This window comes from Rhodococcus sp. NPDC006774 (genome assembly GCF_040636045.1).
Taxonomy (GTDB): Bacteria; Actinomycetota; Actinomycetes; order Mycobacteriales; family Mycobacteriaceae; genus Rhodococcoides.
Genome location: NZ_JBEYIW010000003.1, coordinates 1 through 57,671 on the forward strand (window position 1 = coordinate 1; position 57,671 = coordinate 57,671).

General features: G+C 65.4%; 50 protein-coding genes, 2 tRNA genes and 1 pseudogene (1 of these 53 running past the window's edge). 30 read left to right on the forward strand and 23 right to left on the reverse strand.

Annotation, left to right across the window (positions count from 1 at the left end; translation table 11 throughout):
• Positions 1–124: 124 nt before the first annotated feature.
• Positions 125–2,698, reverse strand: coding sequence for an aminopeptidase N (gene pepN, locus ABZ677_RS05385; protein WP_358367244.1), 2,574 nt, complete (start codon positions 2,696–2,698; stop codon positions 125–127).
• A gap of 158 nt (positions 2,699–2,856) precedes the next feature.
• On the opposite strand from pepN, the gene ABZ677_RS05390 reads away from it, so the two are divergent.
• Positions 2,857–3,474 (forward strand): DsbA family protein, encoded by a 618-nt coding sequence (locus ABZ677_RS05390; RefSeq protein ID WP_037193170.1) that lies wholly within the window; start codon positions 2,857–2,859, stop codon positions 3,472–3,474.
• A 74-nt stretch (positions 3,475–3,548) separates the two neighbouring features.
• Here ABZ677_RS05390 and ABZ677_RS05395 read toward each other — a convergent pair whose 3' ends face one another.
• Complete coding sequence (locus ABZ677_RS05395) at positions 3,549–4,211, reverse strand: DUF429 domain-containing protein (protein ID WP_358367247.1); 663 nt, start codon at positions 4,209–4,211, stop codon at positions 3,549–3,551.
• A gap of 16 nt (positions 4,212–4,227) precedes the next feature.
• Here ABZ677_RS05395 and ABZ677_RS05400 point away from each other — a divergent pair, with 16 nt between their 5' ends.
• Positions 4,228–4,707, forward strand: a complete 480-nt coding sequence (locus ABZ677_RS05400) for a ribose-5-phosphate isomerase (RefSeq protein ID WP_037193169.1) — start codon at positions 4,228–4,230, stop codon at positions 4,705–4,707.
• Complete coding sequence (locus tag ABZ677_RS05405) at positions 4,708–5,502, forward strand: DNA-formamidopyrimidine glycosylase family protein (protein WP_358367251.1); 795 nt, start codon at positions 4,708–4,710, stop codon at positions 5,500–5,502.
• Here ABZ677_RS05405 and ABZ677_RS05410 read toward each other — a convergent pair.
• Entirely contained in the window at positions 5,499–6,263 is a 765-nt protein-coding gene (locus ABZ677_RS05410) for a DUF1542 domain-containing protein (RefSeq protein ID WP_358367254.1), read from the reverse strand. The genes ABZ677_RS05405 and ABZ677_RS05410 overlap by 4 nt on opposite strands.
• A gap of 109 nt (positions 6,264–6,372) precedes the next feature.
• Positions 6,373–6,446, reverse strand: a tRNA-Gly gene (locus ABZ677_RS05415).
• A gap of 169 nt (positions 6,447–6,615) precedes the next feature.
• Between ABZ677_RS05415 and ABZ677_RS05420 the strand changes: the two genes are divergently transcribed.
• From ABZ677_RS05420 to clpX, 5 genes are all read left to right on the forward strand, one after another.
• A tRNA-Pro gene (locus tag ABZ677_RS05420) sits at positions 6,616–6,689 on the forward strand.
• Positions 6,690–6,801: 112 nt separating this feature from the next.
• On the forward strand, positions 6,802–8,181 hold the full coding sequence (gene tig / locus ABZ677_RS05425) for a trigger factor (protein WP_037193166.1): 1,380 nt from the start codon (positions 6,802–6,804) through the stop codon (positions 8,179–8,181).
• Positions 8,182–8,281: 100 nt separating this feature from the next.
• On the forward strand, positions 8,282–8,914 hold the full coding sequence (locus tag ABZ677_RS05430; RefSeq protein ID WP_032379221.1) for an ATP-dependent Clp protease proteolytic subunit: 633 nt from the start codon (positions 8,282–8,284) through the stop codon (positions 8,912–8,914).
• A gap of 47 nt (positions 8,915–8,961) precedes the next feature.
• Positions 8,962–9,603, forward strand: coding sequence for an ATP-dependent Clp protease proteolytic subunit (locus ABZ677_RS05435; RefSeq protein ID WP_008715342.1), 642 nt, complete (start codon positions 8,962–8,964; stop codon positions 9,601–9,603).
• Positions 9,604–9,900: 297 nt separating this feature from the next.
• The gene (gene clpX, locus ABZ677_RS05440) at positions 9,901–11,181 is read left to right on the forward strand and encodes an ATP-dependent Clp protease ATP-binding subunit ClpX (RefSeq protein WP_027497577.1); all 1,281 of its coding nucleotides are present in this window, start codon (positions 9,901–9,903) and stop codon (positions 11,179–11,181) included.
• Between the two features lie 77 nt (positions 11,182–11,258).
• On the opposite strand, the gene ABZ677_RS05445 is transcribed toward clpX, so the two are convergent.
• The 3 genes from ABZ677_RS05445 to ABZ677_RS05455 all read right to left on the reverse strand — a co-directional run bounded on the left by ABZ677_RS05445 (position 11,259) and on the right by ABZ677_RS05455 (position 14,295).
• Positions 11,259–12,071, reverse strand: a complete 813-nt coding sequence (locus ABZ677_RS05445) for an N-acyl homoserine lactonase family protein (protein WP_358367261.1) — start codon at positions 12,069–12,071, stop codon at positions 11,259–11,261.
• An 8-nt stretch (positions 12,072–12,079) separates the two neighbouring features.
• The gene (locus ABZ677_RS05450; RefSeq protein ID WP_094741671.1) at positions 12,080–13,438 is read right to left on the reverse strand and encodes an MFS transporter; all 1,359 of its coding nucleotides are present in this window, start codon (positions 13,436–13,438) and stop codon (positions 12,080–12,082) included.
• Positions 13,439–13,617: 179 nt separating this feature from the next.
• Positions 13,618–14,295: a TetR/AcrR family transcriptional regulator gene (locus ABZ677_RS05455; protein WP_052047858.1), complete on the reverse strand. Its 678-nt coding sequence runs from the start codon at positions 14,293–14,295 to the stop codon at positions 13,618–13,620.
• Between the two features lie 110 nt (positions 14,296–14,405).
• Between ABZ677_RS05455 and ABZ677_RS05460 the strand changes: the two genes are divergently transcribed.
• Positions 14,406–15,293 carry a shikimate dehydrogenase gene (locus ABZ677_RS05460; protein WP_358367266.1) on the forward strand — a complete coding sequence of 296 codons (888 nt, stop codon included), beginning with the start codon at positions 14,406–14,408 and terminating at the stop codon, positions 15,291–15,293.
• A complete protein-coding gene (locus ABZ677_RS05465; RefSeq protein WP_094741673.1) occupies positions 15,290–17,179 on the forward strand; it encodes a sugar phosphate isomerase/epimerase and 4-hydroxyphenylpyruvate domain-containing protein in 1,890 nt (629 codons plus the stop codon). The genes ABZ677_RS05460 and ABZ677_RS05465 overlap by 4 nt, the downstream gene beginning before the upstream one ends.
• 4 nt (positions 17,180–17,183) lie before the next feature.
• On the opposite strand, the gene ABZ677_RS05470 is transcribed toward ABZ677_RS05465, so the two are convergent.
• The 6 genes from ABZ677_RS05470 to pcaH are packed head-to-tail and all read right to left on the reverse strand — an operon-like array spanning position 17,184 to position 23,104.
• Entirely contained in the window at positions 17,184–18,395 is a 1,212-nt protein-coding gene (locus ABZ677_RS05470; RefSeq protein WP_037193157.1) for an acetyl-CoA C-acetyltransferase, read from the reverse strand.
• The gene (locus tag ABZ677_RS05475; protein WP_037193155.1) at positions 18,388–19,209 is read right to left on the reverse strand and encodes an IclR family transcriptional regulator; all 822 of its coding nucleotides are present in this window, start codon (positions 19,207–19,209) and stop codon (positions 18,388–18,390) included. Before ABZ677_RS05475 ends, ABZ677_RS05470 begins: the two co-directional genes overlap by 8 nt.
• Positions 19,206–20,387, reverse strand: coding sequence for a 3-oxoadipate enol-lactonase (gene pcaD / locus ABZ677_RS05480; protein ID WP_358367270.1), 1,182 nt, complete (start codon positions 20,385–20,387; stop codon positions 19,206–19,208). The genes ABZ677_RS05475 and pcaD overlap by 4 nt, the downstream gene beginning before the upstream one ends.
• The gene (gene pcaB / locus ABZ677_RS05485; RefSeq protein WP_358367273.1) at positions 20,384–21,733 is read right to left on the reverse strand and encodes a 3-carboxy-cis,cis-muconate cycloisomerase; all 1,350 of its coding nucleotides are present in this window, start codon (positions 21,731–21,733) and stop codon (positions 20,384–20,386) included. The genes pcaD and pcaB overlap by 4 nt, the downstream gene beginning before the upstream one ends.
• 23 nt (positions 21,734–21,756) lie before the next feature.
• The gene (pcaG, locus tag ABZ677_RS05490) at positions 21,757–22,395 is read right to left on the reverse strand and encodes a protocatechuate 3,4-dioxygenase subunit alpha (RefSeq protein WP_358367276.1); all 639 of its coding nucleotides are present in this window, start codon (positions 22,393–22,395) and stop codon (positions 21,757–21,759) included.
• Positions 22,388–23,104 (reverse strand): protocatechuate 3,4-dioxygenase subunit beta, encoded by a 717-nt coding sequence (gene pcaH, locus ABZ677_RS05495; protein WP_037193146.1) that lies wholly within the window; start codon positions 23,102–23,104, stop codon positions 22,388–22,390. Before pcaH ends, pcaG begins: the two co-directional genes overlap by 8 nt.
• A gap of 108 nt (positions 23,105–23,212) precedes the next feature.
• On the opposite strand from pcaH, the gene ABZ677_RS05500 reads away from it, so the two are divergent.
• Both ABZ677_RS05500 and ABZ677_RS05505 read left to right on the forward strand, forming a co-directional pair.
• A complete protein-coding gene (locus tag ABZ677_RS05500) occupies positions 23,213–23,962 on the forward strand; it encodes a CoA transferase subunit A (protein ID WP_179274629.1) in 750 nt (249 codons plus the stop codon).
• The gene (locus ABZ677_RS05505) at positions 23,959–24,606 is read left to right on the forward strand and encodes a CoA transferase subunit B (RefSeq protein ID WP_037193144.1); all 648 of its coding nucleotides are present in this window, start codon (positions 23,959–23,961) and stop codon (positions 24,604–24,606) included. Before ABZ677_RS05500 ends, ABZ677_RS05505 begins: the two co-directional genes overlap by 4 nt.
• Here ABZ677_RS05505 and fdhD read toward each other — a convergent pair.
• Positions 24,583–25,428: a formate dehydrogenase accessory sulfurtransferase FdhD gene (gene fdhD / locus ABZ677_RS05510; RefSeq protein ID WP_358367280.1), complete on the reverse strand. Its 846-nt coding sequence runs from the start codon at positions 25,426–25,428 to the stop codon at positions 24,583–24,585. The genes ABZ677_RS05505 and fdhD overlap by 24 nt on opposite strands.
• A 34-nt stretch (positions 25,429–25,462) precedes the next feature.
• Positions 25,463–27,670: a 4-alpha-glucanotransferase gene (gene malQ, locus ABZ677_RS05515; protein ID WP_358367799.1), complete on the reverse strand. Its 2,208-nt coding sequence runs from the start codon at positions 27,668–27,670 to the stop codon at positions 25,463–25,465.
• Positions 27,671–27,819: 149 nt separating this feature from the next.
• On the opposite strand from malQ, the gene ABZ677_RS05520 reads away from it, so the two are divergent.
• The 12 genes from ABZ677_RS05520 (at position 27,820) to proB (ending at position 43,660) form a co-directional block, all read left to right on the forward strand.
• Positions 27,820–28,251 carry an anti-sigma factor gene (locus ABZ677_RS05520; RefSeq protein ID WP_037193139.1) on the forward strand — a complete coding sequence of 144 codons (432 nt, stop codon included), beginning with the start codon at positions 27,820–27,822 and terminating at the stop codon, positions 28,249–28,251.
• Positions 28,251–29,036 (forward strand): SigB/SigF/SigG family RNA polymerase sigma factor, encoded by a 786-nt coding sequence (locus tag ABZ677_RS05525; RefSeq protein WP_037193137.1) that lies wholly within the window; start codon positions 28,251–28,253, stop codon positions 29,034–29,036. Before ABZ677_RS05520 ends, ABZ677_RS05525 begins: the two co-directional genes overlap by 1 nt.
• Before the next feature lie 61 nt (positions 29,037–29,097).
• On the forward strand, positions 29,098–31,089 hold the full coding sequence (locus ABZ677_RS05530) for a prolyl oligopeptidase family serine peptidase (RefSeq protein ID WP_094635562.1): 1,992 nt from the start codon (positions 29,098–29,100) through the stop codon (positions 31,087–31,089).
• A gap of 9 nt (positions 31,090–31,098) precedes the next feature.
• Positions 31,099–33,774: a valine--tRNA ligase gene (locus ABZ677_RS05535; protein WP_358367283.1), complete on the forward strand. Its 2,676-nt coding sequence runs from the start codon at positions 31,099–31,101 to the stop codon at positions 33,772–33,774.
• Entirely contained in the window at positions 33,775–35,205 is a 1,431-nt protein-coding gene (locus ABZ677_RS05540) for a folylpolyglutamate synthase/dihydrofolate synthase family protein (RefSeq protein ID WP_094635560.1), read from the forward strand. It begins immediately after the preceding gene.
• On the forward strand, positions 35,202–35,591 hold the full coding sequence (locus tag ABZ677_RS05545) for a DUF4233 domain-containing protein (protein ID WP_037193130.1): 390 nt from the start codon (positions 35,202–35,204) through the stop codon (positions 35,589–35,591). The genes ABZ677_RS05540 and ABZ677_RS05545 overlap by 4 nt, the downstream gene beginning before the upstream one ends.
• Before the next feature lie 68 nt (positions 35,592–35,659).
• On the forward strand, positions 35,660–36,073 hold the full coding sequence (gene ndk, locus ABZ677_RS05550; RefSeq protein ID WP_032394582.1) for a nucleoside-diphosphate kinase: 414 nt from the start codon (positions 35,660–35,662) through the stop codon (positions 36,071–36,073).
• 503 nt (positions 36,074–36,576) lie between these two features.
• A complete protein-coding gene (locus ABZ677_RS05555; RefSeq protein WP_358367287.1) occupies positions 36,577–40,023 on the forward strand; it encodes a translation initiation factor IF-2 N-terminal domain-containing protein in 3,447 nt (1,148 codons plus the stop codon).
• A 234-nt stretch (positions 40,024–40,257) separates the two neighbouring features.
• Complete coding sequence (gene rplU / locus ABZ677_RS05560; RefSeq protein ID WP_032394581.1) at positions 40,258–40,569, forward strand: 50S ribosomal protein L21; 312 nt, start codon at positions 40,258–40,260, stop codon at positions 40,567–40,569.
• 59 nt (positions 40,570–40,628) lie between these two features.
• On the forward strand, positions 40,629–40,892 hold the full coding sequence (rpmA, locus tag ABZ677_RS05565) for a 50S ribosomal protein L27 (protein ID WP_032379202.1): 264 nt from the start codon (positions 40,629–40,631) through the stop codon (positions 40,890–40,892).
• A gap of 174 nt (positions 40,893–41,066) precedes the next feature.
• Positions 41,067–42,518 carry a GTPase ObgE gene (gene obgE, locus ABZ677_RS05570; RefSeq protein WP_037193128.1) on the forward strand — a complete coding sequence of 484 codons (1,452 nt, stop codon included), beginning with the start codon at positions 41,067–41,069 and terminating at the stop codon, positions 42,516–42,518.
• 2 nt (positions 42,519–42,520) lie between these two features.
• A complete protein-coding gene (gene proB / locus ABZ677_RS05575) occupies positions 42,521–43,660 on the forward strand; it encodes a glutamate 5-kinase (protein ID WP_170945984.1) in 1,140 nt (379 codons plus the stop codon).
• Here the strand turns inward: proB and ABZ677_RS05580 are convergent.
• The 5 genes and pseudogenes from ABZ677_RS05580 to ABZ677_RS05600 all read right to left on the reverse strand — a co-directional run bounded on the left by ABZ677_RS05580 (position 43,633) and on the right by ABZ677_RS05600 (position 49,162).
• Positions 43,633–44,472 carry a Sir2 family NAD-dependent protein deacetylase gene (locus ABZ677_RS05580; protein WP_358367801.1) on the reverse strand — a complete coding sequence of 280 codons (840 nt, stop codon included), beginning with the start codon at positions 44,470–44,472 and terminating at the stop codon, positions 43,633–43,635. The two genes, proB and ABZ677_RS05580, sit on opposite strands and share 28 nt — an antisense overlap.
• Before the next feature lie 130 nt (positions 44,473–44,602).
• Complete coding sequence (locus tag ABZ677_RS05585) at positions 44,603–45,001, reverse strand: ectoine synthase (protein ID WP_032379201.1); 399 nt, start codon at positions 44,999–45,001, stop codon at positions 44,603–44,605.
• A gap of 40 nt (positions 45,002–45,041) precedes the next feature.
• Positions 45,042–46,319 (reverse strand): diaminobutyrate--2-oxoglutarate transaminase, encoded by a 1,278-nt coding sequence (gene ectB / locus ABZ677_RS05590; RefSeq protein WP_052058464.1) that lies wholly within the window; start codon positions 46,317–46,319, stop codon positions 45,042–45,044.
• 48 nt (positions 46,320–46,367) lie between these two features.
• Positions 46,368–46,940: pseudogene (gene ectA, locus ABZ677_RS05595) on the reverse strand (diaminobutyrate acetyltransferase); the annotation flags it as partial.
• 104 nt (positions 46,941–47,044) lie between these two features.
• Positions 47,045–49,162 carry a DEAD/DEAH box helicase gene (locus ABZ677_RS05600; protein ID WP_358367292.1) on the reverse strand — a complete coding sequence of 706 codons (2,118 nt, stop codon included), beginning with the start codon at positions 49,160–49,162 and terminating at the stop codon, positions 47,045–47,047.
• An 83-nt stretch (positions 49,163–49,245) separates the two neighbouring features.
• Here ABZ677_RS05600 and crcB (ABZ677_RS05605) point away from each other — a divergent pair, with 83 nt between their 5' ends.
• Positions 49,246–49,689 carry a fluoride efflux transporter CrcB gene (gene crcB, locus ABZ677_RS05605; protein ID WP_358367295.1) on the forward strand — a complete coding sequence of 148 codons (444 nt, stop codon included), beginning with the start codon at positions 49,246–49,248 and terminating at the stop codon, positions 49,687–49,689.
• On the forward strand, positions 49,686–50,060 hold the full coding sequence (gene crcB / locus ABZ677_RS05610; RefSeq protein ID WP_358367298.1) for a fluoride efflux transporter CrcB: 375 nt from the start codon (positions 49,686–49,688) through the stop codon (positions 50,058–50,060). Before crcB (ABZ677_RS05605) ends, crcB (ABZ677_RS05610) begins: the two co-directional genes overlap by 4 nt.
• Before the next feature lie 22 nt (positions 50,061–50,082).
• Here the strand turns inward: crcB (ABZ677_RS05610) and ABZ677_RS05615 are convergent, their stop codons facing one another.
• The 3 genes from ABZ677_RS05615 to ABZ677_RS05625 are packed head-to-tail and all read right to left on the reverse strand — an operon-like array spanning position 50,083 to position 51,827.
• Positions 50,083–50,487 (reverse strand): VOC family protein, encoded by a 405-nt coding sequence (locus ABZ677_RS05615; protein WP_358367300.1) that lies wholly within the window; start codon positions 50,485–50,487, stop codon positions 50,083–50,085.
• A 9-nt stretch (positions 50,488–50,496) separates the two neighbouring features.
• Entirely contained in the window at positions 50,497–50,958 is a 462-nt protein-coding gene (locus ABZ677_RS05620) for a helix-turn-helix transcriptional regulator (protein WP_037193118.1), read from the reverse strand.
• Complete coding sequence (locus ABZ677_RS05625) at positions 50,955–51,827, reverse strand: ribokinase (RefSeq protein WP_358367303.1); 873 nt, start codon at positions 51,825–51,827, stop codon at positions 50,955–50,957. The genes ABZ677_RS05620 and ABZ677_RS05625 overlap by 4 nt, the downstream gene beginning before the upstream one ends.
• Before the next feature lie 93 nt (positions 51,828–51,920).
• Between ABZ677_RS05625 and ABZ677_RS05630 the strand changes: the two genes are divergently transcribed.
• The 4 genes in view from ABZ677_RS05630 to ABZ677_RS05645 are tightly spaced (at most 35 nt apart) and all read left to right on the forward strand, a layout consistent with a single transcriptional unit that may run on beyond the window.
• Positions 51,921–53,186, forward strand: a complete 1,266-nt coding sequence (locus ABZ677_RS05630) for an aminotransferase class III-fold pyridoxal phosphate-dependent enzyme (protein WP_037193116.1) — start codon at positions 51,921–51,923, stop codon at positions 53,184–53,186.
• Between the two features lie 35 nt (positions 53,187–53,221).
• The gene (locus ABZ677_RS05635) at positions 53,222–56,095 is read left to right on the forward strand and encodes an FAD-binding and (Fe-S)-binding domain-containing protein (RefSeq protein WP_358367805.1); all 2,874 of its coding nucleotides are present in this window, start codon (positions 53,222–53,224) and stop codon (positions 56,093–56,095) included.
• A complete protein-coding gene (locus tag ABZ677_RS05640; protein ID WP_037193114.1) occupies positions 56,092–57,567 on the forward strand; it encodes an NAD-dependent succinate-semialdehyde dehydrogenase in 1,476 nt (491 codons plus the stop codon). The genes ABZ677_RS05635 and ABZ677_RS05640 overlap by 4 nt, the downstream gene beginning before the upstream one ends.
• 15 nt (positions 57,568–57,582) lie before the next feature.
• Positions 57,583–57,671 carry the 5' end (the start) of a GntR family transcriptional regulator gene (locus ABZ677_RS05645; protein WP_230596347.1) on the forward strand. Its footprint extends 625 nt past the window's final position, so the window shows 89 of its 714 coding nt (coding positions 1–89); the start codon lies at positions 57,583–57,585; its stop codon lies off the right edge, out of view.

Here is a 57,671-nt window from a genome sequence, read left to right on the forward strand (position 1 = left end):
TCCCACTCGTCGGGCATCGAGATGACGTCGGCCAACGCCAGGTGACGCCAGTGCGCATTGCGCCCACCCGGGTTCTGCCTCCTGGAGGTGAAGCAACCGGCCCTCGTCGTCTGTGCCGTCGAGATCAGCTCGCGTCGAACTCCCGCGCAGCGAGAGCGCGGACGACGCCTGCCCTGCCCTCGATCACCAACCGTCGAAGTGCGGGCGGCAGATCGCCGTCCAGGAACCCGTCCGCGGCGGCCAGCGACTGCTCACTGATCGACCAGGACGGGTACAGCCCGATCACCACGGTCTGCGCGACTTCGCTCGATCGACGAGACCAGACACCTTCGATGGCGTCGAAGTAGCGGGCGACATACGGTTCGAGCAGCTCGCCCTGACCTGGGCCTGCGAAGCCGCCGATGATCGAGCGCGCGGTGATGTTGGGAACGGCGTCGTCGTCGACCACTGTCGTCCAGGCCTGCTCCTTGACCTCTGCGCTGGGCCGAGCGGCTCGTGCCGCCGCTGCCGACCGGGCTCCGGCGGCAGTGTTGTCTCGGCCCGCCTCGGCGTCGATGACCGGTGAGTCCGAGCCGTCGGCGTCGATCGCACCGGCACTGGCCAGCGCCGTGACGATGCGCCAGCGCAGATCGGTATCCACATCGAGACCGGCCAGAGACTGCCCCTCGACATCACCGTCGAGCAGAGCCTTCAACACGTCTGTGTGACGGTCACCGAGTTCGGTGCCGGTGAGAGCATTGACGAAGGCCAGCTGGTGATCCGAGCCTGCTTCGGCACCGCGCGCCAACTCGAGCAGCGCGTCGGCGAACTCGGGCGTACCGTGATCGGTTGCCCATGCCGGATCGGCGTAGCTGGAGATGGCGGTTTGGGCTTGCAGCAGAAGACGTTGCACCACACCCACTTCCGTCTCACCGCCGATTCCGCGCTGGACGAGGGCCACGAAGTCTCGTGCCTTCATCTCCGCGGACCGGGTCATCTCCCAGGCGGCCGACCACGCAAGGGTGCGGGGGAGTGGCTCGGCGATGTCGCCGATTCGAGAGAGGAGGACGTCGAGCGAATCCGGGTCGAGTCGGACCGCACAGTACGTCAGGTCGTCGTCGTTGACCAGGACGAGCTTGCCGCGCGAAACGCCCACCAGCGCGTCGACATTCGTCGACTCGGCAGCGTCGAGGTCGAGTTCGACGCGGTCCGTGCGCACCAGCTTGCCGTCCACGTCGTCGTAGATGCCGACCGCGATGCGGTGCACGCGATGCTCGCCTGCACCCGGGGCAGCTCCGGTCTGCAGCACGGAGAAGCGGGTGAACTTGCCGTCGGCGTCGACGTCGAAATCCGGGCTCAGCGTGTTCAGGCCGGTGGTGCGCAGCCACTGCGCGCCCCAATCGGAGAGATCGCGTCCCGACGACTTCTCCAGCGCGGCAAGCAGATCCGAGAACGTGGCGTTGGCGAAGGCGTGATCGACGAAGTACGCGCGCAACCCGGCGAGGAAGTCCTCCTTACCGACGTAGGCCACCAGTTGCTTGAGCACACTCGCGCCCTTGGCGTAGGTGATGCCGTCGAAGTTGACCTCCACCGCCGCGAGATCGGGAATGTCGGCGGCGATGGGGTGCGTCGACGGCAACTGGTCCTGTCGGTACGCCCAGGCCTTCTCGACGTTGGCGAAGGTGGTCCACGCGTTGGTGTATTCGGTTGCCTCGGATTGGCACAGCACCGACGCGAACGTCGCGAACGACTCGTTGAGCCACAGGTCGTCCCACCACGTCATGGTCACCAGGTCGCCGAACCACATGTGTGCCATCTCGTGCAGCACGGTCTCGGCGCGACGCTCGTAGGAGTAGCGCGTCACCTTGGAGCGGAAGACGTAGTCCTCCAGGAACGTGACGGCACCCGCGTTCTCCATGGCACCGGCATTGAACTCGGGAACGAAGAGCTGGTCGTACTTGCCGAAGGCGTAGGGAGTGCCGAAGTTCTCGTGGTAGAAACCGAAGCCCTGCTTGGTCTCGGTGAACAGGCGTTCCGCGTCCATGTGCTCGGCAAGTGATGCGCGGCAATAGATTCCGAGGGGAATGGTGCCGTGGTCGTCGGTGTACGAGTCGGTCCACTCCGCGTACGGTCCGGCGATCAGCGCGACGAGGTACGTGCTCATCAACGGGGTCGTGTCGAACACGTGCTCGCCCGCTGCAGGCTCGGCGCCGTGCGCGGCATTGGAGATGACGGTCCAGCTCTCGGGTGCGGTGACCTTCAGGTCGAAGGTGGCCTTGAGATCGGGCTGATCGAAGCAGGCGAACATGCGCTTGGCATCGGCGGTCTCGAACTGCGAGTAGAGGTACACCGTGCCGTCCGACGGGTCGACGAAGCGGTGCAGTCCCTCCCCGGTGTGCGAGTAGAGGCAGTCCGCGTCGATGACGAGTTCGTTGTGCTCGGCCAGATTCTCGAGCGCCAGTCCCGTCGATTCGTCGTAGTTCGCGGTATCGAGATCGGTGCCGTTGAGCGTCGCGGAGCGGATCGTGCTCGCGATGACGTCCACGAAAGTCGACGCCCCGGCGGTGGCCGCGAACGTGATGGTGGTGAGCGAGCGGAAGGTCTTCTCGCCCGGATTGCCCTCGCCGTCGGTGAGATCGAGAACGATCGCGTACTTCGTTTCCCCGATGATCGCCGAACGCTCGGAGGCTTGGTCACGCGTCAGGTTGGGAGCAACCACTTCAGTCGACACCTCTTCGTGTAGTTATGGATAGTGCCTTCCATCCCATCACGTCACGCGTACCCCGCGCTGGCCGACGGGCCGTGTGGAATGTCTGCGCGGTGGGCGGTTGTTACGCAATGAAGAGACGTTGACCTCGACTTCCAAGGAGTAGGACAGTGGCCGGTTCAGGACAGAAAGACACCGCGGATTTTTGGTTCGACCCACTGTGCCCGTGGTGCTGGATCACCTCGCGGTGGATTCTCGAGGTGCAGCAGGTGCGAGACATCGACGTGAACTTCCACGTCATGAGCCTGGCAGTGCTCAACGAGGGCCGCGATCTGCCCGAGGAGTACGCCGCGATGATGAAGAAGGCCTGGGGGCCGGTCCGCGTGGCGATCGCCGCAGCCAAGCTGAAGGGTGACGAGATCCTCGACCCGCTGTACGCGGCCATGGGAACGCGAATCCACAACGAGGGCAACAAGGATTTCGACGTCGTGATCGCGGAGTCGTTGGCCGAACTGGACCTGCCCGGTGACCTCGCGAAGGCCGCCGAGAGCACCGACTACGACGAAGACCTGCGGACCAGTCATCACGCAGGCATGGACAAGGTCGGACCCGACGTGGGCACCCCGACCATCCACGTCAACGGCGTGGCCTTCTTCGGCCCTGTGCTCTCCCGAATCCCGCGAGGCGAAGAGGCAGGCAAACTCTGGGACGCATCGGTGATCTTCGCGTCGTACCCGCACTTCTTCGAGCTCAAGCGCAGCCGCAACGAGGATCCGCAGTTCGACTGATCGCGCTACCCCTCGTGCGTCGAATGTTGCGGTAGGAGTGCAACTTTCGCGCACGAGGGCGCGGGTTGATACAGCTAGGCGACGATCCGATCCGACGGGTCGGCGGTGCCGAACACTCGGTGCTCGCCGATGTGGAAGCGTCGCGCCGACCACGCCGCCGCGGCTGCGTCGAGGAAGTCGTCGACGGCGGGTCCGAGTGGTAGATCGGCCAGATCGAGGTGTTCGCTCCACCGCATCAGGGTGGCGAGCCGTTGTCCGACTCCGCGGCCGGTCTTCTTCGACGAGAAGACCGTCGTCGGTGACATGACCCGGAACGAGCATTCGGGATGTACCTCGACGTACTTGTCCGGGTCGAAGTTTGCATCCCGCCACGCCTTCACGGACGGCAGGATGTGCCACGTCTGCTTACTGATGGCTTTGCCGGCGATTGCCCGCGAGATCGAACACGCCTGGTCGTACGACGCGGCGTCGAGTACGTCGACGACGGGTGTGTGGAATATCGAGCTACGTGCCGGGCCCAGGAACGTCTTGGCCTCCAGCTCGCTGACGCGATAGCCGCGCTCGGGCAACGACAGTGACATGTCCACGCCCACCCGTGCGCAGTCCCGTGTCGCCTCGAGCACCTCCGTCACCGACGCGCACTCGGTCCACGTCAAGGTCGTCCCGGTGACGAACGCGACCACCCACGCGCCTTTCGCGCCGTCCACACCGGCGAATTTCTCGGCTTCGGAGTTCACCTGTCAGACTCTAGGCATGCGCGTATACCTGGGTGCCGACCACGCCGGCCTCGAGTTCAAGAATCAGATCATCGAACACCTGACGGCGACCGGGCACGAGCCCGTCGACTGCGGTGCCTTCGACTACGACCCCGTCGACGACTACCCGGCATTCTGCATCGACGCAGCACGCCGCGTCGTCGCCGATCCGGGCAGCCGCGGCCTGGTGCTCGGCGGTTCCGGGAACGGCGAGCAGATCGCTGCCAACAAGGTGCCGGGCGCACGCTGCGCGCTGGCGTGGAGCGTCGAGACCGCCAAGCTGGCCCGCGAGCACAACGACGCCCAGCTCATCGGCATCGGTGGCCGCATGCACACCCTCCCCGAAGCACTCGCCATCGTCGACGCCTTCCTCGGGACTCCGTTCTCGGGCGAGGAGCGCCACCAGCGCCGCATCGACATCCTGTCCGAGTACGAGCGCAGCGGCGAGGCACCCGTCGTGCCGGGAAAGCCCGAGTAGGTGCCCGAGGGGCACACCCTGCACCGACTGGCTCGGTTGCATCAACGTCGGTTCGGTGGGGCACCGGTCGAGGCAAGCAGCCCACAGGGGCGCTTCACTTCCGGTGCCGCGCTGATCGACGGTCTCGTACTGGAGAAGGCCGAGGCCTGGGGCAAGCATCTGCTGCACCGATACGAGTCCGATCTGATCGTGCACATCCATCTCGGCCTGTACGGAACGTTCACCGAACAGGCTGTGCCGCTGAACGATCCGGTGGGTGCCGTGCGGCTGCGCATGGTGGGGGAGAAGTACGGTGCCGATCTGCGCGGACCCACGGCCTGCGAGATCTACACCGAGGAGCAGGTCGACGCCCTGGTGGCGCGCCTGGGGCCGGACCCGCTGCGCAAGGACGCCGACCCGGATGGGGCATGGGCGCGAATCTCCAAGTCGCGCACAGCAATCGGCACTTTGCTGATGGATCAGAAAGTGTTGGCCGGTGTCGGAAACGTCTACCGCGCCGAGATTCTGTTCCGCCACGAGATCAACCCGATGCGACCGGGCAAAGACCTCGACCGATCCGAGTGGGACGCGATCTGGTTCGACCTCGTCGAGCTGATGAAGATCGGTGTTCGACGCGGTCGCATCATCACCATTCGGCCCGAGGACGATCACGGCGACACCTACGGTGCACGACGGCCACGCTCGTACGTCTACCGCAGGCAGGGATATCCCTGCCGGGTGTGCGGAGCAGACATCCTGCACTCGGTGATGCAGGCGCGAAACCTGTTCTGGTGCCCCGTGTGTCAGGCGACCTAGAACCCGAAGTCCATTCCGCCGATATCGTCCCCGCCGCTGTAGTCGCCGCCGCTGTAGTCGTCACCGCCGGAACCGTCACCGTTGTAGTCGTCGCTTACGGACCCATCGCCGGAGCCGTCCGCTCCCACATCTCCGCCGGCTGCGGTCTCGTCGGGCACGCCGGCCATGCCGGAGAACATGGCCGAGAACAGGAACATCGAGCCCATTCCCCATGCGCCGGCGACCAGGGCCGGCCGCCACCACGGCTCGGAGTACCAGCCTGCGGGCACCGGTCGGCCCGCGACTCGGCCACCCGGGTAGTAGTTCGGGGTGCGATCGGACGGATCCGGTGACGCCGCGATCTCACGGCCCTCGAAGTCGACCTTGCGATCCTCGGTGACTCGACCCGCCTGCTGTTGGCCGTCGATGCCCTGCACCTCCGGGCCCGGGTCCATTCCCATCGCCAGGCGCGCGGCGCGGATGTAGTAGAGCCCCTCGAGCGCTGTCTGCTTGGCCAGTCGAGCCTGTTCGGGGGTAGTGGCCTGGTCGATCTGCGAACCGGCGGCGATGTTGCGCTCGGACGCGTCGGCCAGGGCCTGCTTGGACGGTGTGTCGGTGCCGATCAGGTTGTAGACCTGCCCGCCGAGGCGTTCGATGGATTGGCGGGCATCGGCCTTGGCGTCGGCCAGGGCGGTTTCGGCCGCTGCGGCCGAGTTCTTCTTGCTTCGCAGCACCAGTAGGGCCACTGCGGCGACGACGAGAATGATCAGGACTATTTCCACTGCGGGCCTTCCGCCGACGGTGCATGCCCGGTTCGTACGGACAATTCGGACACCATCCAGGGTACGCGGACACGAAAAAGCCCCGCACTGACAGTGCGGGGCTTCTCGATGGAGCCGATGACGAGAATCGAACTCGCGTAGCCTGTTTGGAAGACAGGGGCTCTACCATTGAGCTACATCGGCGTGCAAACAACAGTCGTGGGATCGCCAGTTCCGTCGCCTGCGTTTCAAGACTGTACCCAACGCCGCTGCCGGATTCCAAACCGGCATGCCGCGCACGTTCGGCCGAACGCCTTCGGTGGGGCGCCGATGAGGGGCTACTATCGGTTGCTGTTCAATGGTGTGGGTACGACGGGGTGTGGCGCAGCTTGGTAGCGCATCCGCTTTGGGAGCGGAGGGTCGCAGGTTCAATTCCTGTCACCCCGACAAATGAGGGCCGCAGGCACGGTTCGCCGTTTTCGCGGCGAGCGAGGTAAGACCGCAAGCCAGCACCGTAAGCACCACCAGCAAGCAAGAATTACCAGAAGGAGCATGTTCCGTGAAGAGCACCGTCGAGCAGCTGAGCCCGACGCGAGTCCGTATCAACGTTGAGGTGCCCTTCGAGGAGCTCAAGCCTGATTTCGACCGCGCGTACAAGGCTTTGGCTCAGCAGATCCGCCTCCCCGGCTTCCGTCCCGGCAAGGCTCCGGCCAAGTTGCTCGAAGCGCGCGTCGGCCGTGGGGCAGTTCTCGAGCAGGTCGTCAACGACGCTCTTCCCTCCCGTTACTCCGAGGCCGTGACCAACGAGAAGGTCAAGGTAATCGGCCAGCCCGAGATCGAGATCACCAAGATCGAGGACGGCACCGAGCTCACGTTCACCGCCGAGGTCGATGTGCGTCCCGAGATCGATCTGCCCGACTACTCGACCATCAGCGTCGTCGTCGATCCGCTCGAGATCAAGGACGAGGCCGTCGACGAGCAGCTGCAGTCGCTGCGCCAGCGCTTCGGCACCTTGACCGGTGTCGATCGCCCGGTCCAGTCCGGTGACTTCGTCTCGATCGACCTCTCGGCCACTGTCGACGGCGAGAACGTGGAAGAGGCGACCGCGAGCGGACTGTCCCACGAGGTCGGCTCCGGCCAGCTCATCGAGGGCCTCGACGACGCGATCATCGGCGTCTCGGCCGACGAGTCGAAGGAGTTCACCTCCACCCTGGTCGCCGGCGAGTACGCGGGCAAGGAAGCTGTCGTCACGGTCAAGGTCGTGTCCGTCAAGGAGCGCGAGCTGCCCGAGGCCGACGACGAGTTCGCTCAGCTCGCCAGCGAGTTCGACACGTTCGACGAGTTGCTGGCCGATCTGAAGACGCGCGTCGAGCGAGTCGCGAAGGTCGAGCAGGCCGGTCAGATCCGCGACAAGGTGCTCGAGACGCTGCTCGAGACCCTCGACATCCCGGCTCCCGAGGCCGTCGTCAAGGCAGAGGTCGATTCCCAGGTGCACGAGGCCATTCACGGCCTCGACCACAACGAGGAAGCACTCGCCGAGCTGCTCGAATCGCAGGGTTCGAGCCGCGAGGAATTCGACAAGGACGTCAAGGAAGGTGCCGAGAAGTCGGTGCGTACCCAGCTCCTTCTCGATGCGATCGCCGAGGCCGAGAACACGCAGGTCGGGCAGGAAGAGCTCACCGAGCGGATCATCTTCCAGGCGCAGCGCTACGGCATGCCGCCCGAGCAGTTCATTCAGCAGGTGCAGCAGGCCAACCAGCTCGGTGCCGTCTTCGCAGACGTCAAGCGCGGTAAGGCCCTCGCATCGGTCGTCGAGCGCGTCACCGTGACCGACACCAACGGTGCGAGCGTCGATACGGCCGAGCTGTTCGGCAGCCCCGCCGATGCTCCCGACGAGGTCGAAGCAGCAGATTCTTCCGAGGGCGAACAAGAGAAGTAACGCTCACAGCGAACGACGGCGGTTCCGGGACTCCGGAGCCGCCGTCTTTCGTTAGTGTCTGTGTCAGGAACCAACGATTTGTTATGAAAAGGCAGGTACCGTGACTGTTCAGAATCCGGCGGCTTCGCACGAGCAGAGTCCCGTCATGACTTCGGCCGCAGCAGGCCTGAATCTCAGCGACTCCGTGTACGAGCGTCTGCTTCAAAACCGCATCATCTTCCTCGGTACCCAGGTCGACGACGACATCGCCAACAAGTTGTGCGCGCAGATCCTGCTGCTTTCCGCCGAGGATGCCACCCGCGACATCTCGCTGTACATCAACTCGCCCGGTGGCTCGGTCACCGCGGGTATGGCCATCTTCGACACGATGGAATTCGCCGAGTGCGACATCGCGACCTACGGAATGGGTCTGGCTGCCTCGATGGGTCAGTTCCTGCTCTCGGCCGGAGCCAAGGGCAAGCGCTACGCGCTGCCGCACGCGCGCATCATGATGCACCAGCCCTCGGCCGGAATCGGCGGCAGCGCCTCCGACATCGCCATCATGGCCGAGCAGTTCGCGCACACCAAGCGTGAGATGGCCGAGCTCATCGCTCAGCACACCGGCCAGACCGTCGAGCAGATCACCGAGGACTCCGATCGCGACCGGTGGTTCACCGCGCAAGCAGCCAAGGAATACGGGTTCGTGGACCACGTCGTCAGCCGCGCGCAGCAGGCCGGCGGAATCGGCGAGTAATTCGGCCGCTCCCGGCGACCCTCGATCACTTACATCTTGGAGAAACGATGACAAACCTGTTCGACCCCAATCAGCTGCCGTCCTCCCGATACATCCTGCCGTCCTTCGTCGAGCACTCCAGCTACGGCGTGAAGGAATCGAACCCGTACAACAAGCTGTTCGAGGAGCGCATCATCTTCCTCGGCGTCCAGGTCGACGACGCGTCCGCCAACGACGTCATGGCACAACTGCTGGTGCTCGAGGGACTCGATCCCGACCGTGACATCACCATGTACATCAACTCGCCCGGTGGCTCGTTCACCTCGCTGATGGCGATCTACGACACGATGCAGTACGTCCGCGCCGATGTTGCGACCGTCTGCCTCGGCCAGGCCGCGTCTGCCGCCGCTGTTCTGCTCGCCGCCGGTACTCCCGGTAAGCGTGCAGCACTGCCCAACGCACGCGTGCTGATTCACCAGCCCTCGAGCGGTGGCATTCAGGGCCAGGTGTCCGACCTGGAGATCCAGGCCGCCGAGATCGAGCGCATGCGTCGACTCATGGAGACCACTCTCGGCCGCCACACCGGCAAGGATCCCGACGTCATCCGCAAGGACACCGATCGCGACAAGATCCTCACCGCAGAGCAGGCCAAGGACTACGGGATCATCGACACCGTGTTCGAGTACCGCAAGCTCTCCGCCCAGAAGTAGCAGAGCGAGTACCACCGGTCGGACCGGATCGGTCCGGCAGAAGATTCCGACGCCGGGTGTGAGTGTGAAACTCCGCCCGGCGGTCGCGATCGAGGACCCGAATGCTGCATTCGGCGAAATCGGGTGGCGAATCACCGGAAACAACCCGCCCATGTTCGGCGAACACGGGTACCGTCGCATCCAAGAACTCGGTCGACCGAAGTCGGCATGACGACAGACCGAGAAGTAGCCCACGAAGGTTTCGGCCACACCCGGTCGGCGTGGGTCGTACGCGGACAAGGAAGTAGGAACCTCCGAATGGCACGCATCGGTGACGGTGGCGATCTGCTGAAGTGCTCCTTCTGCGGCAAGAGCCAGAAGCAGGTCAAGAAGCTCATCGCTGGACCAGGGGTGTACATCTGCGACGAGTGCATCGACCTCTGCAACGAGATCATCGAAGAGGAATTGGCCGAATCGAGCGAAGTCAAGCTCGACGACCTCCCCAAGCCCTCCGAGATCAAGGACTTTCTCGAGAACTACGTGATCGGTCAGGACGCTGCCAAGCGCACGTTGGCCGTTGCGGTCTACAACCACTACAAGCGCATCCAGGCCGGTGACAAGGCGCGCGACGTGCGAGGCGAATCCGTCGAACTGGCGAAGTCGAACATCTTGATGCTCGGACCGACGGGGTGTGGAAAGACGTACCTCGCGCAGACCCTGGCCAAGATGCTCAACGTGCCCTTCGCCATCGCCGACGCCACCGCCCTCACCGAGGCCGGCTACGTGGGCGAGGATGTCGAGAACATTCTGCTCAAGCTGATCCAGGCCGCGGACTACGACGTCAAGCGCGCCGAGACCGGCATCATCTACATCGACGAGGTCGACAAGATCGCGCGCAAGAGCGAGAACCCGTCGATCACGCGCGACGTGTCCGGCGAAGGCGTGCAGCAGGCGCTGCTCAAGATCCTGGAAGGAACCCAGGCCAGCGTGCCGCCGCAGGGCGGTCGCAAGCATCCGCATCAGGAGTTCATCCAGATCGACACCACCAATGTGCTTTTCATCGTCGCCGGTGCATTCGCCGGACTCGAGAAGATCGTGTCCGATCGGGTCGGTAAGCGCGGGCTCGGCTTCGGAGCCGAAGTTCGCTCCAAGGCCGAGATCGACACGCAGGATCACTTCGCCGAGGTGATGCCCGAGGATCTGATCAAGTTCGGTCTGATTCCCGAGTTCATCGGTCGACTGCCGATGATCGCGTCGGTGACGAACCTGGACAAGGAATCGCTCGTGACGATTCTGTCCGAGCCGAAGAATGCGCTGGTCAAGCAGTACCGCCGCTTGTTCGACATGGACGGCGTCGAGCTCGAGTTCACCAGCGAGGCCCTCGAGGCAATCGCCGACCAGGCGATTCTGCGCGGAACCGGTGCTCGTGGATTGCGCGCCATCATGGAAGAAGTTCTGCTTCCGGTGATGTACGACATCCCGAGCCGCGACGACGTCGAGAAGGTCGTCGTGACTGCCGAGACCGTCAACGACAACGTGCTGCCGACCATCGTGCCGCGCAAGCCCGAGCGTCCGGAGCGCCGCGACAAGTCCGCCTGATACGCGCCGATCCATCAGCTGAACGACGAATCCCCGACCTCATCGCGAGGTCGGGGATTCGTCGTTTCTCGCTGTGTTCAGCCGATGATCACCGCGTGCGCGCCCGGTGCGTCGGGCACGGCGGGAAATCGGCGTCGAACCAGTGGGTCGTGGCCTGGTACGACGATGCCGGTGCCCGCGGCGAGCTCCCGGATTCGGTCGAAGGCCCCGTACATGTCCGGCAGAGCATGCAGGATCGCGAACGGGCTGTCGTCCTCGATGTTCTCGTAGAAATGACTGGCGTCGGAGGCCAACACCACCGGGCCGCGCTCGGTGTTCACCCTGACCACCTGCATGCCTGCGGTGTGTCCCCCGACCGCGTGGACGGACAGCCCGGGAAACAGGTCCAGATCGCCGTCGACGAGGTCGAGCCGAGCGCCTCGATCGGCGGATTCGATGTGTTGGGTGTCGGCTCCCGAGTGCAACCACTGTTCTCGGGTGATGCGGGTGGCCCACGGCCCGGTCCAGTATTCGAGCTCTTTGCGCTGCACCACGTATCGCGCGGTCGGAAGTTCCGCGACGACCCCGGTGTGGTCGTAGTGCAGGTGGGTCAGAATGCAGGTGCCGATGTCGTTCGGTGTGAGGCCGAGTTCGCCGAGCAGGTCGATGGGTGACCCGTGATAGTCGAGCCCGTCCATCGATTCTGCTGTGGCGGGGGATATTCCGGCGTCGATCAGCACCGTGCGGGTGTCCGACAGGGCGAGCCACACGTAGTAGGCCACCGCCTGGTTTTCGGTGCTGCGCTCGTCACGTTGATGAAAGAGATTGCTGCGCAATGCTGTTCGGCCGGCATACTGCAGGGCGAGCACCGTCCAGGTGCCCGCCGCTGCAGGTCGAAGTGCGTCGATCACGATCTCGGTCAGATCGACGCGACGCGTGCGCTGTCGGTGGTGCGGGTCGGGACACCGAGCTCGTCGGTGGGGGTACGGAAGGTCTCCCTCGAAGTCGCGACGATGATGACGTTGATGGTGCAGAAGACCGCGGTGACGATCGCGACGGGTAGCCACGCACCGACCTCGGCTCCGGCGATCGCCCCTGCGATGGTCGGCGCGAATCCTGCGATGGCGAAACCGATCTGGGTTCCCAGCGCTGTTCCGGTCAGGCGAACCCGGGCCGGGAACATCTCACCGTAGAACGAGGGCCAGACGCCGCCGGTGGCGCTGTGCACGAATCCGAACATCACGATGCCGAAGACGAAGATGAGGACGTAGTTGCCGCTCGAGATGGACCACAGGTAGCCGAACATCAGGATCGCGCAACCGATGGAGCCGAACAGGAACACCGGCTTGCGTCCGATGCGATCCGACAGGGCGCCGAAGAAGGGCAACGCGAAGAGTGCGACGACGTTGGCGAGAACGCCGACCCACAGCATGGGAGTGCGTTCGAGGCCGACGGTGTTCACGGCGTAGGACAGGGCGTAGACGGTGAAGATGGTGCTGACGGAGGCGATCATGGCGGCCAGCATGACGCGGACCACGGCCGGTCGATGCTCGCTGAGCAGCTCGGTCACGGGCAGGCGCTGCGGTTCGTTGGAGGCCACTTCTTCCTCGAAGACCGGGGTCTCGTCGAGCGAGCGGCGGATCACGAAGGCGGCGACGACGACGAAGGCGCTGAGGAAGAACGGGATTCGCCAACCCCAGCTGAGCAGCGCTTCCTCGGGGAGCATGGCGACGGGCAGGAACACCGCGGTGGCGAGAATCTGTCCGCCCTGGGTGCCGCTGAGGGTGAAGCTGGTGAAGAACGCGCGCCTGTTGTCCGGGGCGTGTTCGAGCGTCATCGAGTTCGCTCCGGCCTGCTCACCGCCGGCAGAGAATCCCTGGCACAACCGAAGCAGCACCAGGATGATGGGCGCGGCGATGCCGATGGATTCGTAGGAGGGCAGGACGCCGACGCCCAGGGTGGCGATACCCATCAGCAGGACGGTGGCGACCATGACCTTCTTGCGTCCGTAGCGATCACCGATGTGGCCGAGGACCAAGGCGCCGAGCGGACGTGCGAGGTAGCCGACGCCGAAGGTGGCCAGGGCCAGCAGGGTTCCGGTCGCCGGGTTGGAGCCCGGGAAGAACACACGGCCGAAGACGAGTGCGGCTGCGGTGCCGTAGATGAAGAAGTCGTAGTACTCGAGGGCGCTTCCGACCCACGCGGCGGTCGCCGCTTTACGCGGGTTCGCCCCGGGGCGAAGCGGCGTCGGGTGGGTGCCAGGGTTGTGCGAATCCATCGTTCTCGTGTCTCTCTTCGTGAGGCGGGGGAGCTTAGGCGCTGGTCGACGACGCGTTCTACGGCGATCGGACCGCTAATGTACTAAACGGTTAACACCGGGTGCCTCTGAATAGTGAACGTGATCCATGCCACGTGTCAACCCCGGAAGTGACGAGACCTACCGAGACGGCGTGAATGTCAGCGAGAAGGCGAGGTCAGGAACGCGATGATCATGTCCCCGAGCATCGAGCGCAGACGCTCGCGATGCTGGGGATCGGTGAGGTCGCGGCCGAAGAGGGCCTCGAAGGTGTACCGGTTCGACAGCCGGAACACGCAGAAGCTGCTGATCGTCATGTGCACGTCGAGGGCATCGACATCCGTTCGGAACACCCCGTCGGCCTGTCCTCGGGTCAGGATCCTCGACAGCAGTTCCGCAGCGGGATTGCCGAGGTTGCTCAATGCCTCGGACGTGGAGATGTGTTCGCCGCGCAGGATGTTCTCGGTGGAGACCAGGCGGATGAAGTCGGGATTCTCCTCGTGGTGGTCGAACGTCAGTGATGCGATGGCGCGAATGGCTTCGATCGGTCCGAGGCCCTCGACGTCGACGTCTCGCTCCCGCTCACGAATGCGCAGGTAGGACCGCTCGAGAACGGCCTTGTACAGGCCTTCCTTGTCGGTGAAGTAGTAGTACAACATCCGCTTGGTCGTGTGCGTGCGCTGGGCGATCTCGTCGATGCGCGCCCCTGCAAATCCTTTGTCCGCGAACTCCTCGGTGGCCACCTCGAGGATGTTGTGCCGGGTCAGGTCGCTGTTGCGTCGACGTTTGACGGTGGGTCCGCTGGTGTCGTCGGACGTGTCGGTTGCGCGCGGAGCCATGGATCAACTCTATCGGCGCCGATTCCGGTGAAAGGGTTGGGCGCGAGGCGGACGCGTAGTACCGTCGAGCTAATTCACCAATTCGTACATTAAGGCTCGAGGAGATCGACATGCCGGAATCCCTGCTCTGCGGACTGATCGGGACGGGTATCGGCAAGTCGCTCACGCCCGCGATGCACGAACGGGAGGGCGCCGAGCACGGGCTGACCTATCAGTACCGGATCATCGATCTGGACAGCCGAGGACTGACCGTCATGGACCTGCCCCGTCTCGTCTCGACCGCCGCAGACCTCGGATTTCGAGGACTCAACATCACGCACCCGTGCAAACAACGCGTCATCTCCACTCTCGATGCGCTCTCCGAGGACGCAGCCCGACTCGGAGCCGTCAACACCGTGGTGTTCGCCGACGGCCGAGCCGTCGGCCACAACACCGACTGGTCCGGATTCGATCGCAACTTCGGCCGAGGCCTACCCGGTGCCGACATCGGTGACGTGGTGCAACTCGGTGCCGGGGGAGCGGGTGCAGCAGTCGCCTACGCGATGGCCCGCCGCGGCGCAGGCAGGCTCACTCTCGTGGACGCCGATCCGCTTCGGGCGCAACAACTTCGTGAATCCCTGTCGGCGATGTTCCCGGACGTCGAGATCCTCTCGGCGGGCCTCGACCGGCTCGCCGCCGTTCTCGACACGGCAACCGGGCTGGTGCACGCCACTCCGATCGGAATGGTGGAACATCCCGGATCTGCTGTGCCCGAGGCACTCCTGCATCCGAACATGTGGGTTGCCGAGGTCGTCTATCGACCCGCCGAGACCGAGTTGCTCGCTGCCGCATCCCGAGCGGGGTGCCGAACGCTCAGTGGAACCGGAATGGCGGTGTTCCAGGCCGCCGACGCCTTCGAGATATTCACCGGACGCACCGCCGACGCCGATCGCATGATCGCCCACATGAGCTCGCTGATCGCACTGGAGGATCGTGCGACCGCAGCTGCTCTCGCATGACGCACATCGCCACATCGGTGGCCACGGTGTCGCTCAGTGGTTCGCTGGACGAGAAGATGCGCGCCATCGCAGACGCCGGGTTCGACGGCTTCGAGGTGTTCGAGCCGGACTTGATCAGCTCACCGGACCTTCCCGAGGACATCGCGAAGAAAGCCGCCGACCTCGGTTTGACCCTCGATCTCTATCAGCCTTTTCGCGACGCCGACTCGGCCGACCCGGATCAGTTCGCCCGCAACCTCGTTCGCGCCGAACACAAATTCGACGTGATGGAACAGCTGGGGTGCGATCTGCTGTTGGTCTGCTCCTCGCCGCTGGCCGGTGCCGTCCGTGACGACGCCCTGCTGGTCGAACAGATGGCAACCCTCGCCGAGCGTGCGCATCGGCGCGGAATGCGACTCGCGTACGAGGCGTTGGCGTGGGGTGCGCACGTCAACACCTACCGCCACGCCTGGGACATCGTCCGGCAGGTCGATCATCCCGCGCTGGGAACGTGCCTGGACAGCTTCCACATCCTCTCCCGCGGTGACGATTCCGCAGGCATTCGCGAGATCCCCGGCGAGAAGATCTTCTTCCTCCAGTTGGCCGATGCCCCGCACCTGGTGATGGACGTACTGCAGTGGAGCAGGCATCACCGATGCTTCCCCGGTCAGGGCAGTTTCGATCTGGCGCGCTTCGGTGCCGATGTCGCGGCCTCCGGGTACTCCGGCCCGTGGTCGCTCGAAATCTTCAACGACGTCTTCCGACATTCCGACACCGGCCGCACGGCATCCGACGCGCATCGGTCGCTGCTGTACCTCCAGGAGCAGGTGCGCAGCGTCGAGACACCCTCTGCCGGCAACGATCTGTTCGCACCGCCACCGCCGGGCCCGATCGAGAACGTCGTCTCCCTGCGGATCGCGGCAGGGCCGGCGAAGGCAGCACAGCTGGGCACCACATTGCGGCACCTGGGCTTCGATCTGACCGCAGCACACAGCGAACACGGACTGAGCCTGTTCACCCAGGGTCCGCTGGCCGTCGCCGTCGACACCACGGTGGACACGCTGTGGACCGCACCGGGCGTCCCGGCTCACCTACCGGCGTTGGCGCAGATCGGGATTCGCAGCGAACGACCGGATCTGTGGCTGACTCGGGCACGCGCACTGGGAGTCACCGCGTCCACCGTCTCGATGCCCGGTGTGGCAGACGCGACCGATGCAGTGGTGCGCCTGGCCGTGACCGGTGCGACGTCGCTGGACCTACGCACCCGCGACAGCGCGGGTGCCTGGCAATCGGCATTCGATCTGGTGCCGAGGGTCGTGGAGGAGAACCGGGCGTGCGTCTCCCACGTGGATCACATCGCCCTCGCCGTGCCCGCCGAGAGCTGGGACGGCGTGATGCTGCTGCTGCGCTCGGTGTTCGGCATGGTGCCACACGAGGGCCAGGACGTCGTCGACGCGATCGGCCTGGTACGTAGCCGAGCACTCACACTCGCCACCGCCAACGGCACGATCAGGCTCTCGCTCAACATGGTTCCCGGCCGCCCGTCCGACTCGGACCCTCTGCCCGCGGCCCGGCGCGGAGGCGTCGGACATGTGGCGTTCGGGTGCGAGGACATCTACGCCGCTGCGCGAGCCACGACCGAACGCGGCCTCACCCCGCTCCGGATTTCGCCCAACTACTATCGCGACCTCGACGCGCGATTCGGACTCGGCTCCGAGACGCTGGAGGCGATGCAGCGTCTCGGGATCCTGTACGACGCGGACGCGACCGGCGGTGAGTTCTTCCACTTCTTCACCGAAACCGTGGGCGACGACCTGTTCTTCGAGGTGGTCCAGCGAGTGGGTGGCTACGAGGGCTACGGGGAGACCAATTCGGCTGTGCGACTGGCGGCGCAACTGCAGTCCTGATCGATCAGCCGATTCGCTCGAACACTGCAGCAAGTCCCTGGCCGCCGCCGATGCACATCGTCTCGAGTCCGTAGCGGACCTCTCGTCGGTCCATTTCGCGCAACAGCGTTGCCAGGATGCGGGCACCGGTGGCACCGACGGGATGGCCGAGCGAGATGCCGGAACCGTGTGGGTTCAGTCGCGGATCGTCGGATTCGATGCCCCACGACCGGGTGACGGCGAGAGCCTGAGCGGCGAACGCTTCGTTGAGTTCGATGACGCCCATGTCGTCGAGACTCAGTCCGAGCCGCCCGAGCGCCTTCTCGCTCGCCGGTACCGGTCCGATGCCCATCGTCCGTGGGGCAACACCGGCCACGCCCCAGCCGGCCAATCGCGCCAGCGGCCGAAGGCCGAGCGCGGCAGCTCTTTCCGGGGTGGTGACGATCGCGATCGCGGCGCCGTCGTTCTGTCCGCTGGCGTTTCCTGCGGTGACGGTGGACTCCGGGTCCACCGACGCGCGGATCGCCTTCAGCTTCGCCAGTGACTCCACGGTGGTGTCTGCCCGCGGATGCTCGTCGGTGGTGACGAGCATCGGATCCGATTTGCGTTGGGGGACCGACACTCCCACGATCTCCTCCGCGAACACACCGCTGTTCTGTGCGGCCACTGCACGTCGGTGGGACTGGACTGCGAGTGCGTCCTGATCGGCGCGGCTGATGGAAAATTCCGCGCGCAGGTTCTCTGCGGTCTCGATCATCCCGCCGGGTACCGGAAAGTTCTTGCCGCCCGCGGTCACTCGCGCTCGGGCGAGTCGGTCGGACAGGGCCACTGCCTCGGCCTTGACGCCCCACCGCATGCCGGTGGCGTAGAACTCGGTCTGACTCATACTCTCGACACCGCCGGCCAGAACCAGATCGTTGCCCCCGGATTGCACCTGCATGCACGCCTGCAGTACCGCTTGCAGCCCGGAGCCGCAGCGGCGGTCGACCTGCATCCCGGGGACGTCGATACCCAGATCGGCATCGAGTGCGGCGATGCGTCCGATCGCCGGTGCATCACCGTTGGGGGACGCCTGACCCAGGATGACGTCGTCGATGTCGGCACCGGAGATGCCTGTTCGGGCAACGAGTTCGGAGATGACCGTACTGGCCAGGGCCTGGGCGGAGATGTCTCGGAACTGACCGCCGAAGCGGCCGACCGGTGTTCGAAGGGGTTCGCAGATCACGGCGTCAGGCATGGGTGTTTCCTCGCTTGTCGTTGGGCCCGGTGCTCACCCGGAGCAGGTCGATCTCGATCGCGCGGGTGGCGTCGAGCAGAGCCGGGAGTAGTTCGGTGCGGACTGCATCGGCGGAATGACGCGCAGCTTGAGTCGAGACGTTCGCTGCGGCGACAACCACGCCGTTGTTGTCGTGGATGGGTGCGGCGATCGACCGCAGTCCTTCTTCGAGTTCCTGATCCACCAGACAGAAGCCCTCGCTCCGCACTCGTGCGAGTTCGCGTCCGAGCGCATCGGCAGTGGTGATCGTCTTGCCGGTGAGAGGTGTCAAGCGCACCCGATCGAGGTAGGCCGCGAGTTCCTCGGCAGGCAGTCCGGCCAGCAGCACACGACCCATCGATGTCGCGAACGCGGGGAACCGGGTGCCGATGTTGATGCCGACTGTCATGATGCGGCTGACCGGAACACGGGCGACGTACACCACGTCGTCGCCGTCGAGAATCGAGACCGAGGACGACTCGCGAACCCGTTCGGCGAGAGCCTCGAGGTGCGGCCCCGAGACTTCCGGGAGCGACAGGCTGGACAGATAGCTGTAGCCGAGCTCGAGCACTCGTGGGGTGAGCCAGAACATCGAGCCGTCGGTGCGGACGTAGCCGAGTTCGACGAGTGTGAGCAGGAAACGCCGGGCCGTGGCCCGGGTGAGGTCGGTTGCTCGGGCGACATCGGAGAGAGTTCGACGCGGATGCTCGGCGTCGAAGGCTCGGATCACCGCAAGACCACGACCGAGGGACTGGACGTAGTCCGAGGACGGCGGCGGCGATTCCGCGGGGTTCACGAGGTACCCGGTTCGGTCTCGGCCGAGGTCTCGGCGATGGCCGCGTTCGCGAGACCGAATGCGCTGTTGCTGTTCGGAACTCCCGCGTACACCGCGGTGTGCAGGAACACCTCCGCGAGGGTGTCCGGTGCGGTGCCTGCTCGTAGGGCTGCCCGGATGTGCATGTCGAGTTCGTGTTGATTGCCCACGGCCGTCAGGATGGCCAGGGTCAGCAGTCTGCGGGTGTGGTGATCGAGTCCCGGGCGATTCCAGATGTCACCCCATGCGGTGCGGGTGATGAAATCCTGGAACGGTGCGGTGAAATCGGTTCGTGCGGCGATGCTGCGGTCGACGTGCGCATCGCCGAGGATGCTGCGCCGCACCGCCATACCGGCATCGTGGGCCGCCGCGCGTCCGACGGCATACGCATCCGATCCGATGTGTGCGGCAACGGCCACGGTGACCGGTCCGGCTTGTTCGACGTTGGCCAGATGCGCGGCCGGGTCGAGTACCCGGAACGTCGATCCGGCGACGCCGTCGGCGATGATCTTCAGGTCCGCGGGGGTGGTCGAGGGATCCTGCAGTCCCGCGATCACCAGGGTCGGAGCGGTGATTCGGCGCAGATCCGAACGAGAATCCCAGTCCGACAACGCCTCACAACATGCTGCGTAGCCCTCGTCCGAGGTATCGACGATCATCCGGCGATGCCGGTCGACGAGATCGGTGTCGCGATCGGCCAGTTCGGGGGTGAACCAGCGCGCGAGTACGGCGTCGGCCACCGACGCCGTTCCCGCCGCTCGGACAGCGGCGGCTCGTTCGAGCCATTGCGCCGGCTCGCCGAACTTCGCCGAGGTGCACAGCAATGTCAGTGTCCGCACTCGCTCCGGGCGATGGATGGCGATCCACTGCGAGACCGCACCGCCGAGGGACAGTCCGACGATGTGCACACGGGCCAGATCGAGTGAATCCAGCAGTGCCACCACGTCTTCGGCGAGTTCGCTCACCGAATAGGGGCCGGGTGGGACCGGAGACCGTCCGTGCCCGCGAAGGTCGACGGAGAGAACGTGAACGGAGGCGGAGAGCGTTCCGATCTGCGGGTTCCACATCGATCGATCCGAGCCGAGCGATCCGATCAGCACGACGGTCTCCGCGTCGGGGCCTGGCCCCTCGGTGAGTTCGTGTGCAAGTGCGACGGTCATCGTGAATCCTTCGATTCTGTGGTGTGTTCGGTGTCGAGGGCATGCTCCGCGAGGATCGCGTCGACCAGTTCGGGTGCGTGGCCGAGATACGCGGCCGGGTCGAGTAGTTCGCGCACCGTCGACGGTGGAAGAAATGCCGTGATGGCAGGGTCGCTGTCCAGCGGGGCTCCCACCGCGCATCGCGCGGTGACTATGTCCCGGGCCTGCTCGGTGTGCGTTGCCAATGCCGCGGTGACACGTTCGGCGAGCAGAGCGCCGCCCGTTGCGTCCAGATTTCGGGCCATCTCTTCGGGATGTACGTGTAACCCGCTCAGGCTCTGCGAGAGTCGATGAGCGGCACCACCGGTGAGGCGCAGCAGATCGGTGATGGTCTCCCATTCGGCATGCCACGCTCCCGCGGCGCGCTGGTGTTCGTGGTCCATGTTCGACAGCACCGTCGCCACCGCACCCGGGACCCGCCGGGCCGCGGCGCGAGCCGTGACGGCGGCAACCGGATTGCGCTTGTGCGGCATCGCCGACGATCCACCCGGCGCGTCCTCCGAGACCTCGCCCAGCTCGGTGGCGGACATCGCCACGATGTCCGCGGCGATCTTGCCGATCGTTCCTGCCGCGATGCCCAAGGAGCACGCGATGTCGGCTATTGCGGTGCGGTCGGTGTGCCAGGGCGCGGTCTGTCGAGCCAAGCCCAGTTCGACGGCAAGCGCCGCGGCAATGGCCGGTCCGTGTGGATGCACGGCCGCGAGAGTGCCTGCAGCTCCGCCGTACTGGACGGTGCACGCGCGTCGAACGGCAGCAACCCTGGTCCGCGCACGGCACAGCCCCGAGAACCAGTTCGCAGCCACCAGGCCGAAGGTGGTGGGCAATGCCTGCTGGCCGAGAGTGCGGGCCGCCATCGGGGTGGTCCGGTGGGCCAGGGCGAGACCTCGCGCAGCGGCACTCGCAGCGTCGAGCGAGGCCTCGATGACACCGAGTGCATCGCGGCAGACGAGTATCAGTGCGGTGTCCATGACGTCCTGGCTGGTGGCCCCCGGATGTACTGCGGTGGCAGGAACCCCGGCCTCGGCCACCTCGTTCCGAAGGATCTTCACCAGCGGGATCACCGGATTGCCCCCGGCCGCCGCATCCACTCCGAGCCTCGCGATGTCCAGCTGCGCCCCGAGTTCGGCCGCAGCAGTGGTGATGACCTCGGCGTGACCGGCGTCGACGAGACCGACCGAGACTGCGGACCGGGAGAGCGCCGCCTCGACGGCGAACATCGCTGTCACCCAGGCCCGGTCGCCCACGAACGGCGCAACCTCGTCGCTGCCGAACGTCGGATCGAACAGTGCCCCTCGTTCGGATTTCATCGTCCCCTTTCGCCAATCGTGTGTCACAGCGCGAAGAACGGAGTCTCGTCGCCGTCCGGATCGGTGTTCTGCAGCACGATGTCGAGGTGATATCCGCCGTGCACCGGTGCTGCGACGAGTCTGGCACGCTTGTGCTCCGGCATGGCGGACAACACCGGATCGACCGCATTGGCCTCGGTTTCGTCGGGAAAATACACTCGTGTCACGGCTCGATCGAGCATTCCACGGGCAAAGATTGCGACGTCGATGTGCGGTGCTTCGACGGCACCGTTCTCGGCGGGCAGCGGCCCCGGCTTGATCGTCGTGATCGCCATCGTTCCGGTCTCGTCGGCGAACGCTCGCCCGAAGCCGCGAAAGCCTGTGGTGCGCGACGGCACCGCGCCGCGCGGATCGTCGGGGTGATCGAACCGGCCGTCGCCGTCGGCCTGCCAGGTCTCGATCATGCCGTCGGACATGGGGTTTCGGGCTCCGTCGATCAGGGTGAACGACACGGTGATCTCGCCGTCGGTGCCCTGCGGGACCACGCTCTCACCGTCGGGCCACAGCAATCCGATGTGAACGTACGGGCCCACTGTCTGGGACGGGGTCTGGCCGAACGGTGCGGTACCGAAGTCGGCACCTGCGTTCACCGGGTAGCGCGGGGCGAACTCGGGATCAGTCATCGTGGTCGTCCTCCTCGAAGGGGGTTGCGTTTCGGCCGCGCAGCACGATGTCGAATCGGAATCCCAGGGCCCAATTTTCCTGTGTCGCTTCGTAATCGAACGTGCTGATCATTCGAGCACGCGAGTCCTCGGGCACGGCGTTGAAGATCGGATCCTGGAAGAACATGGGGTCGTCCGGGAAGTACATCTGAGTCACCAGTCGTTGGGTGAACGCCTGGCCGAACAGTGAGAAGTGAATGTGGGCGGGTCGCCACGCGTTGTGGTGGTTGCCCCAGGGGTACGCGCCCGGCTTGATCGTGGTGAATCGATACCTGCCCTCGGCATCGGTGAGTACACGACCGTTGCCGTTGAAGTGCGGATCGAGCGGTGCAGGCCACCGGTCACCGGTGTGACGGTATCGGCCGCCTGCATTGGCCTGCCATACCTCGACGAGTGTGTTCGGAATCGCCTTGCCGTCGCTGTCGAGCACGCGGCCGTGCACGATGATCCGCTGCCCCTGTGCCTCACCGTTGTTCGCCAGGGTGAGGTCCGAGTCGGCGGCGGTGACGCGTCCCTCGCCCAGCACCGGTCCGGTGATCTCGGTGAGTCGCTGGGGGAGCAGGGTCAGCGGCTGAGCGGGATGCCGAAGGGCGGTGGTCCGATACTCGGGGAAGTCGAGCGGGGCATGGACCCCCGATTGATCCCGATACTCGGGCGGGAGATGAAGCATCGAAGGTTCCTCACGATTGTGGTGATCTACGCAACAGCCAGAATAGCGAAATGTTCGCATTGTGGCAACCTGTTCATATTCCGCACAATATGCGGTAACGTGCGTCTCATGTTGGATAAAGTCGTGGCCAGCGCCACCGAAGCCGTAGCGGACATTCCCGACGGATCGTCGATTGCCGTCGGCGGATTCGGATTGGTCGGAGTGCCGGAGATCCTCATCGACGCCGTACTCGCCCAGGGCGCGACCGATCTGGAAACCATCAGCAACAACTGTGGAACGGATGGATTCGGCTTAGGAGTGCTGTTGGCACACCACCGCATTCGCCGGACCATCAGTTCGTACGTCGGCTCGAACAAGGAGTTCGCGCGGCAGTATCTCTCCGGCGAACTCGAAGTCGAATTGACCCCGCAGGGCACCCTCTCCGAACGACTGCGAGCAGGTGGTGCCGGCATACCGGCGTTCTTCACGCCCGCAGGGGTCGGAACTCAGGTCGCAGACGGCGGTTTGCCGCTGCGGTACGACGGCAGCGGCGGGATCGCACTGGCCAGTCCGCCCAAGGAAACCCGTGAATTCGACGGTGTCACCTACGTGATGGAACGCGGAATCGTCGCCGACTACGCGCTCGTGCACGCCTGGAAGGGCGACCGCCACGGCAACCTGGTGTTCCACGCCAGTGCCCGAAACTTCAATCCGCCTGCCGCCGCGTCGGGGCGCATCACCGTCGCGCAGGTCGAGCATCTCGTCGAGCCGGGCGAGATCGGACCCGACGAGGTGCACACCCCGGGTATTCACGTGCAGCGGGTGGTCCATGTCGGACCGGTCGAGGTCGGCATCGAGCAGAGGACGGTACGAGCATGAGCGAGAAGATGACCCGCGAACAGATGGCGGCTCGGGTGGCGCAGGAACTCAGCGACGGTCAGTACGTCAATCTCGGCATCGGCATGCCGACTCTCGTGCCCAACTACATCCCCACCGACGTCTCGGTGATCCTGCATTCGGAGAACGGAGTGCTCGGCGTCGGACCGTATCCCACCGAGGACGAACTCGACGCCGAGATCATCAACGCGGGCAAGGAGACCATCACGGTCCTTCCCGGTGCGTCCTACTTCGATTCCGCACAGTCGTTCGGAATGATCCGTGGCGGTCAGGTCGACGTCGCGGTACTGGGGGCGATGCAGGTCAGCGCCACCGGTGATCTGGCGAACTGGATGATCCCCGGGCACATGGTCAAGGGGATGGGTGGCGCGATGGATCTGGTGCACGGAGCGCGACGCGTCATCGTGATGATGGAGCACGTCTCTCGCAAGGGTGAGCCGAAGATCGTCGAGCGCTGCACCCTGCCGCTCACCGGGAAGGGCTGCGTGCACAGGATCATTTCCGACATGGCCGTTCTCGACGTCACCGCGAACGGGCTGCGTCTCGTCGAGACCGCGCCCGGTGTGTCCGTGGACGAGGTCAGGAACGCGACCGCTGCCGAACTACTGGTCGACGCTGCCCTCTGAGACGAGAACGCGGTCGGCGTGTGAGTAGATGTTCATCGACCGACCGCGGAGGAAGCCGACGACCGTCAGGCCGGATTCGGTCGCGAGGTCGACCGCGAGCGAGGACGGGGCCGAGACCGCCGCGAGAATCGGTATTCCGGACATCACCGCCTTCTGAGCCAATTCGAACGAGGCGCGGCCGCTGACCATCAGCACCGTGCCCTGCAGCGGAATCCGATCGTTGGTCACCGCCCAGCCGACGACCTTGTCGACGGCGTTGTGGCGTCCGACATCCTCACGCAGAACAAGCATCTCGCCGTCTGCGGTGAACAGGGCTGCGGCATGCAGACCGCCGGTGGTGTCGAAGACCTTCTGCGCAGCGCGCAGCGTGTCGGGTAGCCCGGACAGAGTTGCCGACGTCACGACGACGGTATCGGCCACGGGGGAGTGTTGGGTGCGCAAGCGAATTGCGTCCAACGACCCCTTGCCGCACACTCCGCACGAGGACGTCGTGTAGAAGTTCCGTTCGACGCCGGTCTCCGGCGGAGCGACTCCCTCGGCCAGGGTGACATCGAGGACGTTGTAGGTGTTCGTGCCCTCGTCGTCGACTCCGTCGCAGTAACGAGCCGCTGCGATGTCGGCTCCCGAGGCGATCACACCTTCGGTCAGCAGGAAGCCGTGAACGAGCTCGACGTCGTGTCCGGGAGTGCGCATGGTGACGGCCAGCGCTGCGCCGTTCACCCGCAACTCGAGCGGCTCCTCCACCACGAGGGTGTCGGGGCGTTCGACGCGGTGCTCACCCCGGAGTCGGACGACGGGCCTGCGGGTGGTGATGCGGCCCATCAGTATCGGCTCGATTCGCGGTGACTTCGGTGACTCATTCTTCGATTGTGGACCCCGGCGTTCTCGGGCCGTCGACTCGGTGGGCCATTGCGCTCACCAACGAGACCATGCGGGGGTGATCGACGAGATCGTCGACGAGCACTCGCTTGCCTTTCGCGTCGGCCAACGGGATCTTCCAGTTCTCGTACTGGGTTTCGTCGGTACCGGGCTGGTTCTGAATGCGGTGTTCTCCGACGGCGTCGACGAGAGCGACACCGATCAGCAGGGATGGACTGCGCTGGACGAGGCGATGCAGAGCTTCCACCGTGTCGTGGTTGTCGGCGTCGGCGCCGAGCAATCCGCGCTCGCGCGCCATGTCGAGGACGGCCTCACGTTTGCGCGCGTCGACCTCCTTCTCGGAATCGATATCGCGTTCGAGCAGGCCGAGACGTGATCGCAGGTCGATGTGTTCGCCGTCGAGATAACCGGCCGTGGGCGGCAGATCGTGCGTGGTCACCGACGTCAGACACAGAGTGCGGTAGTTCTCCGGCGGGATCGGCCCCGATTCGTCGGCCTCGAACCACAGGATCGAGGTGCCGAAGATGCCGCGTTCGGTGAGGTACTCCTGCACCATCGGCTCGAAGACACCGAGGTCCTCACCGACCACCACTGCGCCTGCGCGCTCGGCCTCGAGAGCCAGTATGCCGATCAGAGCCTCGTGGTCGTACTCGACATACGTTCCGCCGCCGGCATTCTCGGCCTCCTGTGGAATCCACCACAGGCGGAACAGGCCCAGGATGTGGTCGACGCGGATGCCGCCTGCATGTCGAAGGATGGTGCGCAGCATGTCGCGGTACGGGACGTATGCCAGTTCGCGGAGCCGGTCCGGATCCCACGGGGGTTGGTTCCAATTCTGGCCCTGCTGGTTGAAGTTGTCCGGCGGCGCGCCCACCGTGACTCCCGACGCCAACACGTCACCCAGAGCCCAGGCATCGGCTCCGCCGCGCGCAACGCCCACGGCGAGGTCGTGCATGATGCCGATGTCCATCCCCGCATCGAGTGCCGAGCGTTGCGCGGCTGCCAACTGCTCGTCGCAGATCCACTGCAGCCACATGTGGAAGTCGATGCGCTCGGCGAGCTTGGTGCGCTGCTGGAGCACGAAGTCGGTCCGCGGGTGTGCTGCCTTGTCGGTCCAGGCCGAATTCTCGGGTCCGAACTTCTCCGCCAGGGCGCTCCACACCGCGAAATCGCGCAGTCCGGAACCCTCGCGTTCGACGAAAGCGCGGAATGCGGATTCGCGCGCCGGGCTCCGTTCGACCTTGTGAACACGTTCCAGGGCACGCAGTTTCGCCGTGAAGGTCGAGTCTCTGTTCAGCTTTCCGGTTCGTTTGTTGGCCTTGTCGAACCGCTTCGCCGCTTTCTGGACCTTGCCGAACTGTTCCGGTGACAGCAGCGCGGTTTCACGAATGTTCTCCACTCGGATGTAGAGCGAGTTGAAGAACCGGCGGGTGGTCGGCAGATAGGGCGACGCCTCGACCGGTGTGGTGGGTCGGTCGGCGTGCAGCGGATTGACGAGGAGGTAGTCGAACCCGTGCTCGCGGCCGGCGATGTCGGCCATGTCCTCCAGATCGCCGAGATCGCCGATTCCCCACGATCGTCTCGACCTCACCGAGTACAACTGGGTGAGCAAACCCGTCCGCTGCCGGTCTGCCAGTTCTGCATTGGGGGACAACGACTTCGGAGTGACCACCACGACCGCGTCCGATGTTCGGACCGTGTTGTCCTCGCTGATGGTCGTCGCGGTCAGGCTGTGCCAACCGAGCGGTGCATTACCCGGAACGACGAACGTGGCGCGACCCATGAGGCGGCCGTCGACCTCCCGGGGATCGACCCAGACGTCGGCCTGGGCCACCTCGATGGTCTCACCCTCCTCGGAGACCATCGAGACCTCGACCGGATTGCCGTGTGGCACATGCACCCACACCACGGCATCGGTGCCCTGCGTGGCCACCACCACGGGCGGAAGCAAGCGCCGCCACGGCGCGTTCTCGATGTCGGCAAGAGCGCGGTCGACGTCCTCGGTGGATTCGGTTGCGTAGCCGCGCGCCGCGAGCACCTGACGCAGGGTGTCGTCGCTCACTTCGTGTTCGGTGTCGTCCCAGCCTCGGTACGAGGTCGATGTGCCGAGACGTCGGGCGAGAGAGCGAAGTGCCTGCGAGTAGTCCACATCGATGATCGTGCCAGTTCGCTGCGCCCGCGTCATGCCGGCCGGGACGTTGTTCACCTGCCATCGGTGCGAATCGAACGATCGGCGGGCCCGGTTGCTCGACTGCCAGGATTGAAACGCCGTGCGCTGGGTAGTCTGACTCGGCGAACGGTAAGAACACTGCTCGGCGACGATGGGAAGTGCGGATGGCTGGGGTCAGCAAGATCGAAGAACTGGAGCGAGGTTCCGGTGCACCGGTCGAGCTGAGGGTGCGTGCCGAGGCCGACCAACTTCCGGTGGTTCGCGCGGTCGCCGAGACTCTCGCAGTGCTCAGCGACTTCACGCTCGACGACATCGCCGATGTGAAGCTGGTCGTGGACGAGGTGTGTTCGCAGCTGATCAAGGGCTCGGTCACCGATGCGGAGCTCTCCTGCACGTTCGCTGTGAGCGACTCCGGAATCCGGATCGTCGTCACATCCACGTTGACACCCACGTCCGTGCCGAAGAAGGACAGCTTCGGCTGGCACGTGTTGCAGACGTTGACCGACACCATCGAACTGCGCGCCGACGACGCGGTCGAGGGCCAGGCGGGTCGCGCGGTCGCGATCGACGTGGTCAAGCGGAGGAGCAAGGTCTAGTGCCTGTGCCGCACGAACGAAGCACACGGCGAGAGTCCGACGATTACAGCGACGTTGTCGCACTGATCCAGCAGATGCAGGCGCTCGACGAGAACTCTCCGCAACGCCGAGTACTGCGCGATCGCATCATCACGCGCTGCCTCCCTCTGGCAGAACACATCGCGCGCCGCTTCGGCGGTCGCGGCGAGGCACACGAGGATCTCCTGCAGGTCTCACGTCTCGGTCTGGTGAACGCAGTCGACCGGTTCGACATCGAACGTGGATCGGATTTCGTGTCGTTCGCCGTGCCCACGATCATGGGCGAGGCTCGCCGCTACTTCCGCGACGCCGGATGGTCGGTCCGGGTGCCGCGGCGCATGAAGGAACTGAACTCGATGATCTCCCAGGCGGTGGGGTCGTTGTCGCAGAAGCTCGGTCGAGCTCCGACCGCCAGCGAGATCGCCGCCGAACTCGGGATCGACGTCAAGGAAGCCTCGCAGGCATTGCTCGCGCGCAGCGCGTACCAGACCGTCTCGGTCGACTCGGTGGTCAGCGAGGATCGGTTGCCGCTGATGGACACCCTCGGTGCCGACGATCCCGAACTCGAGAAGATGGAGAGCTACCTCGCGGTGCGCCCCGCACTCGAGAAGCTGCCCGAGCGAGAGCGTCGAATCGTCGTCCTCAGATTCTTCGGGTCGATGACCCAGACGCAGATTGCCGAGAAGGTGGGGATTTCGCAGATGCACGTCTCGCGAATTCTGGCTCGCACCCTCGCTCAGTTGCGTGAGGACCTCGGCGAGGACTGAGGGCAGGAGTGGAGCCTGCGGAACGACTCGATCGGTCGACCGGAAAAGCTAGGCTCGCGGGATGAGCATGTACGACGACGTCGACGAGTACATCGGAGCCCGTCGAGTCACGGGCCTGGCGGCATCGCACGATTTCTCGCGGGCGGTGATCGCGATTGCTGCACTGGACGATTCGCGGACCGAGTACCGAACGTCGTTGTGGGAGATCGATGTCGACGGTGGTTCGCCTGCCCGACGCCTCACCCACGGCGAGTGGGGTGAGAGCGCTCCGGTGTTCACCTCGGCGGGCGATCTGTTGTTCTCTCGCCGGTCCAGCAAGGACGATCCGGCCCGGCTGTGGATTCTGCCTGCGTCGGGCGGCGAGGCGCGAGTGCTCGAGACTCGGTCGGCCGGTCTGAGCGAGGTCCGAACCGCCCGTTCCGGACTCGGGCTCGTCGGGTTCTCGCCGGTGTTCGGATCGTCGAGCACCGATGAGGACGACGACGCCCTGCGCACCGAGCGCAAGGCGAACAAGGTGGATGCAATTCTGCACACCGGGGTTCCGGTGCGTTTCTGGGATCACGACCTGGGCCCGGCGACCCCACACTTGTTCTCGGGATCGGCGGACGGTTCCACCGGACTGCGCGATCTCACCCCCGGTGCGGCCGGGGCACTCCACGAAGCGGCATTCGATGTCGTTGCCGACGGTTCTTTCGTCGTGTCCACCTGGGCCGTCCCCGGCGCTCTGGCGACCGTGCGGACCGTGCTGGTGCGCATCGACACCGCGACGGGGGAGCGCACCACGATCGTCGACGACGTCGATGCCGACCTGGGCGCGCCTGCGATCTCGCCCGACGGCGCGTCCGTGGTGTTCGTGCGTGAATCGCTCTCCACTCCCGAGGACGCGCCGCGAATGACGCTGCAGCGCTACGATTTCGAGTCCTCCTCGGTCGTCGACGTCGCGCCCGGCTGGGATCGGTGGCCGATCGACCCGGTGTGGCTGCCGGACGGGTCGGGGGTACTGGTCACCGCAGACGACGACGGCCGGTCCCCGATATTCGTCGTCCGTGACGGCGCGGAGCCGCGTCGGCTGACGAACACCGACGATGCGTACACCCACGTTCACGTGTCCCCGGACGGAACCAGGGTGCTGGCACTCGCCGCGTCCTATCTGGCCGCTCCGCATCCGGTCTCGATCGACCTGTCCGACGGCACCGTCGTCGACCTCGACACCTCCATCGACCGCTGTCCGTTGCCGGGAACTCTCACCGAGATCGACACCGTCGTCGACGACGGTGCCCGGGTGCGCGGCTGGCTGGCACTGCCCGAGGGTGCCTCGGACGCGGCGCCCGCACCACTGCTGCTGTGGGTGCACGGTGGTCCGCTCGGTTCGTGGAACACCTGGTCGTGGCGGTGGAATCCGTGGCTGATGGTGGCCCGCGGATACGCCGTGCTGCTGCCGGATCCGGCCCTGTCCACCGGGTACGGCCAGGAGTTCGTGCAGCGCGGCTGGGGAGCGTGGGGCAAGGCCCCGTTCACCGATCTGATGGCGTTGACCGATGTCGCGGCCGGGCTACCCGAGATCGACGACACCCGCACCGCGGCGATGGGCGGATCCTTCGGCGGCTACATGGCCAACTGGATCGCTGGACACACCGACCGGTTCGACGCCATCGTCACCCATGCGAGCCTGTGGGCGCTCGATCAATTCGGGCCGACCACCGATGCGCCGTACTACTGGGCCCGCGAGATGTCTCCGGAGATGGCGGTGGAGAACTCCCCGCACCTGTTCGTCGCGGACATCGCGACGCCGATGCTGGTCATCCACGGCGACAAGGACTATCGCGTGCCTATCGGCGAGGGCCTGCGGCTGTGGTACGAACTGCTCAGCGAATCCGGTCTGCCCGCCGACGACGAGGGCAACACCGAGCATCGTTTCCTCTATTTCCCGGCCGAGAACCACTGGATTCTGAGTCCCCAGCACGCCAAGGTCTGGTACGAGGTGGTGCTGGCATTCCTGGCGGAGCACGTGCTGGGCGAGAGGGTGTCGATGCCCCGAATCCTCGGCCACTAGAATCGACCGGTGACCAGTTCAGCGCCAGAGCACTCAGAGAACCCCGCCGATTCGATCGACCTGCCCAAGAGCTGGGATCCCAGTGCGGTCGAGGCGGAGCTGTACCGGTCCTGGGTCGACGCCGGGTACTTCGAAGCCGACGCCACCAGCGGCAAGCCGCCCTACTCCATAGTGCTGCCCCCGCCCAACGTCACGGGCAGCCTGCACATGGGTCACGCTCTCGACCACACGTTGATGGACGCGCTGAGTCGTCGCAAGCGGATGCTCGGGTACGAGGTGCTCTGGCTGCCGGGTATGGACCACGCGGGAATCGCCACGCAGACCGTGGTGGAGAAGCAGCTCGCCGCCGACGGAAAGACCAAGGAAGAGTTCGGCCGCGAGCTGTTCATCGACAAGGTCTGGGACTGGAAGCGTGAATCGGGCGGAACCATCGGTGGGCAGATGCAGCGCATCGGCGACGGTGTCGACTGGAGCCGAGAGCGTTTCACCATGGACGACGGCCTGTCCGAGGCCGTGCAGACCATGTTCAAGCGGATGTTCGACGACGGTTTGATCTACCGCGCCGAGCGACTGGTCAACTGGTCGCCGGTGCTGCAGACCGCCATCTCCGACATCGAGGTCAAGTTCGAGGACGTCGAGGGCGAACTCGTGTCGCTGCGATACGGCTCGCTCGACGACTCCGAACCACATGTCATCGTCGCGACAACCCGCGTCGAAACGATGCTCGGCGACACCGCAGTTGCGGTCCACCCCGACGACGAGCGGTACAAGGCTCTCGTCGGCACCACCCTCGAGCACCCGTTCACCGGACGCCGGATCCCGATCATCGCCGACGACTACGTCGACCCCGAATTCGGCACCGGCGCAGTGAAGATCACCCCGGCTCACGACCCCAACGACTTCGAGATGGGCGTGCGGCACTCGTTGCCGATGCCCTCGATCATGGACAAAGCAGGCCGGATCGCCGAGACCGGAACGCAATTCGACGGTATGGACCGCTTCGAGGCGCGTGTGAAGGTTCGTGAGGCACTGGCCGAGCAGGGCCGCGTCGTCGCCGAGAAGCGCCCCTACCTGCACAGCGTCGGCCACTCCGAGCGCAGCGGTGAGCCGATCGAGCCGCGCCTGTCGCTGCAGTGGTGGGTCAAGGTCGACACCCTGGCGAAGGCGGCCGGTGACGCAGTCCGGAACGGCGACACCGTCATTCATCCCAAGAGTCAGGAACCGCGCTGGTTCGCCTGGGTCGACAACATGCACGACTGGTGCATCTCGCGTCAGCTGTGGTGGGGTCATCGGATTCCGATCTGGTACGGACCCGACGGCGAGACCGTCTGCCTCGGACCGGGGGAGAGCGCACCGGAGGGCTGGGAGCAGGATCCCGACGTCCTCGACACCTGGTTCTCGTCCGGGCTGTGGCCCTTCTCGACGATGGGGTGGCCCGACGCCACGGCCGATCTCGAGAAGTTCTATCCCACCGGCGTTCTCGTCACCGGATACGACATCCTGTTCTTCTGGGTCGCCCGCATGATGATGTTCGGCACCTACGTCGGAGCGGACGACGCGATCACCGCAGGTAAGCAGGGGCCGCAGGTTCCGTTCCGAGATGTGTTTCTGCACGGCCTGATTCGTGACCAGTTCGGCAAGAAGATGTCGAAGTCGCGCGGCAACGGAATCGATCCTCTGGACTGGGTCGATCGTTTCGGTGCCGACGCGTTGCGCTTCACGCTCGCTCGCGGTGCGAACCCGGGTGCCGACATGTCCGTCGGCGAAGACCATGCGCAGTCGTCGCGCAACTTCGCCAACAAGTTGTTCAACGCCACCAAGTTCGCTTTGATGAACGGCGCGGCACCGGCAGATCTGCCTGCCCGTGCCGAGCTGACCGACGCCGACCGATGGATCCTCGATCGACTCGAAGAGGTTCGGGCAGAGGTGGATTCGGCGTTCGATCGCTACGAGTTCAGTAAGGCCTGCGAGGCGCTGTATCACTTCGCCTGGGACGAGGTCTGCGACTGGTACCTCGAGATCGCCAAGGTGCAATTCGCCGACGAGACCATCGCCGCCACCACGCGCGGGGTTCTCGGTAACGTCCTCGACGCTCTGCTTCGGCTGCTGCATCCGGTGATCCCGTTCGTCACCGAGACGCTGTGGAAGGTGCTCACCGGCGGCGAGTCGCTGGTGATCGCGGCGTGGCCGAGTCCGGCCGTCGAGTCTCTCGATCCCGTTGCGGCACAACGCATCGAGGATATGCAGCGACTCATCACCGAGATTCGCCGATTCCGCAGCGATCAAGGACTCAAGCCGTCCCAGAAGGTGGCGGCCCGCATCGTCGGAGTGTCCGAATCCGATCTGGACGGGCAGATTTCGGCAGTCACCGCACTGGCTCGACTGACCGAGCCCGCCGAGGACTTCGCCGCGACGGCGTCGGTCGAGGTGCGCCTGAGCAAGGCCACCGTGGTCGTCGAACTCGACACCTCGGGCACCGTCGACCTCGTCGCCGAGCGGGCCCGGCTGGTCAAGGATCTCGCCGCTGCGGAGAAGGAACTCGCGCAGACCACCGGCAAGCTCGGCAACGAAGCGTTTCTCGCGAAGGCACCGGATGCGGTGGTGGACAAGATCAGAACACGCCAGACGATCGCGGGCGAAGAGATCGCACGCATCTCGGCGCGGCTCGAATCGATGGGAAGCTAAGTGACCGAACCCGACGCCGCCCTGCCCCTACCTCCGCCGAGTCCGGTCGATCTGGCCGAGCTCGCTCTCGTGGAGGCCGAGCTCGACAAGCGTTGGCCCGAAACGAAGATCGAACCGTCGACTGCTCGAATCTCGGCGCTGATGGATCTGCTCGGCTCCCCGCAGAAGGCGTACCCGTCGATTCACGTCGCCGGCACGAACGGCAAGACCTCGGTGACCCGCATGATCGATGCGCTCCTCACCGCATTCCATCGGCGTACGGGCCGCACCACCAGTCCGCACCTGCAGATGGCGACCGAGCGGATCAGCATCGACGGGCGGCCCATCTCGCCCCGGCTCTACGTCGACACCTACAACGAGATCGCACCGTTCGTGGACATGATCGACGCGCAGTCCGAGGCTGCGGGTGGACCTCGCATGAGCAAGTTCGAGGTGGTCACGGCCATGGCGTTCGCGGCGTTCGCCGAGGCTCCGGTCGAGGTAGCCGTCATCGAGGTCGGGCTCGGTGGGCGTTGGGACGCCACCAACGTCGTCGACGGTGAGGTTGCCGTCATCACCCCGATCGGCCTCGATCACGTCGAGTTCCTCGGCGACGATCTCGCGGGGATCGCGGGGGAGAAGGCTGGGATCATCAAGAAGGCACCGGAATCGCTCGTGCCGCGTGACACGGTCGCGATTCTGGCGAAGCAGCAACCCGAGGTCTCCGAGGTCCTGCTGCGGGCAGCAGTGCAGGCGGACGCCGCGGTGGCGCGGGCCGGATCGGAATTCACCGTGCTCGGCAGGCAGATCGCCGTGGGTGGCCAACAACTGGAACTGCAGGGGCTCGGTGGGGTGTACACCGACGTCTTCCTTCCGTTGCACGGCGAGCATCAGGCGCACAATGCGTCCCTTGCACTCGCTGCGGTCGAGGCTTTCTTCGGTGCCGGGCCGGATCGCCAGCTCGATCAGGACACCGTGCGCGCTGCGTTCGCCACGATCGTCAACCCCGGTCGACTCGAGCGAGTACGCAACGCCCCGACAGTGTTCCTCGATGCCGCGCACAACCCGCACGGGGCAGCAGCGCTTGCAGCCGCCCTCACCGACGAATTCGACTTCCGCAAACTCGTCGGCGTCGTCAGCGTCATGGCGGACAAGGACGTCGGAGCGATTCTCGAGGCACTGGAACCGGTGTTCGACGACATCGTCGTCACCCACAACGGGTCGGCGCGGGCGATGGACGTGGACGCGTTGGCCGACATCGCGGTGGCCAAGTTCGGCGACGAACGGGTCGTGGTTGCGTCGACCTTGCCCGATGCCCTGGAGACTGCCATCGGCTTGGCCGAGGAAGTCGCCGAGCCGGGCGAGGCCGTGTCCGGTGCCGGAGTCGTGGTGACCGGATCCGTGGTGACCGTCGGTGCAGCTCGCACTCTGTTCGGAAAGGACCCCGCGTGAGCGAGACAGAGTTCAGACCACCCACGAACGATCCGTGGAAGGGCTTCCGCGGTGTCGCGGCGGGCACTCTTGTGCTCGAAGCCATCGTGACGCTGCTCGCGCTGCCGGTGGTGGCCACCCTGGGTGGCGGTGCGACCTGGTTCTCGACGACGTACATCGTGGCGTTGGCCGTGGTGATGATCCTGGCTGCAGGAAAGCAGGGGGAGCCATGGGCGATGAAGCTCAACCTCGTTCTCCAGGTGTTCGTTCTGGCCGGGGCCGTGTTCCACCTTTCCATCGGAGCCGTCGGCCTGATCTTCATCGCGGTCTGGCTGTATCTGCTGTACCTGCGCCGTGACATCACCGAGCGCATCCGACGAGGAATGCTGCCGGGGCAGCGCGACTGACAGGGAAGCCCGTCGGTTTCGGCGATGCGCCGCGCGCCGCATCGCCGTGTTCCATTAGTGTCGTCGACGTGACCGACCGCACCCTTGTACTGATCAAGCCCGACGGAGTTGCCCGGCGTTACGTAGGAGAGATCCTCGGCCGCGTGGAGAAGAAGGGTCTGAGCATCGTCGCACTCGAGCTCAAGACCGTCTCCCGCGAATTGGCCTCGGCTCACTATGCGGAGCACGAGAGCAAGCCGTTCTTCCCCGAACTTCTCGAGTTCATCACGTCCGGACCGGTGGTGGCCGCGGTACTCGAAGGCCCCCGCGCCATCGCTGCGTTCCGCCAGATCGCAGGCGGTACCGATCCCGTGGCCAAGGCGGTTCCCGGCACCATCCGCGGTGACCTCGCGCTGGACGGTCAGCAGAACCTGGTACACGGATCGGATTCCGTGGAATCGGCCGAGCGCGAGATCGCACTCTGGTTCCCCGGTCTCGCCTGACCGTTCCACCCTCGACAGAAAAAGCAGCGTTCTCGTCGTCACGCCGCATCCGCTCGGAACCCGATCGGTGCGGCGTGGCGAGTACGCATCACAGCGTGTGGGATACTCGACAACAGATCGACTCCACGTCGCCAGTAGGTACAGGTTTCACGCTCCACCCGAAGCCCAGGCTTCACCGAAGTTCGCTAGACCGGTGTCGTGGATTCGATCGGATGACTGTCGTCTATCCGCTGCCCGTCATCGCAGATGCTCGAACGAGAGACAGGCTCGTTCGCGTTCTTGCTTGATGATCAGGCGCTCGGATCGCCGGTACACCACCATCCAGCCAGGCACTGCACACGCTGTCGTCGACCATCGAGAACTACGAAGTGGTCATCGGCTCGGGTGCGGAGCGAGACCGAACAGCTGACGTCCAACCCGACGTGAGTACACAAGGATTGCCCTCGCGTGGCCGCGTCACACCCGAAGTCGGATGGACGCGCCCGGGGGCCCGAGGAGACTACGTGGCCGATCAAAGCCCGCCCGAAGATGTACAGAACGCAAACGCAGATCGTACGGAGCCCTCCGGCGCGGTGTCGTCTGCGGAAACCGACACGGTGTCGTCGGTACAACCCGACACCATCGAGCTGCCGACCAGGCTGCGTGTTCACGCACTGGCCAAGATTCTGGGTGTCACCAGCAAACAGTTGCTGGTCACCCTCGGTGAGCTCGGCATCGAAGCGCGCAGCGCTCAGTCGAGCCTGAGCCGTGACGTTGCGGAGTCCGTTCGCGATTCGGTCAACGCCCCCGCAGCGCCGACGGTCGATTCGTCGGTTGCCGAGCCGACTCCGGTGCCCGATGCCGATGAGCCCGCAGGCGAGCTTCCGTGGTCCGAGCCGCAGCTGTTCACCAACGCGCCGGCTCCGGAGCAGCAGGCTGCCGAGCCCGAGGCAACGGCCGACCAGCCCACCGCGACGACGTTCGCCACCCCACTGTTTCTGCAGCCCGCCGCCGTGGATGCCCCGGCAACGGAATCGACGGAGTCACCGACCGAGCCCCCGGCTCGGCGTCGCCGCAGCCGCAAGGCCGCGCCCAAGGACGAGGTCGCGAACACCGAGAGCAGCGCTGACACCGACAGCAGCGAGTCCGCAGTGGCGCCGGAGACCGGTGCGCCGGAGATCTCTGCCGTCTCGACCGACCGGTCCTTCTCTCCCGAGGCCGACGGCTCGGCCGCGGCCGAGAGCTCGACCGACGGTGACGGCGACGACGATCAATCTCAGCCTCGACGCCGTCGTCGTGGCCGCCGTGGCCGCGGCCGTGGTCGCGGCGAGCAGTCCTCGGACGAGAACTCGAACGACGACAACTCGAACGACGACAACTCGAACGACGAGAACTCGAACGACGATTCCGGAGACGACTCCGACACCGAAGAGTCGACCGAGGCGGACTCGAACGGCAGCGCAGACTCGGACGAGTCCTCGTCAAGTGACGAGCAGCAGTCGAACTCGGGACGACGTTCGCGTCGATCACGCACTCGCAGCCGTGCCTCGGACCGGCAGAACTCGGATTCGTCCGACTCCTCCGACGACAGCCGCACCGCAGACTCCTCGGCCGAGGACGACGACGAGTCCGATTCGGGTGCCCAGGACAACTACGACGACTCCGACAACGGTGGTTCGGACGGAGACGGCTCCAGCCGCCGTCGCCGTCGCCGTCGTCGGCGCAAGACCGGAGCCGAGGCCGCTGCCGAGGGCGCGTCGTCCGAGGACGATCCGCCCAACACGGTCGTGCACGAGCGTGAGCCGCGCAACAAGAGTCGGGCACCCCGGGACGAGGTCCAGGGAATCACCGGCTCGACGCGTCTCGAGGCCAAGCGTCAGCGCCGCCGCGACGGGCGCGATGCCGGCCGTCGTCGGCCGCCGATCCTCACCGAGTCCGAGTTCCTGGCGCGCCGCGAATCCGTGGACCGCGTCATGGTCGTGCGCGAGAAAGCGACACCGGATCACCCGCTGACCACACAGGTTGCCGTGCTCGAAGACGGCGTGTTGGTCGAGCATTTCGTCACCAGCAGTGCCACCGCGTCGATGGTCGGCAACGTCTACCTGGGCCGCGTTCAGAACGTGCTGCCCAGCATGGAAGCAGCGTTCATCGACATCGGCCGTGGCCGTAACGGTGTGCTGTACGCAGGCGAGGTCAACTGGGACGCCGCCGGTCTCGGCGGAAGCGCGCGCAAGATCGAGCAGGCCCTCAAGCCGGGCGATCAGGTTCTCGTCCAGGTCAGCAAGGACCCGGTGGGACACAAGGGTGCTCGCCTGACGACGCAGCTGTCGCTCGCCGGTCGCTTCCTCGTCTACGTGCCCGGTGGAAGCTCCACCGGCATCAGCCGCAAGCTGCCCGATACCGAGCGCAAGCGGCTCAAGGAGATCCTCCGCGACATCGTGCCTCCCGAGGCAGGCGTCATCATCCGCACCGCAGCGGAGGGCGTCAGCGAAGAAGAGCTCGCACGTGACGTGACTCGCCTGCAGGCGCAGTGGGCCAGCATCGAAGAACGCTCGGCCAACGCCGAAACCGGCAAGGGCGTGCAACCACAGACGCTGTACGAAGAGCCCGACATGCTGGTCAAGGTCATCCGAGACCTGTTCAACGAGGACTTCTCCAAGCTCGTCATCGAGGGCGACAAGGCATGGACGACGACGTCCAACTACGTCGAGACCGTGGCCCCGGACATGATGGAGCGGCTGCACCGATACGAGGCCGACGGCAGTTCGGTCGACGTCTTCGCTGCGCATCGCATCGACGAGCAGCTGGCCAAGGCTCTCGATCGCAAGGTCTGGCTGCCCTCGGGCGGCACCCTGGTGATCGATCGCACCGAGGCGATGACCGTCGTCGACGTCAACACCGGCAAGTTCACCGGTTCGGGCGGCAACCTCGAAGAGACGGTTACCCGCAACAACATCGAGGCGGCCGAGGAAGTCGTTCGCCAGATGCGTCTGCGAGACATCGGCGGCATGATCGTCGTCGACTTCATCGACATGGTGCTCGAGTCCAACCGCGATCTCGTACTGCGGCGCCTCACCGAGTCCCTCGGACGCGACCGGACTCGCCATCAGGTCTCCGAGGTGACCTCGCTCGGACTGGTGCAGATGACCCGCAAGAAGCTCGGTACGGGGCTCGTCGAGGCGTTCTCCACCACGTGCGAGCACTGCCAGGGTCGCGGCATCGTCGTGCACCCGTTCCCCATCGACGCCAAGCCGGACAACGACGGCGGTCGGTCGAACTCGTCGCGTGCGGAGTCCAGCAACTCGGGGACGAGCAGCAGGCGTCGACGTGGCAAGGACAACAAGGCCGACGGCAACGACCGGACGGACGGCAACGATCGGGCTTCCTCGAACGATCGGGCAGACGGACATGATCACCCCGTGGTCGATCCGTCGATCAAACGAGCGCATCCGGTGGCACTGGCCATGGCGGCGCATCACGACGACGTGGTGGCCGACGTCAGCCCCGCCGATGTCGAGACACAGGCACCGGCCGAAGCACCCGACGGCGACGCCGTGGTGACCGTGGTCTCCGCCGATGATGTACAGGTAGCGGCCGCAGCGGTGGCCGACGCGGAGACGAACGTCACGGCAGCCGACGAGGCCACCGAGACTCGGACCGATCAGCCCTCCGACGAGCCGTCGGTGCCGGTGGCACCGAAGGCTCGACGCGGACGGCGGGTGGCACGCAAGGCTGCCGCGCCCACCGGCACTGCGCCCGACGCGGGCATGGTCATCGTCGTACCTGCCACGGAGGATTCGGTGGACACCACGTCTTCCGACCAGCCCGGGGCTGCACCCGACGAGGCGTCGGCACCGCTCACGGCGGCGGCCGATCAGCCCGTGGAGCCGGTGGACGTGCCCGCAGCACGGCCTCGCAGACGGCGCGCAGCAGCGCGGCCTGCAGGTCCTCCGGTGGACATCGATGCCTAGCAGTTCAGGCAGTTTGACCCTGGCCGTCTCTCTGCCGTAACCTTGATAAGTCGCTCCCGGTGACACCGTTCTGCTGTGCCGTAGTGGTCCTGTAGGAAACAACGGTTCTCGAGCGGGTCGAGATGATCATCATCCCGGCCGGCCGATAGGGAGCAAGCAAACACGTTTTACCAGACCAGTCGTGTTGCCATGCGCAACGCGAGCAAGTTCGAAGAAGCAAGGGGTAGCCCTCCGATGGCAACGTACGCGATCGTCAAGACCGGCGGAAAGCAGTACAAGGTCGCTGTTGGTGACCTCGTCAAGGTCGAGAAGATCGAGGGAGCGCCCGGCACTGCTGTCTCGCTTGCTCCGGTCCTCGTCGTAGACGGATCCGACCTGACCACAGATGCAGACAAGCTGGCGAAGATCTCGGTCGCCGGTGAGATCGTCGAGCACACCAAGGGCCCGAAGATCCGCATCCACAAGTTCAAGAACAAGACCGGATACCACAAGCGTCAGGGACACAGGCAGAAGCTCACTGTCCTCAAGGTCACCGGCATCAAGTAACCAGGTCTTTCCAGACCCGCGTTCTTCCAAGCTGATTCACCCCGAGGAGGGTATGCAACATGGCACATAAGAAGGGTGCATCAAGCTCCCGTAACGGTCGCGACTCGAACGCTCAGCGCCTTGGCGTCAAGCGCTTCGGCGGCCAGACCGTAGGCGCAGGCGAGATCCTGGTTCGTCAGCGCGGCACGCACTTCCACCCCGGCGTCAACGTCGGCCGTGGCGGCGACGACACCTTGTTCGCACTGGCCCCGGGCGCAGTCGAATTCGGTGCCAAGCGCGGTCGCAAGACCGTGAACATCGTTCCGGTCGCTGTAGAGGCCTAGTCCTTCTGCAGCGCTCGCGCTCACGATGGCCGACGCGACCGGGCAACTGCTCGAGTCGACCATCCAGGGCGTACGTTCACAGCTCCCGATAGGGGCGGACCAGGGTCATGAGACCGGTCCGCCCCTATCGTGTTTTTTCCCCGCTTTTTCTTTCAGAAAGGATCGAAGACAGCTATGTCACGATTCATCGACCGCGTGGTGCTGCACGTCAGCGCCGGCAAAGGTGGCAACGGCTGCTCTTCGGTTCACCGCGAAAAGTTCAAGCCTCTCGGTGGCCCGGACGGTGGTAACGGAGGACAGGGCGGCGGAGTCGTCTTCGTCGTCGACAGCAACGTCCACACCTTGCTCGACTTCCACTTCTCCAGCCATGCCAAGGCAGGCAACGGAACTCAGGGCATGGGTGGCAACCGTGAGGGTGCCAACGGCGAGGACCTGATTCTCAAGGTCCCCGACGGCACCGTCGTCCTGGACAAGAAGGGCAACGTGCTCGCCGACATGATCGGCGAGGGAACACGTTTCGATGCCGCTCCGGGCGGCCGCGGTGGCCTCGGCAACGCTGCTCTCGCATCGAAGGCTCGGCGGGCGCCGGGGTTCGCGCTACTCGGCGAAGAGGGTATCGAGCGCGAGCTCGTCCTCGAACTCAAGTCCGTCGCCGATGTGGGCCTCGTCGGTTTTCCGTCGGCCGGTAAGTCGTCGCTGGTCTCGGTGCTGTCCGCAGCGAAGCCGAAGATCGCCGATTACCCCTTCACCACACTGGTGCCCAACCTCGGAGTGGTCTCCAGCGGAGACACCACCTTCACCGTCGCCGACGTTCCCGGGTTGATCCCCGGAGCGAGCCAGGGCCGAGGTCTCGGTCTCGACTTCCTGCGTCACCTCGAACGCTGTGCCGTTCTCGCACACGTCGTCGACTGCGCCACACTGGATCCCGGCCGTGATCCGATCTCCGACGTCGACGCCCTCGAAGCCGAGTTGGCCGCGTACAAGCCGGCTCTGTCCGGGGATGCCAGCCTCGGCGATCTGGCCGATCGGCCCCGCATCGTGGTGTTGAACAAGGCCGACATTCCGGAGGGTGCCGAGCTCGCCGAGATGGTCACCGCCGAGTTCGAGTCCCGTGGCTGGCCCGTGTACACCATCTCTGCAGTGACGCGTGCCGGTCTCAAGCCGCTGACGTTCGCGTTGGCGAAGCTCGTCGAGGAGTACCGCACTGCGCATCCGGCTCCCGAGCCGCGGCGTCAGGTGCTGCGCCCGGTCGCTCGGAACGACGACAGCTTCAAGGTCGTCAAGGATCCGGACATCCCGGACGGCTTCATCGTTCGCGGAACCCGACCGGAGCGGTGGGTGCGCCAGACGCAGTTCACCAACGACGAGGCCGTCGGCTACCTCGCCGACCGTCTCGCGCGGCTCGGAGTCGAGGATGCGCTGATCAAGGCCGGTGCTCAGCCCGGTGCTTCGGTCACCATCGGCGACGTGTCGTTCGACTGGGAACCGCAGACTCCGGCCGGTGTCGAGATCACGATGACAGGCCGTGGTACCGATGCCCGTCTCGATCAGGTCGAGCGCATCGGCGCATCCGAACGCAAGCATGCCCGCCAGGTACGTCGCGGGCTCGATACCGAACAGGAGTAGACGTGGTGGCGGTGCGTGAATCCGATTCGCTCGCAGAGGCTCTCACCGATACCCGTCGCACGATCGCCGACGCCAAGCGCATCGTGGTCAAGATCGGTTCCTCGGCGCTCACCAGCCTCGACACCGGTCTGGATCTGGGTCGACTCGATCTGCTCGCCGACGCCATCGAATCGCGGATGCGTAGCGGCACCGACGTGGTGGTCGTGTCCTCCGGTGCGATCGGCGCAGGGATGGCACCGCTGGGCCTGACCAAGCGTCCACGAGACCTGGCGACCAAACAGGCCGCAGCGAGCGTGGGTCAGCTCGCCCTGGTTCATGCGTGGAGCTCGTCGTTCCATCGGTACGGGCGCACGGTCGGACAGGTTCTGCTGACAGCCGAGGACATCGCGCGGCGAACCAACCATCGCAATGCTCAGCGCACCCTCGACCGGCTGCGATCGCTCGGTGCCGTGGCCATCGTCAACGAGAACGACACGGTCGCCACCGCGGAGATCCGGTTCGGCGACAACGATCGCCTGGCTGCTCTGGTTGCCCACCTCGTCGGTGCGGACGCACTGTTCCTGCTCTCGGACGTGGACGGGTTGTACGACGGTGATCCCCGCAAGGGGAAGGCGACACTGATCCCGGAGGTGACCAGCCCCGAGGATCTCGACGGCGTCGTCGCCGGTTCGGGAGGAGCACTCGGCACCGGCGGAATGGCGTCCAAGCTGTCCGCTGCGCGTCTCGCGGCGGACGCGGGTGTTCCAGTCCTGCTGGCCGCGGCATCCGATGCTGCTCATGCGCTGACGACGTCCGCGGTGGGTACCGCTTTCGCGGCCCGGCCGACGCGGTTGTCGGCGCGCAAGTTCTGGGTCCGTCATGCCGCCGATGCTGCGGGAGAACTGCACCTCGACGCGGGGGCCGTACGTGCGGTGGTGGAGCGGCGACGATCGTTGTTGTCCGCCGGCATCACATCGGTGACGGGATCCTTCCACGGCGGCGACGTGGTCTCGTTGGTCGACCACGTCGGCGTGCTGGTGGCTCGCGGAGTCGTCGCGTACGACTCGGGCGAGCTGGCCGGGATGCTCGGGCGGTCGACAGGGGAGTTGGCCGCGGAGCTACAGCGCCCGGTGGTTCACGCCGACGATCTGGTTCCGGCCTGATCCAAATCGTCGGCCAGCGCGGTCGCCACCTCCGAGCAGCCGGCATGCACCGTGAGAGAAGCGAATTCGTCGCCGCGGGTGGTACCGCGGTTGACGATGACGATGGGCTTCGAAGTCTTGGACGCGTGCCTGACGAAACGCAAGCCCGACATCACGGTCAGCGAGGATCCGAGTACCAGCAGCGCGTCGCTTCGGTCGACGAGATCGTATGCCTCGGCCACGCGCGGTTTGGGCACGCTCTCACCGAAGTAGACGATATCGGGTTTCAGTATCCCCGAACATGATTCGCAGTCGACCATTCGAAAGTGCTCGGTCGAGGAAATGATCGCGTCGGCATCGGGGGCGATCTCGACGCCGTCCGCAGGCGCAACCGACTCGAGGAAGCCGGGGTTGGCACGATCGAGTCGGCGATCCAGCTCGAAACGCGAGATCAGTCGCTCGCAGCTCAGGCAGCGAACTCGGGCATAGACGCCGTGCAGGTCGATGACGTGTCGGCTGCCTGCCTTGGTGTGCAGCATGTCGACGTTCTGGGTGACTATGCCGGTGACGACGCCCGCCCGTTCGAGTCGGGCGAGTGCTCGGTGGCCCTCGTTGGGCACCGCCGCGTCCATGTGTCGCCACCCGACGTGGTTGCGTGCCCAGTAGTGCCGACGGAATTCGGCGTCACCGATGAACTGTTGGAACGTCATCGGGTTGCGCGGAGGTGACTGCGGACCGCGGTAATCGGGAATCCCGGAGTCGGTGGACATGCCTGCGCCGCTGACGACGGTGACGGTCCTGCCGTCGAGCAGGGAAGTCAGTTGCTCGTACAGGGCCGCGGACACAGGGGATGCATTCACTTCGTCCAGGGTAGCGACCCGTCGCCGGATGAGCACCGTACCGACGTCGACGGCCCGCACGGACGTGGAATGCGTCGGTGCGGGCCGTGAGGACGTGCTGGTGTTACGCGGGTACCTCGACGAGGGGGTACACGCCGTTCTCGTCGTGCGTCTCGTTACCTACGACGGGAGGATTGAACACGCAGAGCATGCGCATCTGAGTACGCGGCTCGACGGTGTGCCGCTCGTGCCCGTTGAGCAGGTACATCGATCCCGCACCGAGCTCGTAGGTCTCGCCGGTCTCACGGTCGGTGAGCGTTCCCTCGCCTTCGATCAGCCAGACGGCCTCGACGTGGTTGGCGTAGTGGAAGTTGTTCACCGTGCCCGCTTGGATCGTGGTCTCGTGGAACGAGAATCCGACCTTGTCGCCGCCGAGAATGATTCTCTTGCTGCGCCAGTTGCCGTCTTCGCTCGAGATGTCGCGGTCGGTGCCGGTGATCTCCTGCGTGGTACGAACGATCATTCGATGTCCTCCTTCGATATCGGTGCGTGCGAACGGGTCTCTAGGACAGGACCTTCGCAACGGCACTTTCGATGATGTCCAGGCCACGATCGAGCTCGTCGATCGTTGTGGTCAACGGGGGAAGAAGCTTGACGACCTCGTCCTTCGGTCCTGCGGTCTCGACGAGCAGACGCTCGTCGTAGCACAGCTGAGACACCTTGCCCGCCAACTCGGCATCGTCGAACACCAAGGCTTGAACCATGCCGCGACCGCGGGTCGAGATGCCGTCGAACTTTGCGCACAGCTTGATGAATCGATCCTGGATGTGCTCGCCCTTGGCGAGGGTTTCCTTCTCGAACTTGTCGTCGGACCAGTAGTGGTCGATGGCTGCCTTCGCCGTGACGAACGACGGGTTGAAGCCGCGGAAGGTGCCGTTGTGCTCGCCCGGTGCCCAGACGTCCAGCTCGGGCTTGAACAGTGTCAGCGCCAGCGGCATGCCGTAGCCGCCGATGGACTTGGACAGCGTGACGATGTCCGGGGTGATGCCGGCTTCCTCGAACGAGAAGAACTGGCCGGTGCGTCCGCAGCCCATCTGCACGTCGTCGACGATCAACAGGATCTCACGTCGCGAGCACAGCTCGGCCAACGCGCGCAACCACTCCGGGCGCGCGACGTTGATTCCGCCCTCGCCCTGGATGGTCTCCACGATCACCGCGGCCGGACGGTTGAAGCCACTGCCCGAGTCGTCGAGAACGCGCTCGAACCACTGGAAGTCCTCGGTGACGCCGCCGAAGTAGTTGTCGTACGGCATCGGAGTGGTGTGCACCAATGGGATTCCGGCGCCAGCTCGCTTCATCGAGTTGCCGGTGACCGACAACGCGCCGAGTGTCATGCCGTGGAATGCGTTGGTGAAGTTGATGATCGCCTCGCGCCCGGTGACCTTGCGAGCGAGCTTGAGCGCTGCCTCGACGGTGTTGGTGCCCGTCGGTCCGGGGAACTGAACCTTGTAGTCCAGCCCGCGGGGGTCGAGGATGTTCTTCTTGAACGACTCGAGGAACTCGCGCTTGGCGACGGTGGACATGTCGAGACCGTGGGTGATGCCATCGCTGGTGATGTAATCGACCAGCGCGCTCTTGATCATGTCGTTGTTGTGGCCGTAGTTGAGTGCTCCTGCGCCACCGAAGAAGTCGAGGTAGTCGTTGCCGTTCTCGTCGGTGATGACCGAGTTCTTCGCGGTGGTGAACACGGCGGGCCACTGGCGGCTGTAGCTGCGCACGCCGGACTCGACGGTCTCGAATACATCGGGCTTCTCTGTTGTCACGGTGTTCTTTTCGGTCATGTTCTGCTTGTTCCTTTCGTAATTCCGCGACGCGTCGGGGCCTACTGTGTAGAGCTCCTCGGCTTCGTGGCTATCAGGGAAATCGTTGGGCGCGAACAAATCCGACCTGACGATATCGGTGCCTCGCTTGCGTGCGAGGCTCGTGAAGGTTGCGATCGACGCTTCGTTGTCCGGGCTGATCGTCGTTTCGAGATGCGTGATGCCCTGTGGCTCGAGGCGGTCGAGCAGCTCCATCAGCATGCGACCGGCAAGTCCCTTGCCACGCTGGTCCGCATCCACGGCGACCTGCCACACGAACAGTGTGCGCGGGGCGTCTTGGCGGATGTATCCGGTGACGAAACCGACTGCGCGGCCGTCGATGTCGGATACGACGGTGGTGGCCGCGAAATCACGGCACCACAACACGTACGAGTAGCTGGAATTGAGATCCAGAACTCGCGAATCTCTTGCGATCTCCCAGAGCCGGACTCCGTCGGAGATCTGTGGCTTACGAAACTTCACTGCGTCCGGCGCAGTGAGTGGGGTACCTCTCAGCAATGCGGGCTTCATAGGAAATACAAACGTAACAAGGTCGCCCAGGCATATCGAGTGCGCCGGGAAATCGACCCCGGAATCGGACATGCTTCCCCAGGTTAACCGCCGAATGTGAGGCTGGTCACGTTGTTGTTGCCCGGCAGGCTGTACCCGCAGCCGCGAAATTCAAACCACCCACTTCGGATCGACACCTATTTCGGTGTCGCCAGAGCGAACGGCAGTACCGCCTGGGCACCCGCAGATCTCAGAACCGACGTGGCGCAGGTGAATGTCCACCCGGTATCGGTCACCAGATCGATCAACAGAATCGGCCCTGTCACGGACGATACGTCCGGAACGTCCCACGAGTCCACCAGCCCGGCGACCCGAAACGCCGAATTGGCGGCCGATACCGGCGGGTGACCGGGCCTGACCTGCATCACCCCGAGATCCTGCAATTTGCCGATGGATGCCAAACGCGCGGCGATCGACCGCACCAGGAGCGGATGAGTAGGGGAGTCGAGAGCCAGAACTGCAGTGGGCCGCTGCTTCCAATCCCAGTTGGCGAGCACGTTGATGCACGCCTTCTCGAGCGCGTCCGTGGCCGGAGCATCGGGTGCATCGAGCAAGGTACGCAATCGGCTGCCCCAGCCCAGATCGGTGAGCCGGCCCAGTACGCGCCCGGGTTCGTGGGGATCGGCAATCTTGCCCGAGAGCGAGACGCCCAGCTTCTTCATCCCGCTGGGCCACTGCTTTCTGGGCTGCAGATCTATACCCGGCCGATCCAGTCGTGCCCTCGCCGAGTCGACCGAGGCCGCATCCACCGATGCCGACAAGTGCTCACCCGTGCAGTTGTCGCACCGCCCGCATCTGTCGGACTCGCTACCGGGTGCGCCCAGATCCGGGTCGTCGAGTTGCCTCCGCAGGAACTCCATCCGGCAGCCGTCGGTGCCCTGGTAGTCGATCATGGCCTGCTGTTCGCGGTCTCTGGCCTCTTCGAGACGCTCGTAGCGGGCCGCGTCGTACGTCCATTGCTCGCCGGTCGCCATCCAACCGCCACGAACGCGTCTGACAGCGCCGTCGACGTCGAGAACCTTCAGCACCATCTCGAGCCTGCTGCGACCCAGCTCGACGAGAGGTTCCAACGCCTGGGTCGACTGGGCCTTGTCGGTGTTCAAGGCATCGATGACCTGCCGTACCAAATGCTCGCGGGGGAATGCGACGGACGCGAAGTAGCTCCAGATCTGCCGATCCTCGTGACCGGGAAGCAGCACCACATCGGCTCGCTCGGTCGCGCGTCCGGCTCGGCCGACCTGCTGGTAGTACGAAATAGGAGACGACGGTGCCCCCATGTGCACGACGAAGCCGAGATCTGGCTTGTCGAAGCCCATGCCCAGTGCGGACGTCGCGACCAGGGCCTTGACGCGGTTGGCCAGCAGGTCACCCTCGAGCGATTCGCGCTCGGTCGGGTCCGTCTGCCCGGTGTACGACGCCACGACGTGGCCCTGGTCGGTGAGCAGCGCCGCGAGGTCCTTGGCCGCCGAGACGGTCAGCGTGTAGATGATCCCCGACCCGGGCAGCGTCTTCAGGTGATCGCCGAGCCACGCCGCCCGTTCGGTGGCGTTGTCGATCTTCACCACCGCCATGCGCAGAGAGTCGCGTGCGAGCCCACCGCGCAGTACGAGCGTGTCGCCGCCGCCGACACCCAGCTGCGCCGCGACATCGTCCACCACGCGGTCGTTCGCCGTCGCCGTGGTCGCGAGTACCGGGATACCGTCGCGCAGCTCGGCGATCAGGGTTCTGATACGTCGGTAGTCGGGTCGAAAGTCGTGGCCCCAGTCGGAGACACAGTGAGCTTCGTCGACCACGACGAGGCCGGCGTCCCCGGCCAGGGACGGCAACACCTGATCGCGGAAATCGGGATTGTTCAATCGCTCCGGACTGACCAGCAGCACGTCGAGTTCACCGGAGTTGACCTGCTGATGAATGTCGTCCCATTCGGTCATGTTTCCGGAGTTGATGGTGGCCGCTCGGACACCTGCCCGCTCGGCGGAGGCAACCTGGTTACGCATCAGCGCCAACAGTGGCGAGACGATCACGGTCGGACCCAGGCCCTGCGCGCGCAGCAGCTTCGCCGCGATGAAGTAGACCGCCGACTTGCCCCAACCGGTCCGCTGGACCACCAGCGCCCGCCGCCGGTGCACCACGAGGGCCTCGATGGCCGTCCACTGGTCTTCCCGCAGCACCGCATCGGGGCCGGCGAGTTCGCGCAACAACTCCTCGGCGCTCTCGCGCAAGTTCCCGGTCGTGGGCTCCGTGGTCGTTGTCATAGGCTCCATCGTGCAGCAAGCATCCGACATCAACCGCGGCCCGGTCGGAAACGGTCGGGCCCTGCAGCCCGAGAGGATCAGCGTTGGTCGATCCCGATTCCGATTCGATGCCGGCCGACCAGGGACCCGTGCACCGTCACCTGTGGGCACTGGCAGTGGTGTTCGCAGGCGGAGCGGTGGGTACGGCGGTCCGCTACGTGATCGAGGAGCAACTGCAGCATTCTGCATCGCAGTGGCCGACGGCGACCTTCGGGATCAACATCGCAGGCGCATTCGTGCTGGGCCTGCTGCTCGAGTCGCTGGTTCGCGGCGGGCCCGACGCAGGAGTCAGGCGCAGGCTGCGGTTGCTGCTCGGTACCGGTTTCTGCGGCGCGTTCACCACGTACAGCACCTTCGCCCTCGAGACCGTGGACGGGATTCGGGGTGGGTTCACCGGGCTCGCACTGGCCTACGCCGTGGTCAGCGTGATTCTCGGAATACTTGCGGCCTGGGCTGGAATCGCTGTGGCGGGCAAGGTGATTCGATGACCGCGCTGTGGATTGCGGCGGCCGGCGGGTTGGGATCAGTCTTTCGCTTCTTCGTCGATGCGGAAGTGAAGTCACGTCTCGCGGCACGGACGAGCTTTCCCTGGGCGACGGTCGGCATCAACGTGTCCGGCTCGTTCCTGCTGGGCGTGCTGGCCGGATGGGTGATGTTCCGAGCCGGCTCCACCGACGTTCAAGCCGTCATCGGCACCGGGTTCTGCGGCGGGTACACCACCTTCAGCACGGCGAGTGTCGAGACCGTGCGGTTGCTACAGCAGGGGCGTCGACGCGATGCCGCCGTGAACGTGACAGTCACCGTGCTCGCGTCCGTAGTCGCGTGCGCAGGCGGCCTGGCGCTCGCGTCGTCGATGTAGGACGGTCGATGCGAGGACGAGTTCACGCCTGACTGACGCGCACCATGTTGCCGGCGGGGTCACGGAATGCGGCGTCGCGCGCACCCCACGGCTGACTCGTCGGCTCCTGCAGAATCTCGGCAATGCCCGACGCGCGGATTCTCTCGAAGGCCGCGTCGAGGTCGTCGGCACGAAACAACAGGCCCGGAAGCTCACCCTTGGCGAGCAGGGCTGCGATCTGATCGCCGAGTTCCTGCGAACGGCCCGCGTGGGGCTGCGACAGTACGATCTCGATCTCGGGTTGATCGTTGGGAGACAGAGTGATCCAGCGGTAGCCGTCGTTGGCGACTTCGCTCTTGACCTCCAATCCCAGGGCATCGCGGTAGAACGCCAACGAGGCATCGGGGTCGGCGGTGTAGACGTGTACGTGGCTCAGTGAAATATTCATGGGGAAAGGCTAGGACGCCCCGGCCGTCGACGCTTCTTCGATTCTGCTCGGTTCGGTGGCGGTGACGCTGCTGCCCCGCATCGGACGCCCCAGAATCATGGCCGTACACGTCGGGACCGCCTGACTGTCACGGTGGTCGCGGGCGCGGTACGCGCTCGGTGTCTCGCCGACGATCTCGGTGAACCGCGAACTGAACGATCCGAGACTGGTACAGCCCACCGCGAAGCACGCCTCGGTGACTGTCACATCGCCGCGGCGCAGCAGGGCCTTGGCGCGTTCGATCCGTCGAGTCATCAGATGTGCGTAGGGCGTCTCACCGTAGGCCTCGCGGAAGCGGCGACCGAAGTGGGCGGTGGACATCAGTGCCGTGCGGGCCAGAGTCGGGACGTCGAGTGGCTCGGCGAACTCGCGATCCATCCGGTCGCGCGCACGGCGCAGAAGTCGGAGCTCCTCGAGGTCGGGGGCGTTCATCCTGCGGCCGCATCTCGCAGTGCATCGATGTCGTCGCGAGTACCCGAGGACGTGCTCGCACCCGGCCTCGTCGCGGCGAAAGATCCCGCAACGCAGGCCCATTCGACGGCCTCACGCGGGCCGTCGAACCAGGATGCGGCCAGTGCTCCGGCAAATGCGTCGCCGGCCCCGGTGGTGTCGACGGCGTCGACGCGCGGAGCGGGGACCTCGAACGACTCCGGGCCGCGGTATCGAGCGCCTCTGGCTCCGAGTGTGGTGATCACGTGCGTCACGTCGTTCACGCTGTGTCCTAGACGGGTTTCCTCGGCTTCGTTGACCACGAGCACGTCGGTGGCCGCCACCAGGGCGTCGGGCAGATCCTGAACCGGTGACGGGTTCAGCATCGTCACCACGCCCCGAGAGCGTGCGTACTCGAATGCGGTCACCACGGTGTCGAGCGGAATTTCCAACTGACACAACAGGATATCGGCGTCGGAGATGAGGGCGAGATCGTCGTCGGTGAGCTTTCGGACGCGTTCGTTGGCCCCGGGGACGACGACGATGCTGTTCTCGGCGTGATCGTCGACGGTGATCGCGGCGATTCCGCTCGAACCTGCCGCCGTGCGCAGCGCGCGGTCGTCCACGCCCGCGCTCGACAGTGTGCGTCGCAGTGTCACACCGAATTCGTCGTCGCCGACCGCTCCGATGAACGACACCGACACGCCGGCTTTGGCGGCGGCGATGGCCTGATTGGAGCCCTTGCCGCCCGGTGAGGTGGTGAACGATGTGCCCAGCACTGTTTCGCCGGGATCGGGCAGGGAGGGCGTCCGGGTGATCAGGTCCATGTTGATGCTGCCGAGAACGACGATGCGGGGGTTCGGTGCGGACACCGACGAACTGTATCGCTCCGACGGTTGCACCCGCCTCGAACTGCCAATTGCAGATTGTTGACAATCTTAATTCGGTGAGTGACGATGACAGGCATGACAGCGTCGACTCGCACTCACCTCAGCCCGGCACTCAAGCAGGCGACCCCGATCGTCGTCGATCACGGAAAGGGCAGCTGGATCATCGGCACGGACGGGCGCAAGTACCTCGACTTCACCACCGGTATCGGCGTCACCAGTACCGGGCACTGCCATCCCCGTGTGGTCGAGGCCGCCCGCGAGCAGGTGGGCAAGATCATCCACGCGCAGTACACGACCGTCATGCATCAGCCACTTCTGGCGCTGACCGACAAGCTCGGCGAGGTGCTGCCCGCGGGGCTGGACAGCGTGTTCTACGCCAATTCCGGCTCGGAGGCCGTCGAGGCATCGATTCGGTTGGCGCGCATGGCGACCGGTCGGCCGAACATCATCGCGTTCCACGGGGGATTCCACGGACGCACGGTGGCCGCCGCGTCGTTGACCACCGCGGGCACCAAGTTTCGCTCCGGATTCTCACCGATCATGGGCGGTGTGCACATCGCGCCGTTCCCGTACGCCTTCCGGTACGGCTGGGACATGGACACCGCAGTCGCTTTCGCGCTCAAGGAACTCGACTACCTGCTGATGACGATGTCCAGTCCCGCCGATACCGCTGCGTTCATCATCGAACCGGTACTCGGTGACGGTGGTTACCTGCCCACGCCTCCGGCTTTCCTCGAGGGACTCCGCGAACGGGCGGACACCCACGGGATCGTCCTCATCGTCGACGAGGTTCAGGCCGGCGTCGGACGCACCGGAAAGTTCTGGGGCCACCAGCATTCGACGATCACGCCCGACATCGTCATCACCGCAAAGGGCCTTGCCAGTGGTTTTCCGATCTCGGCTATCGCGGCATCGACCGAGCTGATGGGAAAGGCGTGGCCCGGATCGCAGGGCGGCACGTACGGCGGCAATGCCGTCGCCGCTGCGGCGGGTGTCGCGACGCTCGACGTCGTGCGTGAGGAAGGTCTGGTCGACAACGCTGCCGCGCAGGGCCGAGTTCTGCTCGACGGCCTGCTGGCACTGAAGTCCGAGCACTCTGCCATCGGTGATGCACGTGGACTCGGCCTGATGCAGGCACTCGAATTCGTCGACAGCGCAGGCAATCCCGATGCTGCGGCGGCCCTGCGCGTGCAACAGGGTGCGATCGACGAGGGGTTGTTGCTGCTCACCTGCGGCGCGCTCGGCAACGTGGTCCGGATCATTCCCGCGCTGATCGTGAACGACGACGAGATGCGGCAGGGCCTCGACGCGTTGTCGCGCACGCTGAAGAACGTGCTGTGACGTCTGCTTCCGTTCGGTCTCCCGTCTCCGCACTCGTGCAGCGAGTGCAGGAGTTGGGCATCGAGATCGACGACTCGTCCCGGCGGCTCGCCGAGTACTCCTACGACGCCTCGAACTACCGAATTCCGCCTGCGGCCGTGGTCTTCCCACGCAGCGCCGACGACGTCGTCGCAGTGATGTCGCTGTGCGGGGCCGCTGGAGTCGCAGTCATCGGCCGCGGCGGCGGAACGTCCATGGCGGGCAACGCGATCGGCCGCGGAATCGTGCTCGACTTCTCCCTCCACATGAATCGCGTGATCTCGGTGGACACCGACTCGCGGACGGCGGTGGTGGAACCGGGAATCGTGATCTCGGAGTTGCAACGTGAGCTGGTGGCCCGGACGTCGGGGTCGTTCACATTCGCGCCCGACCCGTCCAGCAAGACACGCGCGACGGTAGGCGGGGCTGTCGGCAACGACGCGTGCGGCAATCACTCGGTGCGCTACGGACGAACAGCCGACCACACGGTGGCCATGGACGTGGTCACCGCCGACGGGCACCTTCTTCGCGTGACCCGTAGCGGTGTGGAGGCAGTGCATTCGGATGATTCGGCAGCAACCGATGCCGCCGAACGTATCTCGCGCGAATTGCACTCGCTTGCGGCGGACAACCTCGCTCTCTTCAGAGTCGAACTGGGCCGCATACCGCGACAGGTGTCCGGTTTTCACCTGTCGCATCTGTTGCCCGAGAACGGATTCGACGTCGCCCGTGCACTCGTCGGAAGCGAGGGCACGTGCGCGGTGATCGTCTCGGTCACCGTTGCCGTCGTGCCCGTTCCGTCGGCTGCACTGTTGCTCTGCCTCGGCTACGACGACGTGGTCGCTGCGGCGGCCGACGTGACGGCCATACTCGAGTTCTCGCCTGCTGCGGTGGAGGGTATCGACGACAACATCGCCCAGACGATGGAGTATCGGCGCGGACCGGACTCCGTCCGCGGGCTGCCGGCCGGGAACGCGTGGCTCTACGTCGACCTCGACGGAGCCGATACCGCCGAGGTGGAGAACAAGGCCGCCCGTCTGCTCCAGGCGCTCGGTCGTCTCGGACGCGTGAAGGAAGGCCGTATCGTCACCGACCCGGCCGATCGAACAGCGCTGTGGCGAGTACGCGAAGACGGTGCAGGCCTGGCGACCCGCCTGTCGAGCGGGGTGGAGTCCTGGGGTGGCTGGGAGGACGCGGCGGTCGCACCCGAGAACCTGTCCGCCTATCTTGCCGACCTCAACGTGCTTCTGGCCGAACACGATCTGACCGGCGTGATGTACGGGCACTTCGGTGCCGGCTGCATGCACGTGCGCATCACGTTCGATCAGCGCACGGACGCCGGGCGACGGGTGATGTACGACTTCCTGCGCGCCGCCGCGCGTGTGGTCGTCAAGCACGGCGGCAGCCTGTCCGGCGAGCACGGCGACGGCAGGGCTCGTTCGGAACTGCTGCCGGTGATGTACTCACCCCGCATGCTCGACGCGTTCGCGCGGTTCAAGCGCATCTGGGATCCCCGCGGGATTCTCAACCCGGGGTCGATCACCGATCCGGAACCGATGATGGACAACCTCATGCTGCAGGGCATCCCGCAGCGGGAATGGAAGACGACCTTCGATCTGCACCAGATCGGAACCCGGGCGGATCTGGATCCGTTCGTGCACGCGACTCAGTCGTGTGTCGGCGTCGGCAAGTGCCGCACAGCGTCGGGAGGCGTCATGTGCCCCAGTTTCCGCGCGACCGGCGACGAGAAGGATTCGACGCGGGGCCGGGCGCGAGTGCTGCAGGAGATGGTGCGCAGCTCGCCGACCGTTGCCGACGGATGGGCCTCGAAAGACGTGGCCGAATCGCTCGATCTGTGCCTGTCCTGCAAGGCCTGTTCGTCGGATTGTCCGGTCGGAGTTGACATGGCGACGTACAAGTCCGAGTTCCTCGATCATCACTATGCGGGGCGACTGCGACCGCTCTCGCACTATTCGCTCGGCTGGTTGCCCCGCTGGCTGAAGGTGACGCAGCGAACGGCACCGCTGCTCAACCGTCTGCTCACCCCGCGCATCGCGGCCCTGGCGGCTCGACTCGGTGGGCTGACCACCGAGCGGCCGTTGCCGCGCTTCGCGTCGGCGAAGGAACTGGCTCACGAAATCAGGATCGGCGGAGGCCGCGCCGCGGACGTGGTGTTGGTCGTCGACACGTTCACCCAGGGCTTTCGCCCCGAGGTCGCGGGCGCGGCGCAACGCGTGCTCGAGGATTCCGGTCGCAGCACCGAATGCCGGACCGACGTGTGCTGTGGTCTGACCTGGATTTCGACGGGCCAGCTGAAGGCCGCCCGCAAGCACCTCACGAAAGCCGTTGCCGCACTGGACGACGGCACCGACCGACCGATCGTGGTCACCGAACCGAGCTGCGCGGCGGCGTTCCGCAAGGACATGCCGGAGCTGGTTCCCACTGCGGCCGCGAGACGGGTCGCCGCGCGGGTACAGAGTTTCGCCGGCGCGGTGATCGATCAGGCCGCCGCCGGGTGGGTGCCCTCGGCCGAGGTTCCCGATTCGGTGACAGTACAGACCCACTGCCACGAATACGCGGTGTTCGGCAACGCCACTCAGCGCACGGCGTTGGCGGCCGTCGGTATCGAGGCGGTGCGCGAGGCCACCGGGTGCTGCGGCGTGGCAGGCAATTTCGGCTTCGAGTCTCGGCACTACGAGCTCAGCATGGCCGTCGCAGAACAGGCCCTGGCGCCTGCACTGCGTGATGCCGAGCCAGACACTCCGATTCTGACCGACGGATTCTCCTGCCACATGCAGGTGCGTCAACTCACCGGTGACCTGACCAGCGATGCGTCCGTACACCTGGCGCAGATACTCGATCCACGTTCGACGAAAGGACCGCGGACATGACCGCCAGTTCGACCACCGGCCTCACTCGCCCCACTATCACTGCTCCGACCGAACTGTTCATCGGAGGCGAGTGGACAGCCGCAGCATCCGATGCCCGGTTCGATGTCATCGATCCCGCCAGCGGCGAGGTCATCGCCGGCGTCGCCGACGGCAGCATCGACGATGCCGAGAAGGCCATGGCCGCAGCGGTCGACGCCGCCGCCGACTGGGCCGCGATGCCGCCGCGTGCGCGCAGCGAAATCCTCCGCACAGCATACGAATTGATCATGGCGCGGTCGGAGGAGCTCGCTGCGATCATCACCGCGGAAATGGGAAAGCCGCTGGCCGACGCTCGTGGTGAGGTGGCGTACGGTGCCGAGTTCTTTCGCTGGTTCTCCGAGGAGGCGGTCCGCATCTCGGGCGATCACACCCTCACCGGAGACGGGAAGAACCGGATCGTGGTCACCCGCGCACCGGTGGGACCGTGCATCCTCGTCACTCCGTGGAACTTCCCGCTGGCCATGGGAACTCGCAAGATCGGCCCGGCACTGGCCGCAGGCTGCACCGTGGTGTTCAAGCCGGCCGAGCAGACGCCGCTGACAGCACTGGCTCTGGCGGGAATCCTGCACGACGCGGGGGTCCCGGCGGGAGTGGTCAATGTCGTGACCACCACCGATGCGTCGGGTGTCGTGGGCTCGTGGATGAGCAGCGGGGCGGCCCGCAAGATCAGCTTCACCGGATCGACTGCGGTGGGCAAGATTCTGCTGGAACAGGCTGCATCGACGGTGATGCGTACCTCGATGGAGCTCGGCGGCAACGCACCCTTCATCGTCATGGACGATGCAGATCTCGCACGCGCCGTGGACGGTGCGATGGTCGCCAAGATGCGCAACATGGGTGAGGCATGCACCGCCGCTAACCGATTCTTCGTACATCGAAGTGTGACAGCGCAGTTCGCGGACAAGCTCGCCGAGCGCATGGGTGCGTTGTCGGTGGGGGCCGGTAGTGCGCACGGTACCGAGGTGGGTCCGCTGATCGACGACGCAGGCCGCACCAAGGTGCAGACACTCGTCGACGACGCCCTGGGGCGCGGCGCGCGTGCGATCGTCGGGGGAGTGGCCCCGGACGGACCCGGATACTTCTACCCGCCGACGGTCCTCACGGACGTCGATTCGGCGTCGGATCTGATGTCACAGGAAATCTTCGGACCGGTGGCAGCAATCGTCCCGTTCGATACCGAGGACGAGGTGATCGCCCTCGCGAACGACACCGAATGGGGACTCGTCGGATATGTCTTCACCCAGGACATCGACCGGGCTCTGCGGATGGGGGAGCGCCTCGAGGTGGGCATGGTCGGCCTCAACACGGGTCTGGTGTCCAATCCGGCTGCGCCGTTCGGTGGCGTCAAACAGTCCGGACTCGGCCGTGAGGGCGGAAAAGTCGGCATAGACGAGTTTCTGGAGTACAAATACTTCGCCATTCCCCGAGGCTGAGAGAGGTTTTCGATCATGCCCAGTTCGAGACGACTGACGCCCATCGACGCACGCAACACGTCGATGGTCATTGCCGACCAGATTCGCGACCGCATCATCGACGG

Excerpts from the sequence above, each read along its gene's own strand:
- ABZ677_RS05400 (WP_037193169.1), top strand. The coding sequence starts at position 4,228 with ATGCGCGTATACCTGGGTGCCGACCACGCCGGCCTCGAGTTCAAGAAT.
- ABZ677_RS05435 (WP_008715342.1), top strand. The coding sequence starts at position 8,962 with ATGACAAACCTGTTCGACCCCAATCAGCTGCCGTCCTCCCGATACATC.
- clpX (WP_027497577.1), top strand. The coding sequence starts at position 9,901 with ATGGCACGCATCGGTGACGGTGGCGATCTGCTGAAGTGCTCCTTCTGC.
- ABZ677_RS05450 (WP_094741671.1), bottom strand. The coding sequence starts at position 13,438 with ATGGATTCGCACAACCCTGGCACCCACCCGACGCCGCTTCGCCCCGGG.
- ABZ677_RS05455 (WP_052047858.1), bottom strand. The coding sequence starts at position 14,295 with ATGGCTCCGCGCGCAACCGACACGTCCGACGACACCAGCGGACCCACC.
- ABZ677_RS05460 (WP_358367266.1), top strand. The coding sequence starts at position 14,406 with ATGCCGGAATCCCTGCTCTGCGGACTGATCGGGACGGGTATCGGCAAG.
- ABZ677_RS05465 (WP_094741673.1), top strand. The coding sequence starts at position 15,290 with ATGACGCACATCGCCACATCGGTGGCCACGGTGTCGCTCAGTGGTTCG.
- ABZ677_RS05470 (WP_037193157.1), bottom strand. The coding sequence starts at position 18,395 with ATGCCTGACGCCGTGATCTGCGAACCCCTTCGAACACCGGTCGGCCGC.
- pcaD (WP_358367270.1), bottom strand. The coding sequence starts at position 20,387 with ATGACCGTCGCACTTGCACACGAACTCACCGAGGGGCCAGGCCCCGAC.
- pcaB (WP_358367273.1), bottom strand. The coding sequence starts at position 21,733 with ATGAAATCCGAACGAGGGGCACTGTTCGATCCGACGTTCGGCAGCGAC.
- pcaG (WP_358367276.1), bottom strand. The coding sequence starts at position 22,395 with ATGACTGATCCCGAGTTCGCCCCGCGCTACCCGGTGAACGCAGGTGCC.
- pcaH (WP_037193146.1), bottom strand. The coding sequence starts at position 23,104 with ATGCTTCATCTCCCGCCCGAGTATCGGGATCAATCGGGGGTCCATGCC.
- ABZ677_RS05500 (WP_179274629.1), top strand. The coding sequence starts at position 23,213 with ATGTTGGATAAAGTCGTGGCCAGCGCCACCGAAGCCGTAGCGGACATT.
- ABZ677_RS05505 (WP_037193144.1), top strand. The coding sequence starts at position 23,959 with ATGAGCGAGAAGATGACCCGCGAACAGATGGCGGCTCGGGTGGCGCAG.
- fdhD (WP_358367280.1), bottom strand. The coding sequence starts at position 25,428 with ATGGGCCGCATCACCACCCGCAGGCCCGTCGTCCGACTCCGGGGTGAG.
- malQ (WP_358367799.1), bottom strand. The coding sequence starts at position 27,670 with ATGACGCGGGCGCAGCGAACTGGCACGATCATCGATGTGGACTACTCG.
- ABZ677_RS05520 (WP_037193139.1), top strand. The coding sequence starts at position 27,820 with ATGGCTGGGGTCAGCAAGATCGAAGAACTGGAGCGAGGTTCCGGTGCA.
- ABZ677_RS05530 (WP_094635562.1), top strand. The coding sequence starts at position 29,098 with ATGAGCATGTACGACGACGTCGACGAGTACATCGGAGCCCGTCGAGTC.
- rplU (WP_032394581.1), top strand. The coding sequence starts at position 40,258 with ATGGCAACGTACGCGATCGTCAAGACCGGCGGAAAGCAGTACAAGGTC.
- rpmA (WP_032379202.1), top strand. The coding sequence starts at position 40,629 with ATGGCACATAAGAAGGGTGCATCAAGCTCCCGTAACGGTCGCGACTCG.
- obgE (WP_037193128.1), top strand. The coding sequence starts at position 41,067 with ATGTCACGATTCATCGACCGCGTGGTGCTGCACGTCAGCGCCGGCAAA.
- ABZ677_RS05585 (WP_032379201.1), bottom strand. The coding sequence starts at position 45,001 with ATGATCGTTCGTACCACGCAGGAGATCACCGGCACCGACCGCGACATC.
- ectB (WP_052058464.1), bottom strand. The coding sequence starts at position 46,319 with ATGACCGAAAAGAACACCGTGACAACAGAGAAGCCCGATGTATTCGAG.
- ABZ677_RS05600 (WP_358367292.1), bottom strand. The coding sequence starts at position 49,162 with ATGACAACGACCACGGAGCCCACGACCGGGAACTTGCGCGAGAGCGCC.
- crcB (WP_358367298.1), top strand. The coding sequence starts at position 49,686 with ATGACCGCGCTGTGGATTGCGGCGGCCGGCGGGTTGGGATCAGTCTTT.
- ABZ677_RS05615 (WP_358367300.1), bottom strand. The coding sequence starts at position 50,487 with ATGAATATTTCACTGAGCCACGTACACGTCTACACCGCCGACCCCGAT.
- ABZ677_RS05620 (WP_037193118.1), bottom strand. The coding sequence starts at position 50,958 with ATGAACGCCCCCGACCTCGAGGAGCTCCGACTTCTGCGCCGTGCGCGC.
- ABZ677_RS05630 (WP_037193116.1), top strand. The coding sequence starts at position 51,921 with ATGACAGCGTCGACTCGCACTCACCTCAGCCCGGCACTCAAGCAGGCG.
- ABZ677_RS05640 (WP_037193114.1), top strand. The coding sequence starts at position 56,092 with ATGACCGCCAGTTCGACCACCGGCCTCACTCGCCCCACTATCACTGCT.